Genomic DNA, 56,394 nt, shown 5'->3' with positions numbered 1-56,394 from the left:
GCCCAGGGCAGCGGCACGGTGGTGCAGATCAGCTCGATGGGCGGTCAGTTGTCGATGCCGGGCTTCGGCGCGTATTCCGCGGCGAAGTACGCGTTGGAAGGCCTGTCCGAGGCGCTGGCGGCGGAGGTCGCGCCGTTCGGGGTGCGGGTGCTGATCGTGGAGCCGGGTGCGTTCCGGACGGAGTTCGGCGGCGGCCGGATGCACCGCTCCCGCGCGATCGACGCGTACGCGGTGTCGACGTCGGGCACACGGGACGCGGTCGAGTCGATGGACGGCACCCAGCCGGGCGACCCGGCCAAGGCGGCCGCGGCGATCGTCCGTGCGGTCGGCAGTGCCGACGCGCCGCTGCGCCTCGCGCTGGGAGCGGACGCCGTGGAAGCGATCCGGGCCCAGCACGAGGCGCTCGCGGCGGACCTGGCGGCCTGGGAGGAGGTCAGCCGGTCGACCGCGCTGGATTAGGCCGGGTCCTGCAGCAGGCCGAGGACGTTGCCGTCGGCGTCGGTGAAGGTCGCGACCAGGCGGCCGTTGCCGACGTCCTTCGGTTCGTCCTTGACCTTCGCGCCGGCGGCGGTCACCTCGGCGAGCTTGGCTGCGAGGTCGGTGACGTGCCAGTAGGTCACCGGGCCGGTCATGCCCTGCTGCGCGCCGTTCGGCACGAGGCCGATGTGCTGGCCTTCGGTGTCGTAGCCGACGTAGTAGGGGGCGTCGGCCTGGGGTTCGGTGCCGAGCAGGGCGGTGTAGACGGCTTTGGCGGCGGCGAGGTCGGTGACGGGGTGGAGAACGGTCTTGATCCCCTGGGTGCTCATCGCGGGTGCTCCTGAAGTCGGTGGTGCGGTACGGCGATGACGCTATTCGCGGTCCGCTGACCAGCGCTTCTCGATTCCTGATCGGTTGCGTGCGGTCCCTGGGGGCGTGGCCGGGGTCCCGGCGAAGTCGCGGGTTCAGCCACCTGGCTTCCGCTGCTGCCGTGCAACGGATCCCAGCCCACTCGCCCGCGCCCGCGGGCCGGGTTCAAGGTCGCCTCCGCTTCGGCAGGGCCCGCCTCAACCGCCGCAGGCTGGTGACTTTGCCGGAACCCTGGGGGACGGCGGGCCCGAATGCCGTGAATGACTCATTCCTGGCGCCGGACGCTGGGGGAGACTTCGCTCAGTCGAGCAGGGCGGTGAGGACTCCGTCGAGGAGGCGGACGCGGCGGTCGGCGATGCGGTGGACCTCGTCGTCGTGGGTGGCGACGATCACCGCCGCTCCCTCGGCGGCGCAGCGGCGCAGCAGCCGCAGGACCCGGGGGGTGCTGCCGGCGTCGAGGTGGGCGGTCGGCTCGTCGGTGAGCAGTACCCGGGGCTTCCCGGCCACCGCACGCGCCAGGGCGACCCGTTGCTGCTGCCCGAACGACACCTCGAGGGGGTAGCGGTCGCCGAGCTCGCCGATCCCCAGCTCGTCCAGCAGTTCGGTGACCCGGTCCTGGATCACCGCGGGGGACGGGCGGGGTATGTCGGAGCGCAGCCGCAGGGGCAGGGCGACGTTCTCGGCGATCGTCAGTTCGTTGGCGAGCCCGAGGGCCTGCGGCAGCACGGCGCAGGTGTGCCACGGCGGTGCGCCGCTGATGGGGACGCCGTCGAGGAGCACGCAGCCGGAGTCGGGGGAGTCGAACCCGCACAGCAGTGCCAGCAGTGCGCTCTTGCCCGACCCGGACCGGCCTGACACCGTGACGAGCTCGCCGGCGGCGACGCGGAGTTCGAGTCCGCGCAGCACTTCGATGTCGCCGCTGGGGTGGGCGAAGCTGCGGCGGAGCCCGACGGCTTCCAGCATGGACTCGGTCATGGCTGTGGTTTCCGTTCTTCGACGGCGTCGAGCGTGCCCTTGTGCAGCCGGGCCACGCGCGCGCCGAGGTCGATGAGGCGTTCGTCGTGGGAGGCGACCAGGACCGCGAAGTCCTGGTCCACCAGGTACTGCAGCGTGTCCAGCACGAGGTCGGCCGAGCCCTCGTCGAGCTGGGAGGTCGGTTCGTCGGCGAGGATCACCGTGGAGCGCGCGGCGAGCACGCACCCGAACGCGAGCCGTTGCTGCTGGCCGCCGGAGAGCGCGGAGATCTTCCAGTCGCCGGTGCCGTGCAGGCCGAGCTGCCCGAGGATGTCGCCGGGGTCGCAGTCTGTTCCGGCGGCTTCGGCCGCGGCCCGCAGGTTTTCGGCGACCGAAAGGTAGCCGAGCAGGTTGTCGGACGGGTTTTGGAACACCAGTCCCAGGTGGTGGCGCCGCAGGGCGCGCCGTTCGCGGTGCTTGAGCTTGCGGACGTCGGCGCCCTGGAAGGTCAGGGTGCCGCGCACGGGCTGTTCGAAGAGGCCGAGGACGCGCAGCAGCGTCGACTTGCCGGAGCCCGACGGTCCGGCGAACACGGTCATGCCGCGGGCGGGGACGTCGAAGCTGATGTCGTCGACGCCGGTGACGACGCCGGCCGGGGTCGGGTAGTCGACGCCGATGCCGCGCAGGGAGAAGATCGGTTTGTCAGGCACGGATCAGCTCCGCGGTCCGGGCGGTGCGCACCGAGCGCACCGCGATCCAGCCGGCCATGGCCACCACAAGCACGCCGACGACCAGCACGGTCAGCACGAACGGCAGCGGGTCGGGCAGCTCGGAGCGCGGCGCGAGGAAGGTCGCCGGGTCGAACCGCGGCACCGACAGCCCGGCCACGGAGATACCGCAGACCACGCCGACGACGATCGCCAGCCCGCTGAGCGCGCCCAGTTCCATCAGGTGGCTCGCCAGCAGGGTCCGTGGCCGCATGCCCATCCGCAGCACCAGTGCTCCGGCGAGGGCGTTCTGGCGGCGCCGGACCTCGACCGCGACGAGCAGGGCGAGGATCGCCACGACACCGAGGACCGCGCCGAGGAGCGCCACGAACGAGAACGTCCACGACACGACGAAGAACGGCAGGCTGTCCAGTGCGCTCTCGCGGCTGATCCGGTTGGGGATGAACACGCCCGCGGCGCGCAGGGCGGCGGTCGCGTCGGCCATCGGGGCACCGGTCAGGACGCTCCACTTCGGAATCCGGTCGAGCTGTCCGTGGTCGAGCGCGGTGCGGGAGACGACGTAGCCGGGGGAGGTGCCGATCATCGGGAACACCGGCAGGTCGGCGACGGTGACGGCGTCGCGCAGCCCGTCGGGCAGCTGGGCGGTCTGCTTCGCGGTGTGGCCGACGCGGATCACCGGCGTGCCGTTCGGGTTCGGCTGGGAGATCTGCCGCAGCAGCCCGTCGAGGTCGCCGGCCGGGACGTCGCCGGCGGCGGCGCCCTTGGTGAACGTCGCGGGGTCGACGACCAGCACGACGCCGCCGGTGCCGGTCAGTTCGCCGACGACGGTGCTGTTCTGCGCGAGCGCGGCGGGCATCGCGACGGTGCCCATCCCGATCGGGCTGTCGGTGTCGAGGCGGGCGTTGCCGCCGACGAAGATCGACGACTTCGTGTCGAGCGCGGCTTCCTGGCCGTTGGCGATGCCGATGCCGGTGGCCAGCGTGCCGATGGCGAGGGTGCCGATGACCAGGACGCCGGTCACCGGGGCGCGGGCGCCGGCCAGCCGCCGGATCGCCAGCTGCAGGGCCGGGCGCGACCAGAACCGGGCCCGGTGGGAGGCGTGCAGGGCCAGCCACGCCAGCCGCGCGGTCAGCAGGCCGACGGTGAGCACGACGAACACCGGGTAGGTCAGGGCCAGCGGATCGACCTGGGGTAATGGATTTCCGAGGCGTGAGCCGGTGCTGTAGTGGGCCAGGCGGGTCCAGCCGAGCCAGGCCATGCCGGCCGTCGCCAGCTCCCACGGGAAGTACCCGAGCAACCGCATCCGGTTGCCTTCGCGGCGGATGCGGCCGAGTTCGAACTCCCGGTGCGCCCGCACGGCGACGACCAGGGCCAGCAGCGCGAGCGACAGCACCAGCACGCCCGCGGCGACGACGCCGGCGCGCAGTTCGGCTTCGGGGTCGGGCACGCCGGGTGGGCCGTACACGCCGAGCAGCAGGCGGGCGGCGGCCGCGCCGAGGGCGCCGCCGAGCAGGATCGGGAGCCCGAGTTCGGCGACGGCGAGGCCGCCGAGGGCGCCCGGGCCGCTGCCGCGGGCGGAGAGCAGCCGCAGCTGGGCGTGCCGGCGCTGGTACCACTGGAGGGCGACGGTGCCGAGGCCGGCGCAGCCGACCAGGACGCTGATCAGCGCGAGCGGCAGGATCGAGACGAACACGTTGTCCTGGGCCTGGCGGGCGATCTGCACGGAGCGTTCGAACGTCGGGACGTCGGCGGCGACCAGGTTGCCGAGCCCTTGGGCGGTGAGGTCCGCGCGGACGTCGGCGATGAGGTCGCGAGAGCGTTCCAGCAGGTCTTCGGCCGCGCTGAGCGTGGCCGGGGCCGGTTCGTAGAACGAGATGTGGAAGTACTGGATCTTCGGCAGGCCGATCGCCGCGACCGCGTCGTCGAAGGTCTTGCGGTCGGTGGCGAACACGATGGAGTCGATCGGGTCGTTGGCCAGCCGGTCGACGACGGCGCCGGACTGCTGCGAGCACCACCAGCGCGGCGGCGGGTCGAGCAGGTCGCGGTAGATGCCGGTGACCGGCGGCAGCCCGATGCCCTGGATGCTGGGCTTGGCGCCGACGCCGATGTGCTCGGCGTCGGCCACGACGTTGCCGAGCCACAGCCCGGGCGCGCGGGTGCCCTGCTGCAGCGACAGGTTGTCCAGACCGGCCTGGTCGCGGTAGGCGAGGCGGATCTTGTAGTTCGGGTCGCCGTTGAACTGGGTCCCGGGCAGGACGGTGGTGTACTGGCCGACGACCGGCGCGCCGAAGCCGTGCGCGCCGGCGTGGCGCTGCACCGCGCCGGTGACGGCCGGGATGTCCTTGACCGGGATGTTGCCCTTGCCGAAGACCGGGCCGTAGCTGTCGGGGCAGGTGATCCCGCTCTGGTAGGCGATCGTCGCGCCGCCGGCGGCGGAGGCCTGCAGGACCGCGGCCGTGCCGAGGAAGCAGGCGAGCAGCGAGGTCACCGCCGCGACGATCAGGGTGAGCGGGCTGGAGAGGGCGGCCTTCGGTGCCGCACGCCACGGCTTGGTCACTCTGCGCTGTCCAATCGTCCCCCATTTCACCCGCATGGACGCGCACGCTACCGGCAGATCGCAGGAGATGGCACGTTTTTGTATCCGATTGTTGCTCACAGTCGGTCATCGACCGGCGAACCGGGAAAGAAGCAACGCGTGGCGCCATCCGGCCGGTTTAGTGGTCTGGACCTTGACGCCGATATTGGTCTGGTCCAATCCTGGAGACGTTCTCGCCGTGTTACGCCGCGGCACGGCTCCCGCCGGCACTGGAGCGCAGATGCGTCGACGCAGATCTTTCTCCCGAATGTCCGTTTTGCTGGCCCTGACGGCGATTTCGGCCGGTTCACTGGCCGGCGTGGCCGGGACCGCCCAGGCCGCGACGCCGCTGCCCGCGCACGTCTTCGCGCCCTACTTCGAGGCCTGGACCGGCGAGAGTCCCGCCGCGCTGGCCCAGCAGTCGGGCGCCAAGCACCTCACGATGGCCTTCATCCAGGCCGCCACCAAGGGGTCCTGCACCGTCTACTGGAACGGCGACACCGGGATGCCGATCGCGAACTCGACGTTCGGGCCGGACATCGCCACCATCCGCTCCCGCGGCGGCGACGTCATACCGTCCTTCGGCGGCTACACCGCCGACAACACCGGCACCGAGATCGCGGACAGCTGCACCAGCGTGGACTCGATCGCCGCGGCCTACGAGTCGGTGCTCACCACCTACGACGTCCCCCGGCTCGACATGGACATCGAGGACAACTCGCTCACCAACTCCGCCGGGATCGACCGCCGCAACAAGGCCATCAAGAAGGTCCAGGACCGGGCCGCGGCGTCCGGGCGGTCGCTGCAGATCTCCTACACCCTGCCCACGACCACCCGCGGCCTCGCCGACAGCGGCCTGGCCGTGCTGCGCAACGCCGTCGCCAACGGCACCCGCGTGGACGTGGTCAACATGATGACCTTCGACTACTACGACAACGCCGCCCACCAGATGGCCACCGACACCCAGACCTCGGCGAACGGGCTCGTCTCCCAGCTCGGCGCGCTGTACCCGGGCAAGACGCAGGCGCAGCTGTGGGCGATGGTCGGGATCACCGAGATGATCGGCGTCGACGACTTCGGCCCGGCCGAGACCTTCACGACCGCGGACGCGGCCACCGTCTACAACTGGGCGGTCGCCAAGGGCATCAACGAACTGTCGTTCTGGGCCCTGCAACGCGACAACGGCAGCTGCCCCGGCGGCGCCGCCGCGGACAACTGCTCCGGCATCGCCCAGGACACCTGGTTCTTCAGCCACGCCTTCGCGCCGTTCACCGGCGGCACGACCGTGCCCGGCAACGACTTCTCCCTCGCCGCCACCCCGGCCTCGGCCGCGGTGAACCCGGGTGCCTCGACCTCGGCCACGCTCAGCACCGCCGTCACGTCCGGCTCCGCCCAGCCGGTGACGCTGTCGGTGTCCGGCGCGCCTGCCGGCGTCACCGCGTCGGTCAGCCCCGGCTCGGTCACCGCGGGCGGCAACGCGACCCTCGCGATCGCCACGACGTCGGCCGCCGTCCCCGGCGTGTACCCGCTCACCGTGACCGGCGCCGGGGCCTCCGGCAGCCACAGCGCCACCTTCACCCTCACGGTCAACGGAACCGCGCCGGCCGGCTCGGTCGTCAACGGCGGCTTCGAGACCGGCGCACTGAGCCCGTGGAGCGCCGCGGGCGACGCGATCGTCGCGTCCCCGGCCCACTCCGGCACTCACGCGCTGCAGGTCGTGCCCACCTCCTCGGCCACCGGGGAAGCGGCGCAGAACGTCACGCTCGCGCCGAACCACGCCTACACGCTCAAGGCATGGGTGCAGGGCAGCTACGCCTACCTCGGGGTCCGGGGCGGCGCGAACGCCAGCACGTGGACCTCGAGCAGCGGCTGGACCCAGCTGTCGGTGCCGTTCACGACCGGCGCATCGGGTGCGGTGACGGTGTACGTCCACGGCTGGTACGGCCAAAGTGCCCTCTACGCCGACGACGTCACCCTCGGCTGATCCTTTCGGCGGCGGCCCGGTTGGGCAACGCGGAGGTTGGCCGGGCCGCCCTCGACCGAAAGACTCACGGGAGATCGTTCACCACCCGCGAGGAGATCCGATGCCGCACATCCCGCTCGACCCGCAGCTGCCCGGGATCTCGGCGCTCTTCGCCTACCGGCCGGAGACCGCGGCGCCGCTCGGGCAGCTGGGCCAGGTCCTGCTGCGCGGCCCCAGCACCCTGACGATCGGGGAGCGCGAGCTGATCGCCACGCTCGTCTCGCAGGGCAACGAGTGCCGCTTCTGCACCGGCAGCCACGCCGCGGTGGCGGCCCAGACCATCGAGGGCGGCCGGGCCGTCGTCGACGCCGCGTGCGGCGGAATCGACGACGCCCCGGTGTCGGCGAAGCTCAAGGCACTGCTGCGGATCGCGCTCGCCGTGCGGGAGACCGGCCGCGCGGTCACCGAGGAGCTGGTCGCCGCCGCCCGCGCGGAGGGCGCGACCGACACCGAGCTGCACGACACGGTCCTGATCGCGGCGGCTTTCTGCATGTTCAACCGGTACGTCGACGGCCTGGCCACGGTCGTGCCGGACGACGAGGCCGTGTTCGACCTGATCGGCAAGCGGCTGGTCGAGAACGGCTACGGCCGCTAGGGCACCAGGACGATCCGCCCCAGGCGGGTCCACGCATCACCCGCGTCGCGCAGGGGGACGCGTTCGTAATCGACGGTCAGTGCCCCGGTCATCGCGTGCCGCACCACCGTGAGGAGTGCTTCGCGGCGGCGGCCGGGGTCGAGCTCGTTGTTCGTGTAGCCGTGGATGTGCAGTGACTTGCCGCGCAGCACGGCCGAGGACACCGGGCACTCGTCGCCGGCCGCGCTCCCGAGGTTCACCGCCCGCCCGCCCGGGCGCAGGGCGCGCAGTGCCGCCGCGGCCGGGATCCCGGACACCGGGTCGATGACGAGGTCCACCGGGACTTCGCCGAGGCGGCGCGCCAGCCTTTCGACGTCGTCGTCCTCGGTCAGCCGCACGACGCTGTCCGCGCCGAGCCGCCGGGCCCGCTCCAGCGCGGCGGCCGAGCGCGCGCACGCGACGACGTGCCCGGCCCCGGCCACGCGGGCCAGCTGCACCGCCGACTGGCCGACCACCCCGCCGGCGCCCAGCACCAGCACGGTCTCGCCCGCGACCAGGTTTCCCTTCCCCGTCAAGCACATCCACGCCGCGACAGCCGACAGCCCGAGCGCCGCCACGAGCGCGGGATCCGCCCCCGGCGGCAGGACCACCAGGTCATCCGGGGCGACGACGGCGTGCTCGGCCATGCTGCCGTCCCCGGGGCGCATGCCCGCGGTCGTGGCGAACCAGACCGCGGTCCCGGCCGCCTCGGTCGGCGTCGGGCGCGTCAGCACCCCGACTCCCTGGACCCCCGGCACGTACGGCGTCTCCGGCGCGCCGAAGTAGGACGTGCCGGACGCGCAAAGCAGGTCGAGCGGGGTGATCGGCGCGGCCGTGACACTCACCGCGACCTCACCCGCCCCCGGCTCGGGCACCGGCCGGTCGGCCACCACCGGGGAACCGCCGGCCGCCCGGATCTCCGCCGCGCGCATCGGGCTCAGACGGGCTGGAGGACGAAGTCGTAGCGGGCCTCGAGCCACGGCCCGGCCGACTCGCCACCGTCCGGCGTCGGCCCCGGGTCGCGGGGCTCGAAGGTGACGACCAGCTCCTGCTTGGTGCCGAACACGACGTCGCTGTCGAGGTACTCGGCGCCCTCCTGGAACAGGTGCGTGATCAGCGGCTCGTAGCCGGCCGCGTTGATCAGGAAGTGCACGTGGGCCGGGCGGAAGTGGCTGATGTCCGTGCCGCGGATGAGCTCGCCGACCGGGCCGTCCATCGGGATCGAGTACCCCTTCGGCGCGATGGTGCGCAGGCAGTACGTTCCGTCGGCGCGCGTGGCGTACTTCGCGCGCAGCCGAGCCTCGTCGATGTCCGCGATCTGTGATTCGTACGCGCCTTCTTCGTCGGCCTGCCAGACGTCGAGGACCGCGCCGCCGACGGGGGAGCCGTCGAGGCCGCGGACGGTGCCGGTGACGTAGAGCGGGGTGCCGGGCAGGCCGTCGGACATGTCGCCGCCGAACTCCTTCTCCGGCGAGCCGTCGATGTGGAACGGGCCGAGCACGGTGGCCGGGGTCGCCTTGGCGTCGAAGGCGTGGTTCATCTGCACCACCAGCATGCTCAGGCCGAGCACGTCGGAGGCGAGGATGAACTCCTCCCGCTTTTCGTTGCTGATCTGCCCGGTTTCGGTCAGCCACCGCATGGCGGCCATCCATTCGGTCTCGCTCAGCCGCACTTCGCGGGCGAAGGCGTGCAGGTGCCGGACGAGGGCGGCCATGACCTCCGCCGTCCGCGGGTCGTGCGCGCTCGACCAGCGCTGCGCGGCGAGCTCGGTGATGTTGTCCTCGGTGACGAGCTGCATCGGCGTTCCTCTCAGCGTTGCGGGTCCGGCGGAACCGGCCGGTTGTTCAGGTCGACCGACAGGAAGATGTCGTTCGCGACCGGGTGGCGCAGCTCCTCGGCGAGCTGGCCGATCAGCCCGGCGGTCCGGGCCAGCAGCGCGAACCCGCGCAGCAGTTCCAGCGGCAGCCCGAGATCCGCCAGCGCGGCGCCGCAGACACCGGCGCCGTTGAGCGGCAGCGTCTTCCCGAGCACCTGGGGGTGCACGCGGCCGATGGCGGCGAACAGCTCCAGGTGCGGGCCGCGCAGGCCCTCCTCGTCCGCGATCTGGAACAGCCGCCGGGTGCGCGGGTCGCCGTCCTTGTGCACGTGGTGCCCGAGCCCGGGGACGAACTTCTTCTCCGCACGGCGGTTTTCGACGGTCTTCAGCGCGAGCGCGTCCCAGCCCGCCTCGTCCGTCGGTCGCTCGGTTTGCGTCAGGACGTCGTGCAGGAACCGGCCGCAGTCCTCGGTGACACCGAGGAAGCGCGACCCGCCGCCGAGCAGGCCGGCGGCCAGCGCGCCCTGGACCGAGTCGGGTGCGGACAGGTAGGTCAGCCGCGTCACGATCGCGGTGGGCGTGAAGCCGTGGTCGGCCAGCGCCGCGAGCACCGCTTCGAAGACCCGGGTCTCCCCTGAGGACGGACGTCGCTGCGTCGCGAGCCAGAAGGCCAGCTCGCCGAAGCCGACCGTGCCCATGACGTCCTCGGCGAGGTCTTGGCCGAGCAGGGTGATCTTGTCCTTGGTGGACGATCCGAGCGCGGTCTCGTAGGCGGGGTCAGTCATGCGGGGTCTCCGTGAGCCAGGCGCGCAGTTCGGCGCCGTGTTCGTCGAGCTCCGGCGGCGGCAGCCGGTAGGCAGCCGGGGTCGCGGAGAACCGGATCGGGTGCCGGGTCGTGGGGACGGCGCGGTCGCCGTCGCCGACCTCGACGATCGGGTCGAGGCCGAAGCGCTCGGCCATCGCGAACCCGCCGTCGATGGTGTTGATCGGTCCACACGGGACGCCGACCTTCGTCAGCGCGTCGAACCACTCCACCGCGCCGCGTTCCTTCAGCCGCTCGACCAGGACCGGCCGCAGCTCTTCCCGGTTCTTCGTGCGGTCGGCGTTGCGGGCGAACCGCGGGTCGTCCGGGACCTCGGGCAGGCCGAGGACCTCGCACAGCCGGCGGAACTGCCCGTCGTTGGCCGCGGCGACGATCAGGTCGTGGTCGGCGGTGGGCAGTGGCTCGTAGGGGAAGACGCTGGGGTGGGCGTTGCCCATCCGGTAGGGCACCACCCCGCCCGCCGCGTAGGCCGAGCTGTGGTTGACCAGCCCGGTCAGCGCGGAGGACAGCAGGTTGACCTCGACGTGCTGGCCTTCGCCGGTCGCGTCGCGGTGGCGCAGCGCGGCGAGGATGCCGATCACCGCGTGGTTGCCCGCCATCACGTCGAACACCGAGATCCCGGCCCGGTAGGGCGGTCCGTCCGGGTCGCCGGTCAGGCTCATCAGGCCCGAGATCGCCTGCACCATCAAGTCGTAGCCGGGCACGTGCGCGCCTTCACCCGAGCCGAAGCCGCTGATGGAGGCGTAGACGCTGCCGGGGTTGGCCGTTTTGACGGAGTCGTAGTCGAGGCCGTACTTGGCCAGGCCGCCGGGTTTGAAGTTCTCGATCACCACGTCCGCGCGGGCCGCCAGCTCGCGGGCGACGGCGGCGTCGGCCTCGTCGCGCAGGTCGAGGGCGATCGAGCGCTTCCCGCGGTTCACCCCGAGGTAGTAGGTCGAGACGTCGCCGCGCACCGGCGGCATCCACGTGCGCGTCTCGTCGCCCTGCGGCCCTTCGACCTTGACGACCTCGGCGCCCATGTCCGCGAGCAGCATCGTGGCGTACGGCCCGGCGAGCACCCGGGAGAAGTCCGCGACCAGCAGCCCGGTCAACGGGCCGGCAGCGCTGTGGTCCACCCGGCTCCTCACTTCCTGTCCGTCTGACGGACTCTTGTCCGCAGTTTGCTCCGGAGAGCGGCGACGGTCAAGACACCGCGGGCACAGTCACGTGCGGGACGTCGTGCAGCCGCGCGAAGTCGGCGCTGATCTCCCCGGCGGCCTGCAGCAGCAGCGGCAGGTGGTGCTCCAGGAGGCACTCCACCGACGTCTCGGCGGCGTGGCAGTTGACGTTGACCCCGGCGATCACCCGGCCCGAGCCGTCGCGCAGCGGCGCGGCCACCGAGCGGATGCCCAGCGCGAGCTGCTCGTCGGTGAGCGCCCACCCGCGGGCGCGGACCTCGCGCAGCTCGGCGTCTCGCTCGCCCCGGTCCGGCTGCCAGCGCGGGACGAGCCCGGACCGGGTCGGCTGGGCCAGCACCGCCTCCAGCTCGTCCGGCGGCAATGCGGCCAGCTGCACCTTGCCCAGCGACGTCGGCAAAGCCGGGAAGCGGGTGCCGATCTGCACGCTGAGCCCGACGATCTTCGGCACCGCGACCCGGGCGACGTAGACGATGTCGGAGCCGTCGAGCTGGGCGATCGAGCACGACTCGTTCGTGCGCTCGACCAGGCGCTCCAGGTGCGGCCGGGCGATGTCCCACAACCCCATCGAGTGGACGTAGGCGACGCCGAGGTCGAGCACGCGCGGGGTCAGGGCGTAGCCACGCCCGCCGGCCCGGACGTAGCCGAGCTCCTCCAGGGTCAGCAGGATCCGGCGGGCGGTCGGGCGGGCGAGGCCGGTGGCCGTGGCCACCTCGGCCAGGGTCATCTCCGGCCGCTGCGGCCCGAAGGCCGTGATCACCTCGAGCCCGCGCGCCAGCGCTTCGATGAAGTCGGGACCCGTTCCCTCGCGTGGCATGCGCGACCTCCCTCTGCAGTCCTGCCCGCAGCGTAGCGGCGGCGATCGACGGGGATTGACACCGGCGCGGCACTGGGCAAAGGTGACTTCACCGTTCGAGTGTCCGTAGAGCGGACGAGTGTACGCAACCGGAGGCAGTAATGACCGGACCGATCGTCCTGCGCGGCGGCACCGTGCTGACCCTCGACGACGCCCACCGGGTGCTGCCCGGCGAAGACGTCCTGGTCACCGGCGGCGAGATCGCCGCGATCGGGCCCGCGCTGGAGGTCCCGGCGGGCACGACCGAGATCGACGCCACCGGCGGGATCGTCATGCCGGGGATGATCGACACCCACCGGCACATGTGGCAGACGGCGATGCGCGGCTACGGCGCCGACTGGACGCTGACGCAGTACTTCGTCTGGTACTACCTCGAATGGGGCAAGGTGTTCCGCCCCGAGGACATCTACGCGGGCAACCTGCTCGGCGCGTGGGAAGCGCTCGAAGCGGGCGTCACGACCACAGTGGACTGGTCGCACGGCCTGCAGACCACGCAGCACGCCGACGCGGCGGCCGACGCGCTCGAATCCGTGCCCGGCCGGTTCGTGCTGGCCTACGGCAACATCCAGGACGCCCCGGCGACCTGGACGGCCACCCCCGAGTTCCGCGACTTCGTCTCCCGGCGCACGGGCGGCGACCTGGGCTTCCAGCTCGCCTTCGACGTCACCGGCGACCCGGCGTTCCCGGAGAAGCCGGCGTTCGAGGTGGCGCGCGAACTGGGCGTGCCGGTGACCACGCACGCCGGCGTATGGGGCGCGACCGGCGACGACGGCATCAAGCTGATGCACGACCACGGGTTCATGACCCCGGACACGATCTACGTGCACGGCGCGTCCCTCTCCGCGGACTCCTACCACCGGATCGCCGCGACGGGCGGGTCGGTGTCGGTGTCGACGGAGAGCGAGCAGAGCGCGGGCCAGGGCTACCCGCCCACCTGGGCGCTGCGGACATTCGGCATCCCGGTGTCGCTGTCGATGGACACGTCGGTCTGGTGGAGCGGCGACCTGTTCTCGGCGATGCGCACGACGCTGGGCGCGGACCGCTCGCGCGAGCACCTGGAGGCGCACGCGAAGGGCGAGACGGTGACGCACGCGGCGCTGCGGGCGGAGCAGGTGGTGGAGTGGGCCACCCGCGGCGGCGCGGCCGCGCTGGGCCGCCCGGACCTCGGCCGCCTGGAGGTGGGCAAGAAGGCGGACGTGGTGCTGCTGAAGAACGACCACTCACCGGTGTCGTTCCCGCTGCTGAACCCCTACGGCCACGTGGCGTTCCAGGCCCAGCGCGGCGACGTCCACACGGTGCTGGTCGGCGGCCGCATCGTCAAACGCGACGGCCGCCTGGTGGACGTGGACCTCCCGGCGGTCCGGCGGCGGGTGGAGTCGACGGTCGACTACCTGCGTGGGCAGCTGGGCGAGGAGGCGTGGGCGAAGGGGATGAACCCGGACATCCCGGCGGCGAAGGTCCTCGACAACCCGTACACGTACACGGACTACCAGAGCGACACCACGCACGGCGGCTGAGTCACCCACAGGATCCGCGGGCGTCACGCTCCGCACCCGGACCGCTGGGCCGTTCCACGGATTGGCGATCGCACCCGTGTGACCACCGGTGACAGCGCCGGCCCTCGCGGCTCACGGTGGAACCGTGGGAAGTGCGGGCCTGGACGACATCGCCGGGCGGCTGCTGATCCAGTGCCGGCCGCGCCAGGCACTCGTCGCCGCGGAGATCGCGCGGACGTGGGACGCCGGCCTCGTGCTCACCGGCGGAGACCTCGAGCGAACCGTCCGAGCCTTGCGCGACCGCGGGTTCACCGGCCCGCTCCTGTGCGACGCCGACCGGTATTCGGGGAGCAAGCGCGTCGGCGCCGGCCGGGGGACGCACCCGGCGTGGCTCGGCCGGCAGGCCGCGCTCGGGTTGCTCCCGCTCACCGATTCCGGGTACGTCGCCCTCTACGACATCCGCGGACTGCGCACGATCCTCCGGGCGGCGGCGCATCGTCGATCTCCGGTGGTGGCGGTACTGCCCCTGGCCGCACGCTGGTTCGCCACGAACGCCGCGTGCGGTGCCCTGATCCGCGAGATCAACGCGCGCGGGGTTCCGGTCGCGATCGCGGTCGAGCACCGCGACGACCCGTTCGGGATCCAGTACCTGGTCCGGCGGTTCCTCCGCCTGCTGGCTGCGGTCACGGTGCCGGTGATCCTCCTGAGGTCCGACATCGCCGCCGTGGGCGCGCTGTGCCACGGAGCGCACGCGGGCGCGGCCGGCACGACCAGCGCACTGCGCCACACCTATCCCCACCAGCTGCGCGGACGGCCGCCCCGTCCCGGGATCTCGGCGTTCGTCACCCCGCTGCTGGCCTACCACCGCCTCGAAACGCTCGGCCGGGTCTTCGCGGGAACTCCTGACCTGGCGCAGCTGTGGCCGTGCGCCTGCCCGGTGTGCGAGGGGCGGACCCCGGCGGGTCTCGGCTCGGCCGAGGAAGTGTCCCGGCACTCGGTGCACGAACTGCTCGCGTTGCACGCCGACCTGCGGCGCGCCCGTACCCGGGCAGCGATGATCAGCGCGTGGCACGAGCACTGCAGCCACGCGCTCGGCGTGCACGACCAGGTCGCCGAGGAGGTGCCGGGGTGGCGGGCGCCGGCCGGGGTGCGCGGCTGGGTCAAGGTCACCGACGACCCGCTTCCCGCCCGCGGCGGCATTCCCGCCCAGGAACCGAGGCGATCGCCGGAGCACGTGGTGGCGCGCGAACCGTGACGCGGTACCGTGCGGTCGTGGTCCAGGTCTTCATCCAGCCCGCCTACGGCACCGCGGACGCCCGCCGGTACGGGGCCGAGTCGCTGGAGAAGACCGTCGCCTACCGGGCCTACGCCGACCTTCTCGATCCGGCCGACCTCGCCCGCCTGGACGCGCTGCACCCCGGCGGGCGGGCGCGGTTCTGGGGCGCCAAGGACAAGTACGACCGCCGGATGGACACCGTGCGCACCGGGGACGTCGTGCTGTTCACCGGCCGCAAGCACGTCCAAGCCGCCGCCGAAGTGGGGCACGGCTTCCGGAACCCCGCCTTCGCTCGTCGGCTGTGGACCCCCGACCCGGGGAAGTGCCTGTTCAGCAACGTCTACAGCCTGCGTCGCTACCGGACTGTCGGGCTGCCCTACGAAGCGCTCTGGGCGTTGCCGGGCTTCACCGAAGGCGACAACTTCATGGGCCTGCGCTTCCTGGACGACGCGAAGTCGGCCGCGGTCGTGGGGTTGCTCAAGCCGGCTTGAGCCCGGCCGGGCGGGCGAAGGGGTAGCCGGGCAGGCGGACGCGGCGCGCCCGGCGGTCGCTCAGCTCGACGTTCACCCCGGCGCACCACAGCCCGGCCAGTGCCGGGTGAACGTCCGAAGACGACACAGCGGACACCGCGGGCACCCCGGTCAGCTCCGGGCGCGCCGCGATCGCGGCCGAGAACTCACCGCCGAAGTCGACGACGACGGCCGCCCGGCCGCCGGTGGCGGCGAGCAGCGCCGACGCGTCCGGGGGTGCGGTGAGGTGTTTGGCCCACAGCCGGGTGTCGAGCGGCCGCCCGGCGGGCAGGATGCCCGCCGGAGTGGCGATCGGCACGGCGGGCGGGGCGAAGGTGACCTCGTCGAGTGCGGCGGTGAGGGTGCCCCGGTCGAGGGCTTCGGCCAGGCGCGCGCCGTCGGCGAAGGACAGGGCCCCGGCGGCGACGGCGGCGCTCAGGTGCCCGGTGCCGTCGCCGGTGACGACGTCCGGCGCCGCGCCGCGGGTGGTGAACTCCGCGAGCAGAGCGTGCTGCCCGGCGAACGCCGCCGGGCCGAAGGCGAAGACCACCCGGACCGGACGCGTCCGGTCGACGACTCCGGCATGCCCGGTGCCGGCGCGCAACCCGGTCACGGCTTCGGCGACATCCCCGGCGACGACGGCGAAGCGGTGAGGGAACCGTTCGCGGCCACGGTCCAAGGTGGCCGCGACGCCCGCGAGGTCGACGCCGTCGGCGGCGGTGAGGTGCTCGGCCAGCCGCCGCCGCGCTTCGGCGAGTGCGCCGGGGGTCGCCGCGGACACGGCGAGCACCTGCCGCCCGCCGGGCACGGGACCCGCCGGCGGCGCGGCGATGCCCGTCGACGCTACCGCGGGCTCCGGCGGTGCCGCCGCACTCACCGGCTCGCCGGCCGGTACCGCAGCGGGCGTGGTCTCCGGCGCCGAGGTCGCGGAGGCACGCGCGGGCTCCACCGCGTCGGTGGGGGCGAGACCGACCGGCGCGACGTTCGCCAGCAACGCCACCTGGGCCCGCACCGTCGTGTGCCGCAGCAGGTCGCCGATCGTCGGGGCCGTCGCGAACCGGGCCCGGAGGTTCGCCTGCAGCTTCACCAGGATCAGCGAATGCCCGCCGACGTCGAAGAAGTTGTCGTCCATCGCGAACGTGTCGTGCTCGAGCAGCTCCGCCCACGCCGCCCGCACCAGGTCCACAGTGGAGTCCGCCGGTGCGACGACCGCGGGCACCACCGGAGCGGGCGCGACGGCGGGAACCGCCGCATCGACCTCGGGCAGCCGCCGCCGGTCGATCTTCCCGTTCGGCGTCAGCGGCATCCGGTCCAAGGGCACCAGGTACCGGGGCACCGCGAACGCCGGCAGCACCTCCCGCGCGTGCCGCCGCAGCTCTTCCACCGTGCCGCCCGGGCCGAACACCACGTACGCCGCGATCTCCTTCTCCCCACGGCTGTTCAGGCACACCCGGACGAACGCCGCCTCCACCGACGCGTGCGCCGCGAGCGCCGACTCGACCTCGCCGAGCTCGACGCGCTGGCTGCGGATCTTCACCTGGTTGTCGTTGCGGCCGATGAACTCCAGCCGCCCGTCCGGCAGCCACCGCACCCGGTCGCCCGTGCGGTACAGGCGAGCGCCCGGCACGCCGGAGTACGGGTCCGGGATGAAGCGCCGCGCCGTCTCGCGGGGATTGCCCAGGTAGCCGCGGGTGACGCCGGTGCCGCCCAGCAGCAGCTCACCCGGCACCCCGCGGGGCGCCCGGCGCATCGTGGCGTGGTCGAACACGACGTGGCCGTCGGTCTCCGGGACGACCGAGCCGATCGACAGCGTGCGCGTGTGCTCCTCGATCGCCGTGACCGGCGTCCACGTCGAGGTGAACGAGTTCTCCGTGGGCCCGTAGCTGTGCAGCAGGGTCCCGGGCGCGCACCAGCGCAGCGCCTTCTCCATGTGCGGCACCGAGATGATCTCGCCTCCGAAGTACACCCGGCGCAGGCCGGGGAACAGGTCGGGCACGTCCTCGATCAGCCGGTTCAGCAGCGGCGTCGACACGATCAGCGTGGTGATCCCGCGCTCGCGGAACGCCGTCCGCAGCTCCGGCGGGCTCAGCGTCAGCTCCTTGTCGAAGATCACCAGCTCGGCGCCGTGGGTGAGCGCGCCCCAGACCTCGTAGGTCGCGCCGTCGAAGTTCAGCGGCGAGAGCTGGGAGACGACGTCGGTGTGGTGCAGCGGCACGAAGTCGGGCCGGTCCAGCAGCCGGACGAACCCCGAGTGGGGCCACACGACACCCTTGGGCCGGCCCGTCGAGCCGGACGTGTAGAGCACGTTGAACACCGACGCCGGGTCGATCGCCACCGCCGGCGGGGTGGCCGGGTGGCGGGCGGCCTCGGCGAGCGCTTCGTCGACGAGGTAGATCGGGCACTTGGGCAGCCGCACCCGCTCGACGAACCCGGGCGCGCCGATCACCAGCCGCGGGCGGGCGTCGTCGATCACCATCTGCAGCTGCGCGTCGGGGTAGGCCGGGTCGAGCGGCACGTAGGCCGCGCCCGCCATCAGCGTGCCCAGCCAGAACACCACCGACGTCGGCCCCGGTGGCAGCAGCAGCGCCACCAGCGACTCGGCGCCGGCCCCTTCGGCGCGCAGCCAGTTCGCGACCGACGCCGCGCGCCCGACGAGCTCGGCGTAGGTGAGCACCTCGTCGTGGTAGCGCACGGCCACCGCGTCCGGTCGCAGCTGCGCGTGCCGGCGCACCAGGTCGGGCAGCAGAACGCGGTTGACCGGCTCGCGTTCGGTCTCCGGACGGGCCGGCACGAAGGGGTCGCACGCGGCGACGAGCGAGCCGCAGCTCGCGGCCGGGTCGGCGACGGCGTCGGTGAGGAGCTTGACCAGCTGGGCGAGCAGCAGTTCGGCGGTGCTGCCGCGGTACACGAGCGTGTCGTGGTCGACGCGCACCCGCAGGTGCGCCTCGCCTTCCAGCGCCGCCAGCGACAGGTCGTACTTGCCGGCGGCGGTCTCGTGTTCGACGACCCGGACGGTCGTGTCCCCGGCGGTCCAGGTCTGCTCCTGCTCCGGGAAGTACATGAAGACGCTGTTGTCGATGAGGGCCGCGCCGCCGTCACGCCGGATCTCGCGCAGCCGCGCCGAGGGCACGGCCGAGTGCTCGAGCGAGTCGAGCACCTGGTCGCGGACGCGGTCGACGAGTGTGGTGAAGGATTCGGCGAAGCCGAGGCTGCTGCGCACCGGGAGAACCCGGGCCAGCAGGTCGACGCGGTCCTCGTTCTCCCCGGTGCGCGAGGCGAACAGCATGCCCGTGGTGCCGTCGCCGGTGGCGCTCCACGCGTGCAGCAGGGTCAGCCACGCGCTCAGCACGACCACCGCGGGCGACGCCAGCCGCTCGCGGGCCACCGCGCGGACACGGTCGAGGACCTCGCCGGACAGCACGTGCTCGTGGAAGCCGGCCACCCCCGGCACCGAGCCGGGCCGGTTCAGGTCCGCGATCGGGGCCAGCGACGGCGGCTGGTCGGCGAGCAGGCCCGCCCAGTACGACGTGAGCTCATCCGGTGATACGTCCACAGTGGACGGCTCGGTGGGCAGCGGCGCGTCCCACGGCGCGTTCCCGGCCGTCCGCGACGCGTAGGCGTGCGCGAGGTCGCGCAGCAGGATGCCCTGCGACCAGCCGTCGGACACGATGTGGTGCACGGCCAGCACGAACAGCGCACCGTCGTCGGCGGTCAGCAGCGTGCCCCGCACGAGCGGCTCGGAGGTGAGGTCGAACGGCTGCGACGCGACCGCGGCGGCCCACTCCAGGGCCGCGGCACGGTCGTAGCGGCCCGGCCGCCGGTGCTCGGCGAACGGCACCGGCGGCCGCTCGTGCACCACCTGCACGAGCTCGCCGCCCTCGGCGTGGAAGGCACTGCGCAGGTTGGGGTGCCGCTCGACGACGTCGCCGAGCGCGGCCCGCAGCGCCCCGACGTCGACGCCGGGGGTGAACTCCAGGTCGAGCGGGATGGTGAACCGGGCGGACTCCGGCTCCCGCTGCATGGCCAGCCACACCTCGGTCTGTTCCGCCGTCGCCGGCCTGCGCGCCTCGATCACGGTGCTCCCCTCGAGAATCAGTTGCCGGCCTGGCGCCGCACGACGAAGTCGGCGATCGTGCTGATGGACCGGAAGTTCACCGGCGTGAAGTCGGTGTCGGAGATGGCCACGCCGAACTGCTGCTCGCAGCGGGCGCGCAGTTCGATGAACCCGAGCGAGTCGAGCCCGAGGGTTTCCTGCAGGCTGTCTTCGGCGTGGATGCCGTCGGCCGGGACGTCGACGTACAGGTCGGCGACCAGGATCTCGCGCAGCGTGTTCTCCAGGCTGGTCTTCGGCGACATGGGCGCTTGCCTCACTCTCGGGTTCCCGCGGGCAGGGGCGTGCCCGCGTGCTTCCCGGCCCGGTGCACGAGCCGGTCGGTGGCCGGGGTCGGGATGCCGCGGCGGGCCCCGGCGGCGCGGATCGGGCCGGCGATCGCGGCGAGCTCACCGGCCACGCCGCGTTCGGCGTCCCGCTGCAGCGACGTGCGGGTCCGGCCGGGTGCGCGGGTGAGCGCGCGCAGCACGCGGCCGCGGTCCAGGCGGGCGCCTTCGGCCCGGCCGACCGCGCAGGCCTCGTCCGCGCAGGCGAGCATCAGCCGGCTCAGCTCGTCGTCGGCGCGGACCCGCTCGAGCGGACCGGCGGCGCACGTCGTGGCGAGGGCCAGCGGGGCGAGCAGCGCGAGCTTGCGCCACAGGACGTCGGCCGCGGTTCCGCCGTCGGTGCAGCCGATCCCGGCCGCGGTCAGGGCCGCCGAGACGACCGCGGGCGGCCCGGCCAGGTCGATCTCGGTGAACAGGGACTCCAGCCGGACCTCGCCGGCCGCGGTCCGGGCGGCCTCGATCCGGATCGCGGCCGCGACCACCCGGTCGCCGAAGCGCGCCCGCAGCGGCGGCAGGTGCCCGAGCCCGTTGAGCAGCGGGACGACGACGCCGGGTTCGGCCGTCACGCTCGTCAGGGCGCCGGCCAGGTCGGGGTGCTTGACGCAGATCCACAGCACGTCGACCGGCTCGGCCAGGGTGGCGGCGGCCGGGACCGCGGCGGTGAAGCTCTCGCGGATCCCGTGGTGCACCGTCACGGTGCCGGGGTAGCGGGGGAGAGCGGCGGCCCGCAGCAGGAGCGTCACGGTCTCTCCGCCGCGCGCGAGGGCGGCGGAGAGGGCGAGCCCGACCCCGCCGCCGCCGAGGATCGCGTGCCGGCTCATGCGGACCGGCGGACCGAGCGCGGGGCGATGTCGCGCCACGTGTCGGCGACGTGGTCGAGGCAGGCTTCCTCGGTGCCGGTGAACCCGGTCGCGTGCCAGCCCGGCGGCACCGCGATCCCGGCCGGCCAGACCGAGTACTGCTCTTCGTCGTTCACCACGGCGACATGCGTCGCACCGTCGTCTTCCGGCACTTTCGCCCCCACTCCGCACCGCCTGCCGCAGCTATCGAAATCGACGGTAGCGAGTCCCGGACACCCGCCCTTCTCCATTTCTGCGCATTCGCGGAAGATGATCCGGCGTGTCGGAAAACCTATTCCAAAATGCTGTGATCTGAGCCACAAAGCGTTTTGGTTGCCGTGCGCGGTGGCGGGCTGCCACTTTGAGAACCAGGGGCAATCGCCGTCGAGATTCGCGTGGGGGGTCCTTCGTGGCAGGGTCGGAAGACGGAGACGGCGACCGTGAGGTGCGGACGCTCAATCCGGCGCAATCGAATCCGCGGCTTCGGTACGAATTCGACCGCGGCAGCGGCTACGAGACCGAGATCAGGCTGACCGCCGCCCTCTCGGCGCTCATCCCCGAGGACGAACTGCTGCACTCCGATCACCGGTTCTTCCAGATCGTGCACCTGCTGACCGAGTACTGCTGGGTCGCCGTGCACCACAGCCTGTGCGACCTGACCGCCGCCCTCGGCCGCGGCGACGCGATCGCCGCCGGACGGTTGCTCGTGCGGTGCGCCGACACCGCGTCGCTCACCGTCGGATGCCTGCGCGTCATGGCGAACTCCCTCACCCAGGTCTCGTTCCTGCGCATGCGGGACGACCTCGCCGGCGCGGCCTCCGGGCTCGCCTCGCCCGGCTCGCGCAACGTCCGCCGTGCCGCGCACGCCGTGTGGGCCGCCTTCGAGGCCGCCACCGCCGACGCCGGCGTGACCCCGGCCGACCTGGTCGCGGCGACGCACCCGGACTCCGGCGCCGCTGGGCGCGTCGCGCAGCTCGCCGACGTCATGATCGGCCTGCAGCGCTTCGACACCCAGGTCCTCGAATGGAAGCAGGTCCACCTCAACCTCGTCTGGCAGATGCTCGGGGGCCAGCCCCGCGCCGCCGACGAACAGGAAGAGGACGCCGGCCGCCCCCGGAGCATGCGCGGCAAGTCCATCTCCGACCTGGAGCGGCTCGCCGTGCGCCCGCTGTTCCCCAAGCTGTGGTTGCAGAACACCGCGGTCTACCGCGCGATGAGCGCGGCGATCCCTGACGAAGAGGCGGCATGACGCAGGAAACGGACCACCCCACCACGACCGCCGGACCGCCGCTCACGGTCCTGCCGACGCCGCGGACGACGCTGCGCGAGGTCCCGTTCGGCGAGGTCCGCGCGATCCTCGCCGGCGAGCCCGCCGCGGACCGGTGGGCGTGGGCGCCCGGCTATCCCTTCGACGGCACCGTCGGCGGCGCGAAGCTGGTGCTGCGGATGGTCACCGCGGACGCCTACCGGCCGGGATTCGGCCTCTACCAGATCGTCGACCGTGCGTCCGGGCTCGCGGTCGGTGACGTCGGCTTCCACTCCGCGCCCGACGCCGAGGGCACCGCCGAGATCGGCTACGGCCTGATCGAGCCGTTCCGGGGCCGCGGCCTGGCGACCGAGGCCGTCGAAGCGCTGCTCGGCTGGACGTTCCGCCAGCCCGGCGTCACCACGGTGCGCGCCGAGACCGACGAGGACCACCTGCCGTCGCGGCGGGTGCTGGAGAAGACCGGGTTCACGCTGCTCGGCACGGACGGCGAGACGCGCGAGTACGCGAGACGACGGGAGCCGACGTTACTGATGCGACCAAAAGCAGGCCGGCCGTCGAGCGGTACGTGCCATTGCCACGAAAGCCATCCGGCCGTGACTGTGGTCGGATCAGTAACGAACGGCACAGTATGATCAAGGTGGCGGTGTTCGAATCGGCCGACGCGTCCGCGCTGCCGGACCTGCTCGACGCGGCGGCCGACTGGTGCGAGCTGGTCGTGGTCAACGCGGGTCCGCAGCCGTGGACCACCGACGAGCGCGAAGGCCTCGCCGAACTGGCCGAGGTCGTCGACGCGGCCGGGGCGGACCCGGACACCGTCGCCGCGCGGCTGGCCGGCCTCGGCGTCGACGGCGTGGTGACCGTCGAGGACGAGTGGATTCCGCTCGTCGCCGCGGTCGCCGCCCGGCTGGGCCTGCCGTACCACGACGAAGAGACCGCCGAAGCGGTGACGCGCAAGGACGTCCAGCGCGCGCGGCTCGCCGGCACCGGGCTCGCCGTGCGCGCCGCGCCTTTCACCGACGATGCCGGGCTCGTCGCTGCGATCGCCGCCGTCGGCTTCCCCGCGGTGCTGAAACCGGTGCGCGGCAACGGAAGCTTCAACATCTTCCCCGTCGACGACGAACCCGCGCTGCGGGCCGCGCTGGCCGGGGCGAGGACCTCCGCGGGACCCCGGACGGGGGCCGCGCCGACGTGGCTGCTGGAGGAGCGGCTGATCGGCGTCCCCCACGACGAGCAGGACTGGCTCGGCGACCACTTCTCGGTCGAGATGGCCTCCCTGGGCGAAGGCGAGCACTGGGCGTTCTGGCTCTCGGACCGGTTCCCGCTGCTCCCGCCGCTGCGCGACAGCGGGATGACCGGGCCGTCGCTGCTGTCGTGGGAGACGCAGCAGCTCGCGATCGAGCGCGCCGGGCGGATCCTGACCACGCTGGGCGTCACCAGCGGCCTCGCGCACATGGAGTTCAAGCTGACCGCCACCGGCCCACGGCTGATCGAGGTCAACGGCAGGCTCGGCGGGTTCCTGTCGTCGATCGTGCCGCGCGTGAGCGACCTGAACCCGGTGCGCCTCGCGCTGGAGGTGGCCGCCGGCAAGGCCGCGCGCCGCCCGGTGGTCACTTCCGGCTACGCGGCCTGCATCTTCACCCAGTTCCCGCCCGCCGCCCGCCGGCTCACCGCGCTCGCCGATCCGGCCGAGCTGCTGCGGGTGCCCGGGGTGTGGCGGGTCGATCCCCGCGCGGCGGTCGGCGACGCGCTCGACTACCGCACCGGCCTGCACGGGCGGCTGCAGAACGTGTGGATCGAGGGCGGCACCCCGGCCGCGTTCCGCGACACCTGGGTCGCCGCGTCCGCGGCCATCGCCGCCGGCAACCGGTTCGAGTGAGGGAGCGACGATGACGGACGGCGTTCCCGTGCTGTGCTTCCCGCCCGCGGGGGCGGGCCCGAGCTTCTTCCAGGCCTGGCCGGAGGCGGCACCCGCGCTGCGGTTCGCCGCCGTCGACCTGCCCGGCAAGGAACGGCGCTTCGCCGAACCGCCGGCGACCACCATGGCCGGACTGCTCGACGCGATCGCCGGCGACGTCCTGCGCGAAGCCGGCGCCGCCGGGCGGGTCGGCGTGTTCGGCCACTCCTTCGGCGCACGGGTCGCCTACGAGGTGGCCCGGCTGGTCGCCCGCGAGCGGCCGGACACGGACCTGACGGTGTTCGTCAGCGGCGCCGCCCGGCCCGGCGTCCGGCGGTCGGCGCCGATCGCCGGGCTCCCCGACGACGAGTTCGCCGTCGCCGTCGCCGAGCTGGCCGGCTACCGCCACCCGGCCCTGGCCGACCCGGACCTGCGGGAGCTGCTCTTGCCGGCGCTGCGCGCGGACATCGCGGTCGACGAGACCTACGAGCCCGGGTACGCCGAGCCGGCCGCGTTCCCGATCGTGTCGGTCCGCGGCGCCGACGACGAACTGGTGTCCGCGGCGGCCGCCGCCCGCTGGGCCGAAGTGACGTCGGCGGGGTGGCGGGCCGAGGAACTCCCCGGCGGCCACATGTACCTGGTCGAGCAGTGGCAGCCGCTGGTCGCGCTGATGGAGCGCGCGCTGGCGGGCGAAGACGCGCGGCCGTGAGCCGCTGAGACGGGTGGGAGGAGAAGCCGTGCCGAACGTTCTGCGCCCGGTGCCCGCCGGGCTCGGCGACGGGACCGTGCGCGCCCGCGCCGTCGCCCTGGGCGCCGCTCTGCGGTTCGAGCCCGTTCCGCGCCCGGCCGCGGAGGCCGCGCGATGGCGGGAGCGCGAACTGGCCCGCGGGACCGCCGGGCTCGTCGTGCTGGCGTACGCCGACGGCGTCCGCGAACTGGTCGCGACCGGGCCGGGTGCCGAGGGCCTGGCCCGCGCGGTGCTGGAAAGCCCGCCGGCCGGAGATCTGCCGGCACACCTGGCCGGACCTTCGGAACAGTCCACTGTGGACCTCGGTCCGGCCGGGCCCGCCGACGTGCTCGCCGCGCTCGGCCTGGTGCTCAGCCGGTACACGCGCAGTGCGTCGCAGGTCTTCGGTGCCACGCTCGTCACGGTCGACGAGGACCAGCCGGTCGGGGTGTTCCGCAAGCAGGTCGCGACCGGCGCCGTACCCGAGGTCCTCACCGTGGGCCACGCGCTGACCGTGCGGGTCGTCGACGGCCGCGCGACCGCCCGCTTCGCGGCGGACGCCGTCGCCGGGTGGGCCGCGGTCCAGCTCGGACGGCAGCTCGCCGCGGTGCTCGCGGAGCTGCGGACCGGCGATCCCGACCGGCCGCTGGCCGACATCGCCCTCGACGCGGGGCCCGAACCGCGGCCGGCGACCGCCGGCCGTCCCCGCACCATCACCGAAGTCTTCGCCGAGCAGGCCGCCCGGCGCGGTCCGGCTCCGGCGGTGTCCGGCGACGACCGCTCCTTCACCTATGCCGAACTCGCCGCGCGAGCCGAACGCTTCGCCGCCGGCCTGCGGTCCCGGGGGATCCGGCCCGGCGACCGGGTCGGGATCGTGCACGAACGCGGCGCCGAACTCGTCGCGCTGCTGCTCGGCGTGCTGCGGGCCGGGGCGGTGTACGTCCCCCTCGACCCCGCCTACCCCCGCCGGCGGCTGACCTACATCACCGAAGACGCGGGGCTCGCGCTGGTGGTCACCGACGAGATCGCGGCCGAGCTGCCGGCCGACGGCGAGGTACCGGCCGGGCTCGCCGGCCCCGACGACCCCGCCTACGTCATCTACACCTCCGGCTCGACCGGGCGCCCCAAGGGCGTCGTCGTGCCGCACCGCAACGTCGTCGACCTCGTTTCCGGCACCGCGGAAGACTTCGGGTTCGGGGACACCGACGTCTGGACGTGGTTCCACTCGGTCGCCTTCGACTTCTCGGTCTGGGAGATCTGGGGACCCCTGCTCACCGGCGGCCGGGTCGTCGTCGTGCCGGAGTGGACGCGCCGCTCCCCGGACGAGTTCGCCGCGCTGCTGCGCGATGAGGGCGTCACCGTCCTCAACCAGACACCGTCGAGCTTCACGCAGGTGATCGAGACGCAGCGGCGGCGGTTCGACGACCTCCCGCTGCGGCTGGTCGTCTTCGGCGGGGAGCCACTGGACACCTTCGCGCTGCTGCCGTGGTTCGATCGCTATCCGGAGACGCGGTGCCGGCTGGTGAACATGTTCGGCATCACCGAGACCACCGTGCACGTGACCTCCCAGACAGTGACCCGCGCGGACGCGCTGGCCGGGTCCCGGTCGGTGGGCCGGGCGATCCCCGGCTGGGAGGTCCACGTCGTCGACACCCGCGGCCGCCGGCTGCCGCCGGGCGTGCCCGGGGAGATCGCGGTCGGCGGCGCCGGGCTCGCGCACGGCTACTTCGGCCGCCCCGGCCTCACCGCGCAGCGGTTCGTCACCGACCGCGTGACCGGACGCCGGCGCTACCTCAGCGGCGACCTCGGCCGGCTGCTGCCCGACGGCCGCCTCGAGCACCTCGGCCGGCTCGACAGCCAGGTCAAGCTGCGCGGCTACCGCATCGAGCTCGACGAGATCCGCAAGGTCCTGCTGGCCGGCCCCGGCGTCGTCGCGGCCGCGGTCGTGCTCGCCGCGCCGGGCACCGCCGAAGCCCGCCTCGACGCCTACGTCGTCACCGGCGGCCCGGACGACGAGGCCGACCTGGCCGGTCTGCGCGCCCGCGCGGCCGCCGTGCTGCCCGCGTACATGGTCCCCTCGACGTTCACCGTCGTGCCCGCGCTTCCCTTGACGGTCAACGGAAAGCTCGACGAGGCCGCCCTGCCCGAGCCGGCGCTCGGCGGCGCCCCGGTCGCGGAAGCCACCGGGGACGCCGGCGTCGTGCTCGCCGCGTGGCGCTCGGTGCTGGGGCCCGCGATCGGGCCGGACGACCACTTCTTCGACAGCGGCGGCAACTCGCTGCTGGCCGCCAAGACCCTCGCCGCGCTGCGCGACGCCGGCCTCACGGTCGGGATCCGCGACCTCTACGGCCATCCCACCCCGCGCCTGCTCGCCGCCCACCTCGCCGGACCACCCGCACAGAAGGAAGCCCAGCCGTGACCACACCGCACCCGCAGCCCGACCTCGCCGCCCTGGTCCGCCGGACCTGGGCCCGCGTGCTGGGCCACGACCGGTTCACCGACGACGACTACTACTTCTCCGTCGGCGGCAACTCCCTCGGCGCGACCCGGATCATGGCGGCGCTCGGCCGGGAACTCGGCACCCGGCTGCCGGTCCGGATGCTGTTCGACCACCAGACGGTCACCGCGCTGGCCGCCGCGGTCACCGCCCGGCTCGAGGCGAACGCGGCGTGAAAGGCCTGCGCCGGATCGCCGCCCTGCCCCCGGCCGCCCGGCTGCTGATCTTCACCAACGGGATCAGCGCCCTCGGCGCGGGCATGGTGATGCCGTTCCTCTGGATCTACCTCACCGAGGTGCGGCACCTGCCCACCTGGGTGCCCGCGGCGACCCTGGCGGTGCAGGCGTTCGCCGCGGTGTTCGGCGGCCTGGTCTACGGTGCGCTGCTGGACCGGCTGCCCTACAACGTCGTCGTGCCGCTGGCCAACGTCAACGCCGGCGTCGGCACGCTGCTGTTCGCCTTCGCCGGGCAGGCCTGGATCGCCGTCGCCGCCGCGATCGTGTTCGGCTTCGGCATCAGCGGGGTCGGTACCGCCGTGCGCGCGGCCTACGGCGCGACCACCGGTCCCGCGCAGCGCGAAACCGCGTACTCGGCGGACTACGGCGTCCTCAACGTCGCGATGGGGATCGGCGTCATCCTCGGCGGGGTGTTCGCCGCGCTGGCCTTCCTCAGCCCGGTCGGCCGGTACTTCCTGATGTACTCGATCGACGCGGCGACGTTCTTCGTGATGGCCGTGGCGACCGTGCGGGCCCTGCCGAACCGGGTGCACCACACCGAAAGCGGCGCCGGTGCCGTCCGCGGCACCTACCGGGCCGTGCTGCGCTCGCCGAGCCTGCTCGCCCTGCTGGCCGTGCTGCTGCTGTCCGCGCTGGTGTCCTTCGGCCAGTTCCGCGCCGGGCTGCCGGGCTACCTGACCCAGACCGGCGCCATCACCGCGAGCGGGCTGTCGTTCGCCTTCGCCGTCAACATCATCCTCTGCGCGGTGGTGCAGTTCGTGGTGATGCCGCACCTGGAGCGGTTCTCGCGGACGCTGCTGGTGGGGGCCAGCGGCGTGATGTTCGCGGCGTGCTGGGTGTTCGTGCTGCTGGCCGGCGGCCACACCGGCATGACGGCGCTGGCGCTCGCGACGGTCGCGGTGATCCTGCTGTCGATCGGGGAGTCCCTGGTCGTCCCGCTGCTGACGACGTTGCTGAACAACGCCGTCGGCGAGGACCTGCGCGGCCGGGCCAACGCGCTGTTCTCGATCACGCTCTCGACCAGCGCCGTCATCGGCCCGGCGCTGGCCGGGGCGCTGCTGCCGTTCGGGTCCGGCGCCGCGTTCGTCGGCGTGATGATCACCTTGAGCGTCGTCGCGACGCTGCTGGTGCTGGGCCTGCGCCGGTCGCTGCCCGCCACCGGGGCCGAGCCGGCGACCGTCGACGAAGTGGAGGCCGTGGCATGAGCGAAGGATCCGACGCGATCGCGATCGTCGGCATGGGCTGCCGGTACGCCGGGGCCGCGAGCGCCGCGCAGTTCTGGGACAACCTGCGGGCCGGGCGCGACCGCTTCACCCGCGGCGGCCCGGTGCCGCCCGGCGACGGCCCGCGCGACATCCCGGCGTGGGGCTTCATCCCCGACCGCAACCACTACGACGCCGGGCTGGTCGGCTACACGAGCGAGACGGCCGAGCGCGACCCCCAGCACGGGATGCTCTACGAGGCGCTGTGGGCCGCGGCCGAGGACGCCGGCGTGCGGCTGTCGGACATCGGCCCGTCGACCGCGGTCTACGCCGGGGTGGCCCGCACCAAGCACGTCGAACGCGGCACCTTCGAGTCCACTGTGGACCGGGACGCCACGTTCGCCGGCCCGCACTTCTCCTACTTCCACGACCTGCGCGCCGAAAGCATCATGGTCGACGCCTCGTGCGCGACCGGCCTGGTCGTGGTGCACCTGGCCTGCCAGAGCCTGCGGCTGGGCGCGTGCGACTACGCCCTCGCGGGCGGGGTCGCGGTGATGGACACCGATGGCACCTACGAGTACACGCCCAACGGCATCTACTCCAGCGAAGGCGTCTGCCGCCCGTTCGACCGCGCGTCCACCGGCACCGTCCCCGGCGACGGCGTCGGCGCTGTCCTGCTGCGCCGGCTCGACGACGCCCTCGCCGACGGCGACCCGATCCACGCGGTGATCCGCTCGACCGCGGTCGACAACGACGGACGGCAGAAGGCGGGGTTCACCATCCCCGGCGTCGAAGGCAAGATCCGCGTCGTCGCCAAGGCGCTGGCCGGTGCCGGCCTGACCGGCGCGGACCTCGGGTACGTCGAGGCGCACGGCGTCGGCATCCCGGTGAACGACCAGATCGAAGCCACCGCGCTGACCGAGGCCCTCGGCTCCGAAGGCCAGCCGCTCGCCGTCGGCTCGGTCAAGGCGAGCATCGGGCACACCGACACCGCGGCCGGGCTGGCCGCGCTGATCAAGACGGCGTTCGCGGTGGAGCACGGCTTCCTGCCCGCCACCCCCAACACCGGCGACCCGATCGAGGAGCTGACCGCCGGCGGCGACCGGTTCTCGATCGTGCCCGAAGGGCGCGCGTGGACGCCCGGCGGGCCGCGCCGGGCCGGGGTGATGTCGGCCGGGATCGGGGGCACCAACGCGTTCGCGATCGTCGAGCAGGTCCCGTGCTGAGCGCAGGCCCCGAGGTGCTCTGCGTGACCGGAACCGCCTGGCGCACGTCGCTGGGGGCCGGCCGCGAACAGGTCTGGCAGGCCCTGCTCGCCGGGCGGACCGGGCTGCGCGTGGTGCCCGGGACGAACAAGTTCCGCAGCTTCGTCGCGGGCCCGCTGCCGGACGCGCCCGCCGAAGGGAGCCCGCGGGAGCAGCACGTCGAACTGGCCACGGTCACGGCCGAAGCTGCACTGCGCGACGCCGGGCTGCGGGCCGGGGACACCGATCCGGTGCTGGTGCTCGGCACCAGCCTGGGGCCGCACATCGACGACGCGGACCCGGGATCACTGCACGACTGGGCCGCCGAAACGGGCAAGCGCCTGGGAGTGACGCGCCCGCCGGTGTCGCTGTCGACCGCGTGCTCCTCGGGCGCCGACGCGATCGCCGTGGCGGCGGAGCTGCTGGAAGCCGGGTACGCGGACGTCGCCGTCGCCGGGGGCGTGGACCTGCTGACCGACGGCAAGCGCCTCGGGCACGCCCAGCTGGGCACGCTGTCCCCGACGACGCACCGCGCGTTCGACACCGACCGCGCCGGGATGCTGCCCGGCGACGGCGCCGGGTACGTCGTCCTCGAACGGGCGGACTCGGCCCGGCGCCGCGGCGCCCGCGTGCACGGGTACCTGCGCGGCTGGGGCTCCACCAACGACGCGGCCGGCATGACCGCCCCGAAACCCGACGGCGAGGCCGCCGCGCGGGCCGTCCGCCGATGCGTCGACGTCGCCGGGCTGGGCTTGGCCGACATCGCGGTCGTGAACGCCCACGGCACCGCGACCGTCCTCAACGACCAAGCGGAAGCCACCTGCCTGTCGGGGTTGTTCGGCCTGGCACCGCGCCCGCCGGTGGTGTTCGCGACGAAAGGGGCCCTCGGGCACTCGCTCGGCGCGACCGGCGTCATCGAAGCCATCACCCTGCAGCTGGCGCTGCGCGACCGGACGGTACCGCCGGTGCTGGGCCTGGTCCGGCCGATGCCGGAGCTGCGCCTGCCCGTCGCGCGGGACGCGCCGCGCCGGTTCACCGGCGGGTTCGGCATCAGCCTGACCCTCGGTTTCGGCGGGTTCAACACCTGCCTGCTGCTCGAACGGGGGGACGATGCCTGAGCCGGTCACCGCGACCCGCGCGCCGGACGCCCCCCGGCCGCCCGGCGCCCCGGTCCGCTACGCCGACGCGTCCGCCTGGCTGGTGTGCGACCTCGTCGGCCGGGTCCTGCGCGACTGGGCGGGCCCGCGCGAGCGGGTCGGCGTCCTCGGGGTCAGCGAGTACGCCACCGGCGACACCCTGCGCCAGGTCGCCGTCGACGTCGCGAAGAGGGCGATCTCACCGCTGCGGTTCGTCGCCGCCAGTCCCGGCACACTCGTCGGCCTGAGCTGCCTGCGCTACGGCCTGCACGGACCGAGCCTGCTGCTGACGATGCCCCCGGCCGACGGGGTCCCCGTCGCGCGCGTGCTCGCCGGCCGCTGGCTGACCGGCGCGGCCCCGGCGGTGCTGCTGGTGACCCACCGGGTCGACGACTCGGGCACCCACCGCGGAACCTGCGAACTCCTGGAGGCGGCGTGAACGACACCGCGGTGACCGCGGGCGAGGTCGAGGACCTGCTCGCCCGCACGACCTGGCCCGGCGCGACCGGCCGGTGCCCGGGCGTGGCCGAACTGGCCGCCCGGTTCGCCGCGTCGAGCCTGGCCCCGGGCTCCGTCGTGCTGGTCGCGCTGCCCAACGGCACCCGGCTGATCCGGGTCTTCTTCGCCCTGGTCCTCGCCGGCCTGGTGCCGACGCTGCTCGCCGCGTCGACCCCGGCGACCCGCCTGCGCGCCACCGCCCGGCGGCTCGGCGCCGCGGCCCTCGTCCGCCCGGCCGGGACCGGCACCGGCGAGGCCGACCAGGTGACCGTCACCCCGCTGGCCGAGGGACCGCACCGGACGCACCGGCCCGGGCAGGCGATCCTGCTGACCTCCGGCACGTCCGGGATGGCCACCGGCTGCCTGCACGACGTCACCGCGCTGCGGCGCAACGCCACCCGCCACGCCCGCGGCATCGGCTTGAGCGCCGGCGACCGGATGCTGATCACGCTGCCGATGCACTACTCCTACGCCCTGGTCGCGCAGGTGCTGGCCGCCCTGGTCACCGGCGCGTCGCCGGTCGTCACCGGCCCGCCGTTCACCCCCGCCGGCTACCGCGAAGTCGTCACCGCACACGACGTCACCGTGTCCGCGCTGACCCCGCTGCTCGTCGCCGGCCTGCTGGCCGACGGCGGCCGGCTGCCGCCCGGCCTGCGGGTGCTCGGCGTCGGCGGCCAGGCGCTCGCCCCGGCCGCCACCGCGGCGCTGCTGGCCGCGAACCCGGGCCTCGAGCTGTACTTGACCTACGGGCTGACCGAAGCCGGGCCGCGGGTGGCGACGCTGGCGGCGCACCGCGAGCCGCCGAGCCGGTTCGCCTCGGCCGGCACTCCGCTCGAGGGCGTCCGGCTGAGCGTGCGCGACGCCGGCCGCGGCCCGGCCGAGCAGGAGGTGCTCGTCACCGCCGACACGGTGTACCGGGCCAAGGTCGGGGTCGAAGGCGGCGTGTCCCGCGGCAAGCTCGTCGGGCCGGACACCATCGCCACCGGCGACGTCGGCCGCCTCGACGACGACGGCTACCTGTGGCTGAGCGGCCGGATCTCCGACTTCGCGATCGTGCGCGGCGACAAGGTGTCCCTCTCGTCGGTGCGCAAGGCGGCCGAGTCGGTCGACGGCGTCCTGCGCGCGGTCGTCACCCCGCCCGGCGACGAAAACGCCGGCGCCCTCGGCCTCGCGCTCTACGTCGACGAGTCCCGGCCGCTGTCCGAACAGGACGTCCGGCGGACGCTGTACCCGCTGCTGACGGCCAACGAACGCCCCGGCGAGCTGACCGTGCACCCGGTCGCGGCCGGCAGCCTGCACAAGTAGGGGAGAACGCCATGGAACTGCTCTGCGTGCCGGGCGCCGGCGGCTCGGCCCGGGCCTACCGCCCGTGGGCCGCGGCCTTGGCGCCCGAGATCACCGTCCAGGCGCTCGACCTGCCGGGACGCGGCAAGGCGGCCCGCGAAACCCCGGCGCCGACGCTCGCCGCCACGGCCGCGAAGCTCGTCGAACGGATCCCGCGCGAGGGCCGCTACGCCCTGGCCGGGCACAGCATGGGCGGGCTGATCGCCTACGAGATGGCGCGCCGGATCTGCGCGACGGACACGCTGCCGCGCCCGGAGTTCGTCGTCATCGCCGGAGCCCGGCCCCCGCACCTGATCTCCGCCGCGGAGTTCACCCGGCTCGTCACCGCCGGCGACGACGACTTCCTGACCGGGCTCGTCGCCCTCGGTTTCCTCGACCCGGTCGCCCGGCAGTCCCCGATGCGCGGCCTGTTCGTCCCGACGCTGCGGGCCGACCTGGCGCTCGTGGCGGCCTACGAACCGGGGCCCGCGGAACCCCTGCCGGTCGACCTGTTCGCCTGGTACGGCCGCGCCGACCCCACCGCGCCGGGGACCGCGGTCGAGGAGTGGGCCCGCTACACCGGCGCCCGGTTCGAGACGGCCGCCTTCCCCGGCGGCCACGACTTCCCGTTCGAGCGGCCGCCCGCGGTGGCCGAGCGGCTGCGGGCGCACCTGAGCGTCCACTGAGGACGCTCCCGACCCATGAGGAGGCACCATGTCGGCCACGATCGACCACACCCCGGGCCGGTTCGCGGACTGGACCCCGCCGCGGAACCTGCCGTTCCACTGGCACATCTACGACGTCGGCAGCGCCCTGCCGCAAGGCTGGGCCGAGGAGCTGCTGGACGTCGCGGCGCGCCAGGCCGCCCGGCGCAGCTTCCGCCCCACCATGACCACCGCCCGCGAGACGCCCGACGCGATCATCCCGCTGGAGTCGGTCGACGGCGAGGTGCTCGTCGAGCAGGCACCGTGGGTGAACGAGCTCTACACCGGCTGGTTCCGGCAGCTGGGCGAGCGGCTGGTCGACGAGCCGCTGGAACTGACCAGCACCGCCAACCGCGCGCTGAGCCTGAACGTGCAGCGCGGCATCACCATGCGCTACCCCTGTCACGTCGACAGCAACCCGATGGAGGGCCTGCTGTACCTGACCGACTGCACCGAGGAGACCGGCGGCGGCCTGGTCGTCTCCCGCAACCGGCACGCCCGCGACGTGGCCGAAGTGAACGAGGACGCGGCGGTCATCTACCCGCGGCGGGGCCAGCTGTTCTTCTTCGACGCCCGCTTCCACCCGCACTACGTCCAGCCGCTGCGCACCGACGACGCCCTGCGCGCGGTCGTCACGATGAACTACTACACGCGGTCGATCCCCGAGGCGGTGCGCCCGGCCGGGCTGGACGACCAGCTGTTCGGCGCGGGCAAGCGATGACGCTGCTGGTGCTCTCCGGGGCCGACGTCCGGGCGCTGTTCCCGCCGAAGGAGAGCCTGGCGTCGATGCGCGACGCGCTGAAGGCGCTCTCGCGGGGCGAAGCGCACCAGCCGCTGCGCCCGGTCGTCGCCCCGGAGGGTGCCGCAGGGCTGCTGGCGATGATGCCCGCCTACACCGCGGCCGCGGGCTACGGCGTCAAGATCGTGTGCCTGTTCGACGGCAACACCGCACTCGGCCTCGACGCCCACCAGGGCGCGATGCTGCTGTTCAGCGGGGACACGGGGGAGGCGCTGGCGCTGCTGAACGCGTCGGTGCTGACCGAGCTGCGCACCCCGGCGGTGACCGCGGTGGCGACCGAGGCGCTGGCCCGCCCGGACGCCGCGGAGCTGACGGTGTTCGGCATCGGCGTCCAGGGGGCGGCGCACATCCGCACGCTGGCGGCGGTCCGCCCGCTGACCCGGGTGCGGGTCGTGGCGCGCGACGCCGCGCGGGCCGAGCGGGTGTGCGCGGTGCTGTCGGCGGAGCTGGACCTGCCGGTGGAGGTGGCTCCCTCCCCGGAGGAAGCGGTCGGGGCCGCCGACATCGTCGTGACGGCGACCAACGCGGCTTCTCCGCTGCTGCGGCGGGAATGGCTGCGCCCGGGTACGCACGTCAACGCCGTCGGCTCGTGCGTCCCGCACACGCGCGAGCTGGACACCCCGACGATCGCCGGGGCGCGCGTGTTCGTGGACTCGATCGAGTCGGCGACGCACGAGGCAGGCGACTACCTGTTCGCCCAGCGCGAGGGTGCGATCGGACCGGCGGACCTGACGCCCCTCGGCGACGTCCTGCTCGGCCGCGTCCCGGGCCGTGAGTCCGCGGAGCAGATCACGGTGTTCGAGTCGGTCGGCCTGGCGGTCCAGGACCTGGCGGCAGCGCGGTTCATTCACCGGCGGGCGGCGGAAACCGGCGCGGGAACCCGGGTCGCCTACTGACTCAGTAGGGTTCGTCCCATGGAGAGTTTCGCCCCGCAGACCGCTCCGGCGGTCCTCGAAGACCTCCGCACCCGGCTGCGCGCGACCCGCTGGCCCGACGCCCCCGAGGACGCCGGGTGGTCGGCCGGCACCGACGTCGGCTACCTGCGTGAGCTCGTCGCCCACTGGGCGGACGGCTTCGACTGGCCCGCCCGCGAAGCCGAGCTCAACGCCATCCCGCGCTTCCGGGCCACGGTGGGCGGCCACGACATCCACTTCGCGCACGTCCGCGGGACCGGGCCGGCGTTCCCACTCGTGCTCACCCACGGCTGGCCGGACTCGTTCTGGCGCTACACCAAGGTGATCCCGCTGCTGACCGACCCCGGCGCGCACGGCGGCGACCCGGCCGACGCCTTCGACGTGATCGTCCCGGACGTGCCCGGCTTCGGGTACTCCGCGCGCCCCGCCACGCCGCTGAACTCCATCGCCGTCGCCGGCCTGTGGGCCGGGCTGATGACGGAGCTCGGCTACCCGCGGTTCGGCGCGGCGGGCGGGGACATCGGCAGCCACGTGAGCCGCTACCTGGCGCTCGATCACCCCGACCGGGTGGTGGCGGTCCACCGCACGGACGCGGGCCTCCCGATCTTCACGGGCGACCCGGCGGACCTGACGCCGGAGGAGCGCGACTGGATGAGGGAGGTGACGACCTGGGGCGCGGCCGAAGGCGCGTACGCGGCGATGCACCGCACCAAGCCCCAGACGGCCGCGGCCGCCCTGAACGACTCACCGGCGGGCCTCGCGGCGTGGATCGTCGAGAAGATGCAGTCCTGGAGCGACGGCTTCCGCTTCACCGAGGACGAAATCCTCACGAACATCACGATCTACTGGCTGACCCAGACGATCGGCTCGTCGATGCGCATGTACCGGGCGAACGCGGCGATCCCGCCCGCACAGCTCGCCCGCCGCGTGGAGGTGCCCTCGGGATTCGCGCTCTTCGCGGGCGACGTCGTCCTGCCGCCGAGGGCGTGGCTCGACCGCACGGCGAACACGGTCCGCGTGACCGAGTTCGAGCGTGGCGGGCACTTCGCGGCGTTCGAGGAGCCGGAAATCTACGCCCGGGAATTGAGGGACTTCTTCCGCCCCTACCGCTCGTGACCGATCCGCCGGGCAAACCCCGGACCTGACAGATACCGGTCAACCTCCGGTCATCCGTCCCCGGGTGCGGTGATCGCCTCGATGATGCTGTCGAGGGGGTCGCATGGGGCGTTGGATCACGAAGGACGGCAAGCGGATCTACCTCCGCGACAAGGGGACGGGCGTGGTCGTGGCGGCGGTCGCCGCCGCGGCGATCGCCGGGGGTGCGGGCGGGGCCGGTGCCTTCGGCGGGGCGACGGGCGGGGCCGCCTCGGAGGCGCTGGCCGGGAACAGCGCCGGCGACGTCGTCGACTCGCTGCCGGGCCGCTCGCTCAAGACGCGCCGGGCCGAAGCGCGGGAGTCGGCCAAGCGCGGTAAGCCGCAGGAGGCGTGGAGCCGGCTGAAGGTCAAGGAGCTCAAGCGCGCGGTCCGGCGGCTGGAGCACGAGGGCGACTGCGTCGCGGCGGCGTCGGGCCGGGTGCGGGAGTTCCTGGCCGGCACGCCGTGCACGGCCTTGGACCGGATGCTGCTGGCGGTCGGGGACGGGCACGGCAACGCCGCGGTGATCTCGGTGGTGCGGGTCGGTTTCCGGTCGAAGAAGCAGGCGACGGCGTTCGAGCGGGTCGAGGCGGTGCAGGGCAGCGGTGACGTGCGGCCGCTGGAGATCGCGGCCGTGCTCGGCGTCGCCGGGGTGCGGATGACCGGCCTGCACTACGAGTCCCGCCCGGACGGTTACGGCATGGTCGTCGCCGAGGCCGACACCGCGACCGGTCACGTCGACGGCGCCACCTTGGACGCGCTCGCCGACGTGGCGGCGTACCTCCCGATCAGGTGACCGGTTCCGCACCCTGCCATCCGAGTGAAGCCGGGGCCCGGATCCGCCCCGGCGCGGGCGCCGGGGACCAGACTGCGGGAACCGTTTCCCACCGGAAGGAGCACCATGTCCGCAGACGACGCCCTGCTGTCGCTGTCCACGCCGGCCGGGCTCGCCGATCCGTGCCCGGTCTACGCGAAACTGCGCGAAGAGGCGCCGATCTTCCGCAGCGAAGTCTTCGGCGGCTGGGTGCTCAGCCGGTTCGCCGACTGCCAGCCGGTGCTCGCCGACGGCGAGACGTTCCTGGTGCTGGACGCGCGGTGGCGCGACCGGCACCGGCCGGGCTGGCGCGACAACCCGGCCATGGCGCTGCTGGCCGACCTCCTGCCGTGGAAGAACCCGCCGGACCACACGCGCGAGCGCCGCCTGCTCATGCGGGACTTCACCGTCCGGCGCGTCCAGGGGCTGGAGCCCGCCGTCCGCCGGGCCGTCGACCGGGTGCTGGACCGCTTCGCCGACGCCACGGCGGACGGGACCGCGGCGGAGTTCGTCACCACGGTGCTCTACCCGCTCGGGATGGCGGTGATCGGCGACCTGGTCGGCGTGCCCGACGCCGACCACGACCGCCTGCGCCGGCTGACCGACCTGATCGGCAGGCAGGTCAACCCGGCGATGCCGGCGGACCTGCGCGCCGAGGTCGACGCGGCCGCCGTCGAGTTCCGGGCCTACTTCGCGGACCTGATCGCGCTGCGGCGCGCGGAACCCCGTGACGACCTGACGTCCGCGCTGCTGGCCCGCCCCACCCCCGACGCGGAGCTGATGTCCGCCGACGACGCGCTCAACTCGCTCCTCGTGCTGTTCGGCGGCGGCTACGAAACCACCGCGGGCGCGCTGGGCCTCGGGATCCACGCACTGCTGACCCACCCGGAGCAGTTCGCCCTGCTCGCGGGTGATCCCGGCCTGGCCGCCGGGGCGACGGAGGAGATCTTGCGCTGGGACGGGGCCGCCCAGATGAGCCAGCGCGCCGCCGCGAGGCCGGCAGCACTCGGCGGGGTGGAGATCCCGGCGGAAGACATGGTCGTGGTGCTCCTGGGAGCGGCGAACCGCGACCCGGCCCGCTTCCCGGACCCGGACCGCTTCGACATCACCCGCGACGGAGGCCGGGGCCTGTTCTTCGGGCACGGCCTGCACCTGTGTCTCGGAGCGGCACTGGCCCGGCTGGAGATGACGGTCCTGCTCGAACAGCTCGGGAAGCGCTTCCCGACGTTGCGGATCGCGGGTGAGGTGCAGCGACGCCCGAACCCGGCCCTGCGCGGGATGGCCGCCCTGCCGCTCACGCGGTGACGCTTACGCCGGTGGGCCCGGATCGGGTGCACCGATACCCGCCGCGGTCACGGATTCCGCCGAAGAACAACCGACGACGCAGGAATACCCCGCGGCGTCCGGAAATTCGTGTTCAAGGTGGGCAGACGGCGCGCCGTGCGGCGACCACGCCGAAGGCGGTGCTGGCCGCGCTCGTCGACGCCGTCCCCGGTGTCGTCATCGAGCACGACGCCACCGGAGCCTCGCTGCGCGGCGGCGGGTGGTTCAGCGTCGACGCCGCCGAGTACGACCCGCCCGACCCGGTGGAGAACCGGTTCGGGTTCGCGCCGACGGTCGAGGTCGTCTTCGGCCTCAGCAAGACCGGCGACTTCGACAGCCAGGAAACCGACGTGCTGCGGCTGGTCCTCGGCGTGCTGGACCGCATCCGGGCGACGCGCTCTTCCACTCCCAGTACTCCGAGGTGTGGCTGCACCGCCTCGGCGGCCGGCTGACGGTCAACGACACCCTGTGGGGCCCCCAGCGGCTCACCCTTCTCCCACAACCCCATGAACGCAGGCCGATGGCGTTCCGCTGAGCACCGGGGTAGAGGAGACACATGGAAACCGACCGGTACGTCGAGGCGCCCACCTACCACCGTCCCCGGCCCGGCGACCCGCCGTCGGTGTTCCTGGCCGGTGGCATCACCGCGGTGGCCGAGCCGTGGCACGAGCACGCGGTACGCACGCTGCTGGGCGCGCCGCGGCCCCTGATCGTGTTCAACCCGAACCGGGCGGACTTCCCGATCCACGACCCCGGCGCGGCGTTCGAGCAGGTCAGCTGGGAGCAGCACCACCTGCGGCTGGCCGGGCTGACCCTGTTCTGGTTCCCGCGCTCGGACGCGGCGAAGACCACGCAGCCCATCGCCCTGTTCGAGCTGGGGCAGGCACTGGGTGAGCGGCGGCGCATCGTCGTCGGCGCGGACCCCGGCTACCCGCGCGAGCGCGACGTCCACCTCCTGTGCCGGATCAACCGCCCGGGAATGCCGGTGTGGTCCACGTTGGACGACACCCTCACCGCGGCGATCGACGCCGCGTAGTACAGGTACCGCCGCGCCCATGGACCTCCACGAGCACCGCTCAGCCGCCGCGAGCTCCCGCGCTCGACGATGAAGGCGAGTTGGTCGCCGAGCGCGTGCACGTCCAGATCGTGGCCCCTTGGACCGGCCACGAATGTGCTGCGCGAGAAACTGCCCGCGCATATCCGCAAGGTGAAGCGCGCGTGCTCGGGTGATTCCCGGCCGGCCCGGCGACCGCGCTCCGTTCAGCTGCTCGCAGGACTCAACCGAAGGACCTGCTCGAGCGTGAGGGGTTCGGCCGGGTCCGTGCGGGCCCGCCGACTCACCAGGGGAGGAAACGTGGGAGCAAGACTGAAGCTACTGGCCGTTGTGAGCGTGCTGGCAGTCGCGACGCCGGCGACGGCGTCCGCGGCGGAGCCCGCTCCGGCCGCGGTGTGCCGGGTGACCGAGCTGCCCGGGACGATCGCCGGCGAGGAGGTCTACCCGGCCGCCACCGACGACCACGGCACGTTCGTCGGTCTCGGCCGGTCGCACTTCGGCGACAACGAACACGGGCTGCAGTGGCGCGCCGGGGTCACGACGGACCTCGGGGAGTTCGTCCCGTCCGCGATCAACTCCGGCGGGGTGATGGTGGGCTCGCAGTTCGCCGGCGGGACGCGGCACGCGGCGATCCGGTCGGGTGGCGTGACGACGTTCCTGCCGGAGCCGGGCGAACCAGGCTCCGGGGCCACCGACATCAACGCCCGCGGCGACGTCTCGGGGTACACCTGGGTCGACGGCCTGTCCCGCGCCGTCGTCTGGCCGGCGGGCACGCGGACGCCGCGAGTGCTCGACGACGGGCCGGTGTACACGATGGCCCTCAAGGTGGACGACCTCGGATTCGTCCTCGGCTCGGCCGGGTTCGCCGGCGACGAGATGCAGACGGTCTACCGGCTCGACGGCACGATCGTGCGGTCGTTCCCGGTCATCGGCCCGGGCGGGCACCGCGCGTCGGACCTGGCCGGCGGCGTCCTGATCGCCGACCGCGGCGGCGCCGAAGGCGACGAGCTCACCTACATCGACGTGGTGTCCGGGCAAGAGCGGCCACTGCCTGACAGCACCTACGCCCAGGGCGGGGTCCTCGCCGCGAACGGCGCTGTCGCGGCGAAGAACCGCAACGGGTCCCCGGCGCGCTGGAAGTACGGCCGCCAGCTGCAGCTGCCCCAGCTCGGGAACACCTACCCGCTCTACCCGACCACGATCAGCGCCGACGGGCGGCAGATCGCGGGGGTCAGCACCGACAACACGCGGCAGATCGGCACGCTCTGGACGTGTCGGAACTGACCTCGACGCCGGCGGCGGCCAACCTGCTGAAACAGTGGCGCGGCCCAGCCAAAAGCGAATTTCGATCCAGGAATAGAAATAGCGAGGGCTTGTCGTCTAGAATCCGAACGGATTGCATTCATAACCTACGAGCAGAGGGAAATCGATGAGAAGGATCGGCATGATCGTGGCCGCTGCGGCGGCTGTTCTCACTGTTGTCACCGGGTCCACGGTTGCCGCAGCGGCGCCAGCCAGCGCAGATGCCTACCCCACTCTCAACTTCCTTATCAAGGATGGCACGGGTGGCTACTACTCCGGTACGGTAACCTTCTACAACCGTTCAGTCGGCGTCATAGGGTCGTTCAACGCCAGCGGATGCGAGCGGGCATACGCGACCTCAATAGTGGACTTGAAAGCGCTTGACGCGAGAAGCACAAGCCTGCACTGCGATACTGTCACCTCGGGAAGCTTTTCCCTCTCCGCGGACGTTCCCGGTGGGGCGAATCGCGTCTACCTCGCCATCAAAAGCGAATACGGGCGCGTGTACGACTCCACGAACTGCTGGCGTGAGACCATGATCTGCAACTAGTACGGAAACGGCAGTGGGGGTGAGCGGGTAGCCGCTTCGTTTGCAGTGACTGAGCCGGGCTTGACGAAAGAGCGTTATCTCTTGATCGGCCACGCTGGGCACGGTCGCGCAATTCTGTTAAACGTCGTTAAATCGAGGGAAGTGCCCATGCAATTGCGATCATTCGATGGAGCACCGTTGGCGTAGGTTTTCGACCAGCCCCAACGTCTGAGACGGCCGAGGGGGTGCGCGGCCCCGATCGGGCTCCGCGGCACCCCCTCGGCCTACCCCCGCAGGCCGACGCGCCGGCGTCAGCGGGGCTGGTTCGCCCACCAGGCCTGACCGGCCTCCGGCAGCGTCGAAATCGGGTCGTAGTACGGGTACCGGCGCTGCAACGCCTCCGGGTCCTCCAGTTCGATCCCCGTCCGGTAGTTCTTCGTCCAGTACGAGATCCCCAGCTCGCGGTCGTAGTCGCGGAGATCGTCCTCCCCGAGCACCTGGCTGAAGGGCCTGGTGGCCTCCTGTACTCCGTCGGTGACCACGAATCCGGCACCAGGCGGCGGCCGCGCCCAGGTGCCCGAGCCTCAGGGCCGGATCAGTTGCCGTCGTTCATGTTGTCTTCCTTGGCCGGGACCATGTTCGCGTACTCCTCGATGCGGTCGATGAGACCGTCCTCGAAACGGAAGTACATCGCCACGGGCAACTCGTTGCTGGACCCATCGGGCATGCCGATGTGCAGCACGTGCTGCTGGAGTACCTCGTTCGGCTTCTGGAACTGACGGGTGATGTCGTACCGCAACGTGATGACACCACCGCCGCCGCTGGAAGTCCGCCCGAGCTGTTCGAGGTTCTCGTCGATCGTCTGCTCCCCCTCGCCGTCGTTGTGCCAGACGGTGGCCGTGTCCGTGCACATCGCTCGCATGCTCGCGAAGTCGAACTTCTCCAGATGCCGCAGGTACTGGACCGCTTTTTCGGTGAGTTTCGGTTCCATGGTGCCGTGCTGTCCTTTCTTGCCGGGCTCTGTCACCGTGTTCTCGCCACCTTCGTCGAGGACGGGCGCGCGTTCCCCGGCTTCGACGAGGACCGGAAGACGGTTCACCTCGAGCGGAAGCGGGCAGGGAAACGCCGTGGAGAACACGTGGTGGGGCAGGATTACCTGGTTGAAGTCGAGTCGGACGGTGCTGCCCTCGTGCGGGAGGAGGATGAGCCACCGGCCGATCTCCGGCGTGCCGGTTCCGCTGGCGGCGTCGGTGAACACCACCAAGGGGAAGCCCGGGACGGTTTCCACCACCGTCAGAGTGTGCTGTTCGCCGCCGAGTTCGACGACGAGATCAGCCGGAGCGGGTACGGTTTCCTTGCTCCGCGGAGTGGTCAGCCGCTCCACTTCGACGGTGCGACCGGGCATCGGGCGGTATTCGGCGTCGATGACCCAGCTCGGATCGTAGGGATAGGTCGCGATCTCGCGCAGTCTCGTCAGAGCCGGCGCGGAAGGATCCCAGACGACCAGGCCGTAGATTCCGTCTTGTCCCGAGACGAAGCACACCCGCCCGTCGGGGAATTCCACCTGGCTGCCGGATTCGATTTCCACCGCACCGGTCACCGGCCGTCCGCCGACCGACACCCCGTCCGCGGCGGTTGCGGTGAGCGTCAGGATCCCCGACGCACTCATCTCCCACCGGCCGGGAAGGCCCGGTACGGCCCGTCCGGGATCCGAGACCATGGCCAGCATGACGGTGCCCGCCTTGCCGCCCGGGCCGGCGATCTCCGCCCAACGGTTCTTCCGCCAGGTCGTGTACTCCACCGGCACACCTGCTTGAGCAGGATCCTCAGTAGACATAAACCCCTCTTGTTTTCTGTCGACCGCCCCAGAACGGAACGCCTGTCAGACACCACCATGTGGCACTGGGACAAGATGTGGCAAAGAAGTTTGCTCATCTGGCAAACTCCAACCATGGACGACGAGAACGGCCGGGCTCTCGACGCCGTCGGGCCCCGGCTGCGCAAACTCCGCCACGAACGCGAGACCACGCTGGCCGAGCTGTCGGCCGACACCGGCATCTCCATCAGCACGTTGTCCCGGCTGGAGTCCGGTTCCCGGCGGCCGACCCTGGAACAACTGCTGCCCCTGGCCAGAGCACACGGCGTCACACTCGACGACCTGGTCGACGCCCCAGCAACCGGTGATCCACGTGTTCACCTGCGCCCCATAAACTGCAAGGGGGGTATGACGGTCCTGCCCCTGACCCGTCGCCCCGGCGGCCTCCAGGCCTACAAGTTCGTCCTGCGCGGCAATCTCCACCCGAAACAGCCCGTTCCCCAAGCACACGAGGGTTACGAATGGGTCTACGTCCTCAATGGACAACTACGGCTCGTGCTCGGTGAGGACGAGCTGATCCTCTCGCCCGGCGAAGCCGCCGAGTTCGACACCCGCACACCACACTGGTTCGGCGCCGCGACCACCCAGCCCGTGGAATACCTCTGCCTCGTCGGACGGCAAGGCGAGCGCGCACACATCCGCGCTTCCCTGCGGAAATGAACAAGCTCCCCGGCCGGACAACCACAACTGCCACCCACGTCGTTTGCCGGACCGGCAAAATATTTGACCGTCACGGAGGAAGGAGAGCAAAACGAAGGTCGTCATCGTGGGAGGCGTGGCCGGTGGCGCGTCGGCGACCACACGCCTGCGAGGACTCGGCGCGGTGCGGTGTCCGCCGCGCTGGACCACGGTGGGGTGCACACGCTCGACGTCATCCCGTTCCGGAAGCCCGGTGCGCGGTACCCGCGCGACCACGCAGCGATGGCGCGGGGCCGGGTCGGCGGGCGCACCAGCTGGTGGTGTAGCGCAGAACAGCTGAACGGACGTTGACTGAGCACTAGGATCGCTGAATGGAGCTGCGGCAGGTCGAGCACTTCCTCGCGGTGGCGCGGTGCGGGAGCTTCACCGCGGCGGCCCAGGAGGTGCACGTGGTGCAGTCGGCGCTGAGCGCGTCGATTCGCAAGCTGGAAGCCGAGCTGGGCTTGCCGTTGTTCGAGCGCACGACGCGCCGGGTGGAGCTGACCGAGGCGGGGCGTGCGCTGGTGCCTCGGGCGCACCGGATCCTCGCGGACGTGGTCGCCGCGCGGGGCGAGGTCGCGGCGCTGGCCGGGCTGACGAGCGGACGGGTGTCGATCGGGACGATTCAGGCGCTGAGCGTGCTCGATCTGCCGGCGAAGCTCGGCGAGTTCCGGAACCGCTACCCGGGTATCCGGATGCACGTCCGCGATGGCACCGTCCCCGACCTGACGGCCGCCGTCGCGACCGGTGAGCTGGACCTGGCGTTCGTCGCCGGCGACGAGCCGCTGGCCGGCGAGCTGTGCGGGTTCCGGGAGTGGAGCCAGCAGCTGGTGCTGCTGAGCCACCCGGGCCACCGCCTCGCCCGTCGGCGGCGCGTCCGGCTCGCCGAGCTCGACGGCGAGCCGTTCGTCGAGTTCACCGGCAGTGGCATCCAGACGATGGTCGCGCGCCGCCTCGCCGACGCGGGTGTGCACCAGAACCGGGTCTGCGAGGCGACGCACATGCCGCTGCTGGTCGAGCTGGTGGCGGCCGGCCTGGGGGTGTCGATCGTGCCGCAGCCCGTGGCGAAGCGGTCCGGCCTGCCGTTCGCGCGCTTCGAACAGCCCGCCATCAGCCGGGCGATCCACCTCGCGGGCCGTGGCCCGGAGCCCGCCAATCCCGCGGCTCGGGCATTGCTGGCGCACCTGCTCGCGTAACCGGCCGGGCGTCGGGCACGGCCAGCAATCCACAGGCGGCGAGCCCCAACGCGACGGCCACGAGTGTGAGCCCGCCGAGCGCGGCGAACGCGGCCAAGACCAGCGCGCGGAGGCCGAACTGGTGGAGCAGCCGGATGAGGTCGGTGGTCTCCGTGTCAGCCATGCTTCGAGTATCGGCGTCGGGGAGGTAGCGAGTCCAACGCACAGTTGTGCTCGGATTCAGCTCTGGAATCGCTGAGTGCCGCGGTTCAGCGGAGCGACCCGTGCGGCAGGACCGCGTGCTCTCCACGTCTCGTTGGCGACCTGGGTGAGCCGCAGCTCGACGACCGGGCTGGCGAGGGCGAGCGTCGTCGGACGGTCCACGTCGAAGAGCCGCTGCATCCAAGTGCCCTACGGAACTTGCGGCTGGCGTGCTGTTACTGCCTGGGCCGGGTCGGTGAACGATCAGCGCCCGCAGCGCGATCGACCTGGTGATGCGGATCGCGAATGTCAGTGCTGCTCGGCCGACCGGTCGATGGATTTCCATCCGTTCTGCAGCAAGTCGAAAATCACCTCGGCGGCGACCGACGTGTCCGGGTAGCGGTAGGCAAGGTCGACAGATTGCAAGACGAACCGAGCGAGAGCGACGCAGGCGGTGTCGCCCTCGCTCGCGCCCGCAGCGGTCGCGACCGCTCGCGCCAGTGCTGTCTCGTGACGCAGCCACATACGGCGGGCGTATTCGCGTAGTGCCGGTGTCTCCTCGACCATTCGGGCGAAGGCCGGCGCGTGAGGATACGGCGCGTGCGGTGACGCCGCGAGCGCGGTCGTCCCGTGCACGATGTACTCCCGCAGCGCCGTCACCAGCGGGGTGCCTGGCGCGCGATCACGTACTGCGGCGACGAGTTCGGCTTCGATCTCGTCGTCGAGGTCGAACACCAACGCTTCCTTGCTCGGGAAGTAGTTGAACAAGGTGGTCACCGACACGTCGGCCACGTCGGCGACCTCACGCAGGCTCACGTGGTCGTAGCCGCGCTCGAGGAAGAGCTTCAGTGCGGCGTCTGCGATCGCCTGGCGGGTCTGAGCCTTCTTTCGCTCGCGTCGGCCGGTCGGTGCGTTCATGGCGCAAGTCTACACGGCAAAACTTGAACAGTAAAAGTTTGATGCGTTGCAACTTTTGAGTGTTCGTGGTTGTGTTGCGGCGTGAACGACAACCAGAGCCTTTCTGCACCACGAGGTCCCGGGGACCGACGAGAACGGCGCGCCCGAGATCGACCTCGGCGTGCCTCGCGGGCTGCCTTGATGACCCCGAAGCCGTGCGCGAGCACCTGCTCGGCGACGCGGCTCACCTCATGCCCCCCTACGGGGTAGGCGCCAACCTCGCGCTGCTCGATGGCACCGACCTTGCCGCTGCTTTGGACGAGCAGGCCACTGTCGATGCTGTCCGCGCTCAGTTCAACGAGCGGATGCTCGCCGGCCGGCTTTCGGGCTGAGCCGACCGAGTGCGCCGACAAGGAGAAGAAGAACACATGAAAGTCGAAAACGAAGCCTTGTGGTTGCCGTCCGCCGGTGGCGCGTTCACCGCCGGGCCGGCGCCCGCACCTGCCCCCGGCCCGAACGAGGTGGTCGTTCGCGTCCGTGCTGTCGCGGTCAACCCCGTGGACACGCTCACCGGCGCAATGCGTCGCATCGCGATGCCCCACCTGCGGTACCCGGCCGTGCTTGGCACCGATGTCGCCGGTGTCGTCGTCGAGGTCGGTGCGGCGGTCACCCGGCTGCACGTCGGCGACCGCGTAGCCGGTCATGCGGCAGGTCAAGCGCGCATCCGCAACCGCGCCGCGGAAGGCGCGTTTCAGCACTACAGCGTGTTGCTCGAGCATCTGTGCGCGCCGATCCCGGAGGACTTGTCCTACGAGCAGGCCGCTGTCCTGCCGCTCGCGATCTCGACCGCGTCGGCAGGACTGTTCGAGCGCGACCAACTCGCCCTACCTTTGCCGGGAGCATCGGTCGCACCGCGCGGACAGGTCATCCTGGTGTGGGGTGGATCGACCAGCGTCGGCAGCAACGCCATCCAGCTCGCCGTCAATGCCGGCTACGACGTGATCGCCACCGCCTCGCCCCGCAACTTCGCCACTGTGGAGGCTCTCGGGGCTCAACAATGCTTCGACTACAGCGACAAAGCTGCCCCGGCGCAGATCGTCGAGTACGTGGCCGGCCGGTACCTTGCCGGTACGATCGATCTCGGTCAGGGCTCACTCAAGCCGACGGTGGCCATCGCACGCTCAGCCGCCGGGTCGAAACGGATCGCCACGGCCTTTCCCGGAGCGGCTGCGACCCCCATCGGCCTCCGGGCGCGGGTGCACGGGGTCCGGGTCTCGGGTATCCGGGGCGGGAAGCCGATTTCGAGCCCGATCGGCCCCGCGATCTACGCCGACTTCCTCCCTCGGGCGTTGCGTGACAGACGGTACGTGGCAGCACCCACCGCCGATGTCGTCGGACACGGCCTGCACGCCATAACCGATGCTCTGACCGCCCTGCGGGCCGGAGTCTCCGCGCGCAAACTCGTCGTCACCATCTAGGGGCTCGTCACGCAACCTTCGTCGAGTAACGAGTCCAGGTCCGGATCGGTGAGTGGGCAGCAAATCCGCCCGCGGACCTTCGGGAGGATGCCTACTGAGCATGTGCGGGGCTGCGTTCGGGCACGACCCCGGGCCTGCTGGGTCGGGGTTGCGGCTGCGTGGGTCGGTGTTGCGCTCGCCGATGGTGCCGTCCAAGGTGGGCGCGGCGCGGTGCGGCGTGGGTTGCCTGCGGAACAGAGCCACCAGCGCGACGATCGCGGCAAGCCCGGCACCTACGAGCATCTCCATGCCCACACCGATGCTCGAACTTGCCCTTGCGCCCTCGGTGACCAGTGCGATCTCGCCGCAGACGTGGGCGACCCATGAACACCACCGTTACGACAAGCACGCCGCCCAGTGGAACGCTGATGGTGCACAGGTCGAAGAACGCGCCGCCGCTCAGCAACCCGCCGGTAGTCAGCAACAGCACCGCGCCGGGATGAGGTCACCGGCGACCGGATACCACCGGCACCACTTCCGCCCGCGATGCGGACCTGGCAACGGATCCGGATTCAGATTCAGGCATGCGTTGATTGTCGCACTGCCTGCAGCACTACAACCCTGTCCCCAATGCGAGAGTGCTGTCAAACCGTGTCGCCGCAGGAAGATGAGCGCCTTTCCCTAGTCATGGTGGCGTCCTGCTTCGTGGTCCCACAGCACCTCGGTCAGCCGTGCGATGGCCTTGTCCCGGTGCCGTCGGTAGGTGTTGAACGACAGGTGCAGTGATTCCGCGACGCGCTCTTGAACGCCGGTCGGTCGCAGGAACGTACGATCGATCAGCACGCTGAGATCGGGCTCCAGGGTGGCGACGGCTTCGCCGAGCAGTTCCCGCAGGGTTTCGGTGGGGGTGCGTTCGGCTCGTCCGTGCCGCCGGACCATGCGGGACTGCAACAGTGGGCTCGACCGCAGGAGTTCCGGCGTGTGCAGGGTGCGCAGGGCGGAGCGGACGGCCTCGGTGAACTCCGGCTGGGACAGCACTGCTTCTTCGGCGAGGGCCTGTCCGGCCGGTCGCGTCGGCACGCCCATCTGGCACGCGTGCAGCAGGTCCGTGTATTTCGCGATGCCGGTTCGGCGCCAGTCGTGTGCGAACACCGCGAACCGGGCCTCGCCGACAGCGTAGTCGGCTTCGTCGGCGGCCCAGAAGTCGAGAGATTCCATCGAGGGGGCCCAGAGTTCACCGTCGTCGAACGCGCCGACGAAGCTCCAAGCCGTGTCACCGCCGATCAGGAGGATGTCCAGGATCTGCCACGCGACGAACAGCGTCAGCGACGGTGACGGGCGTTGCCCGTGGTCGCGGTCGAGGAAGAAGCGCCAGGCGCGGACCTGTTCACCGGCGCGCGGCGGCCCGTACTTCGAGGCATATTCCCACATCGCGTCGGCGCCCGGGTCCACGCCGAGGTCGGCCTCGGTCAGGTCCAGGCGCGCGCCGTAACCGTGCGGTTCGCCGGTCGCGGTGCGGAAGACCCGGAACGCTTCGGGGCGGCGCTCCATCCAGTACGCCGCCAGCTCCGCCTGCTCACGCCCCTGCCACTGCGCGGTCATGGCGACGATGGCCGACCGGTCGCCGTCGTGCAGGCCGTCGGCGTACGCCTGCATCGTCGGCGGCAGCGACGCCAGCGCGGCGTGCGGGGAACGAGTGCCGTTCAGCACGACGGTGAGCACGGCCAGATCCAGCTGTTCGCGTTCGCTCGCCGTCGCCCGGACCTGGTCGTGGAACACGGCGAGTTTCTTGCGGTACAGCTCGGAGTACCGGACGGGGTCGCGCCAGCGCAGGTCGGCGGTGATGGCGTCGCGGACCACGTCGTGCGGGTAGAGCCCGTACGGGGATTCTTCGATGAACGGCTGGGCCCGCAGCCAGGCGAACAACTCCCCGGCGTCCTCGCCGGTCATCGACCGCATCAGGTCCTCGGTGGTGACGAGCAGCAGCGCGCACACGTCCAGCGCCAGGCGATGGCGGGTGCTCGGTACTTCGTCGAGCAGCTGGGTCAGCAGCGCGCCCACTCCGCCGGGGAGGTCCGACAAGACTCGCGGCGCGGCTCCGCGGCGCACGGCGTCCACCACCATCGACAGGGTGAGCGGGTGGCCACGGCTGATCTTCAGCAACCGGTCGTGCATCTCCGCGGGAACGTCCTGAGCGACCAGGTAGGCGGACCCGTCCCGCGGCGACAGGTTGCCGAGCTCGACGACCCGCATCAACGTCCGCCACGCCGGGTCCGCGCGCCACCGCGGCCCGGGGCCTCGTCGCCCGGCGATCACCACCACGCAGGACGCCGGAAGGGACGGCACGTAGTGCTCGCGGATCCAGTCGTCGATCGGTTCCAGCAGTTCGTAGGTGTCGATCAGCAGCACCGCGGGCACGTCGCCGGCCGGGTCGGGCAGCGCTCCCGGCCCGAGAGCCAGGTGCCGGGCATCCACCCTCACCGGGTCGAAGCCTTTCTCGATGGCTATGTCGGCGAACACGTCGAGCAACGCGCTCTTGCCCACTCCGCCGACCCCGTGCACGAAAAGCACACCAGGCGCGCCCAGCGCGTCCCGGAAGACGGCGACCTCCTCGTCCCGACCGGCGAACGACCGCCGCCGCAGCTCCCGCACGGTGTGCCCGAGTGAAGTCATGCACCCGACTGTATCCATCCGGTGCCCACCGGGATGGGCACCAGGTGGGCACCGGATGGGCTGGTGGCCGCGGGCCGGTTCGGTGACGATCTTGGTGCATGCCTGCTGCTCTTCCTGGAAGTCCGGTCCTGATCCGAGCAGCCGACGACCACCGGGGCTCGCCGATCCATCGCCTGCGACGTATTGGCGCGTGTGTACTGACGTGACCGGAAATGTCGGCTCGGGTCACCAGGTATCGCTGGCGTGCGCGTTCGGTTCACTCAGCCCGCAATCCACGAGTCGAGGAAACAGCAATGGATCTGAACCCTGCCGAATTCCCCAGCAACTGGGGCCGCTGGGGCGACACCGACCAGCTCGGCACCGTCAACCTGATCACCACGGAAGCCCGCGCGCGCGGCGTTGCCCAGGCACGTACCGGATTGGCGGTTTCCCTGGCGCGCAGGACCCCGGCCGCGCCGCTGATGGGCGGGCCGATGGCCGCCCTGCAGGCGGACACCACGGGCGTGCAGACCATCATGTCGTTCACCGGCTCGTCGCCGACGGCGATGGCCGAGCTGATGCTCATCACGACGCACCACCCCGAGGTCACGCACCTGGATGCGTTGTCGCACATGGTCATGGACGGGCGGGTCTACCCCGGGATCGCGCAGCCGGAGAGCTCCGGACCCGGGGGAGTGACCCACGGCGCCGCGGACGTGTTCGCCGACGGGATCGTGACCCGGGGCGTGCTGCTCGACCTGGCCCCGGGCGGCAAGCTGCCCGACGGCCACGCGGTCACGGCCGAGGACCTGGAAACCGCGGCGGCGCGGGGAGACGTCGATGTGCAGCCGGGTGACGCGCTCGTGGTGCGGGCGGGCTGGGACCGGGTTCCCGATCACGGCCGGGCCCTGCCGGGGATGACCGCGGGCGCGGTCCGGTGGATGCACGACCGCGGGATCGCCGTTTACGCCGGGGACATCGGTGATGCGTCACCGCCGCTGAAGGACGATTTTCCCGGTGCACTGCACCGGTTGGGGCTCGGCCGGCTCGGCCTGGTGCTGATCGACGGCGCTCGCGGTGAAGAACTCGTCGAGGTCTGCGAGGAACAAGGTCGTCACACCTTCCTGTTCGTGGCCGCGGTTCCCCGCATCCTCGGCACCACCGGCCTGCCGGTGAACCCGCTGGCCATCTTCTGAGTGCGAATTGCCTTCCTCACGAATGAAAGGACGACGATGACGAACACCCTCCTCCGCGGCCTCGGCGTCGTGACCGCGGGCGTCGCGATGACGTTGTCCTCGCAGACTGTGGCCTCGGCCGGTTCCTCCGCCGAAACCTCTCGGGAATGCCGGGGCGTGACCGTCGACAGGGCCGCACCGGTGGTCAGCCGAAGGAGACCCCGGGCCCGCTGCGCTGCACTGCGTGGGGCGCTCCGGTGAACGGCATCACCGGTGTGCACCTCTGGACGTTCAAGCCGGTCGAGGGAGGTGTCCTGGCGGCCACCGACGAATCGTGGGCCGGCCCGCCGGTGGAAGCCGACTGGGTGCACCGGTTGCAGGACACCGCCGAGGTGCGGTCCGGCTGGTCCTGATCGTCGGAGAATACGGGTGGTTTCACAAGGGAGACCACTCATGTTCGTGAGCTATCCCGGAAGGCCGGGCCTGGCGCGGAACTCTGCGCCTGGTCACGCGTCGGGAGGTCGCTTCGACACGTCCGGTCACCACTCACCCCCCGCGGTCGATCGCCGTTGCGCAGCACGGAGGAGGCTTCGCGGCCGCGGCGCCTAGACTGGCCGGTGAGCGGTCGCCGACGCGACACACGAGCGACAGGCGGGGGCCGGTGATCAGATTCACAGTGCTGGGCGCGATCAGTGCATCACGCGCGGGTGCGGACGTCGACCTGGGGTCGCCGCAGCAGCGCTCGGTCCTGGCGCTGCTGCTCCTGCGCGCCGACCGCGCCACCTCCCTGGACCAGATCGTGGATGCCCTCTGGGAAGGGGAAGCCCCGCCGGGGGCGCGAGGGACGGTCCGGACCTACGTCTACCGGCTGCGCCGGGTCCTGGGAACCGACTCGCCGATCGAGTCGGTCGCCGGCGGCTACCGGTTGCGGACGGCCCCGGAATCGGTCGACTTCGCCCGGTTCAAGCTTTCGATCGCCGGTGCCCGCGTCGCCGAGAAGAGGGGCGACCCGGCAACGGCCGCGCAAAAACTGCGCGAGGCACTGGAGTGCTGGACGGGGCCCGCCCTCATGGGTGCCCGCGGCCCCTACCTGGAGCGGGAACGGGAGGAACTCGAGCGGCTTCGCCTGACCGCGTGGGAAGAACGGCTGACCCACGAGGTCGGGCTGGATGAGCTCGACGCCGCGGACGAAGTGCTCGGCTCGCTGGTCGCCGAGTACCCGATGCGGGAACGCCTGCGCGAGCTCCAGATGCTGACCCTGGCCCGCCGAGGCCGGCCGGGGGAGGCGCTGGCGGTGTTCGCCGAGGTGCAGCACCTGTTGCGGGAGGAGCTGGGCGCGGATCCCGGCGAGCGGCTGCGCCGCCTGCACCAGCGGTTGCTCCGCGCCGACCCGGCGCTCGGCGCCCCCGCCGCAGCCGCGACGGGGGCGGTGCCGGCGCAGATCCCGGCCGGACAGCCGCTGTTCACCGGGCGAGCACGGGAGTCCGCCGAACTGACCGGCCTGCTCACCGGCTCCGGCCGGGCCGCCATCGCCGGCATCACCGGCCTCGGCGGTATGGGGAAGACGGCGCTGGCGATCCACGTCGCCCACGCCCTCGCCGCGCAGTTCCCCGACGGCAGCCTGTTCGCCGACCTGCGGGCGGCGGACGCGCCGGCCGACCCCCACGAGGTGCTCGGGCGTTTCCTCCGCGCGATCGGGGTGGCCGCGGTACCCGAATCCCTGGACGAGCGATCCGCGTTGTGGCGTACTTCGCTGGCTCGCCGGCGAGTCCTCGTCGTCCTCGACGATGCCCGCGACCACGAGCAGATCCGGCACCTGCTGCCCGGTACGCCCGGATCCGCCGCGATCGTCACGAGCGTGACCAGGATGATCGACCTGCCGGGAGTGCCCTGGATCCGGCTGGGCCCGCTGCTGCCCGGCGACTCGGTGCGTTTGCTCGGCGCGGTGGCGGGCGAGGACCGCCTGCGGACCGAGCCGGAAACCGCCCGCCGGCTCCTCGACGCATGCTCCCACCAGCCGCTGTCGGTCCACGTCGCGGCCGCGCGCCTGCTCGCTCGTCCGCATTGGACGCTCGCGCGGATCGCCGAGCAGCTCGACGACGATCTCCGGCAGCCGGTGGTCATGCACGAAGACTGCAAGATCGTCGACGCCCCGTTCCGCCGCGCCGAAACCTTGCTGTCACCAGGGCTGCTGAACGCCTTCCACCTGTGCGCGGTGCCCGATTGCTCGGCACTGACCCCGGCAGCGGCGGCCGCCCTGCTCGACCTGCCCCCGGTGCAGGCGACCGCGAGCCTGGAGTCCCTGGTGGACGCCCACGTCCTCGAAAGCGGACCGGATGGCACGTACCACTTCCTGCCCCTGATCAAGGCGTTCGCGCGCCGCCGCGCCCGCGACCGGCTGGGGGAGGTGGCCTGCCGGGCGGCGCTGCGCCGGCTGCTGCGCCACCGCCTGGCGGACGACGGTGACTGGGATGAGCAGTGGCGCTCCGAAACACTGGCGATCACCGCGCAGGTCGGCGACCACACCGAAGCGCGCGAGTCCTTGCTGCGTTCTTGATCGACGGGTCGTCGACGCGGTGTCGACCCGATGTCGACACCGCACCGGTGGACTCGGGGCATGGATTCACCGAAAACACCGGATGAGCTGGCCGACGTGGTCGCCGGCCCGGTACTGCACCCCGGATCGACCGGGTACGCCGAAGAATGCGCGACCTACAACCTGGCGGTGACCCACCGCCCGGCCGTGGTGGTCGGCGCCACCCGCGCGGCCGACGTGAGCGCGGCCCTGCGCTACGCCGCCCGCCACGACCTTCCCGCCGCCGTGCTGGCCACCGGGCACCAGGCGATCGTTCCCGCGGACGGCGCCGTGCTCATCACCACCCGCCGGATGACCGGCGTCGAGGTCGACCCCGTGCGCCGCAGCGTGCGCGTCGCCGCGGGGGAGCGTTGGCAGGCCGTGGTCGACGCCGCGGCCGAGCACGGCCTCGCCCCGCTCGCCGGCTCGTCCCCGCTGGTCGGGGTCGTCGGCTACACCCTCGGCGGCGGGCTGAGCCCGATGCTGGGCCGCGCGTACGGGTGGGCCGCGGACCACGTGACCGCGATCGAGGTGGTCACCGCCGACGGCGTGCACCACCGCACCGGCCCGCAGGCCGAAGCCGACCTGTTCAACGCCCTGCTCGGCGGCAAGAGCAACCTGGGTGTCGTCACCGCCCTGGAGTTCGGGCTCTTCCCGGTCGAGCGGCTGTACGCGGGGGGACTGTTCTTCGCCGGTACCGACGCATCCGCCGTGCTCGGGACGTACGCGAAGGTCGCGGAGAACGCACCGGACGCGCTCACGACGTCGATCGCTTTCTTGCGGCTGCCGCCGCTGCCCGGCGTGCCGGACCTGCTCGCCGGGAAGTTCGTCGTCCACGTGCGGTTTTCCTACATCGGCTCGGCCGGCGACGGCGCCGCGCTCGCGGCGCCGCTGCGGGCGGCGGCGCCGGTGCTGCTGGACACGCTGCGGGAGATGCCGTTCGGCTCGTTCGCCGAAATCCACTCCGACCCCGTGGACCCCGCCCCGTTCCTGGAGCGCACCGAGGTGGTCGCATCGCTGCCCGAAGAGGCGGTGCAGGAGCTGCTGGAGCTGGCCGGTCCCGAGGCGGATTGCCCGGTGCACTTCGTCGAGCTGCGCCACCTCGGCGGGGCACTGAGCGGGCCGGCCGCGCACGCGGCGGGACACCGCGACGGGCAGTTCGTCGTCTGGGTGGTGGCCGTCGGAATGCCTGCCGAACTCACTGCCCAGAACGCGTTCGCCGACCGGCTGTTCGCCCGGCTCGCCCCGTGGAGCACCGGACGGCGGTACCTGAACTTCATGTCCACGGAGGACATGGACGCCGTCCAGACCGCTTACGACACCCCGACCTGGGACCGCCTGCGCGCCGCCAAACGCCGCTACGACCCGACGAACACGCTGCGGCTCAACCACAACATCGTCCCGACCGAGAACGGACCCCACCATGACTGACCCGCTTCTGCGCACGCTGACCGACCACGCCGCGATCACCGACGCGGTCCACCGCTACACCGCCGGGCTCGACTTCGGGGACGCCGACCTGCTCGCCTCCTCGTTGACCGAGGACGCCGTCGTCGACCTGTCCCCGGCCACCGCGAAGATCGGATTCGCGTTCCCGGCGCTGCAACCGCGGCAGGTGGTCGTGGACAGCCTCATCCCGGCCGTCGGCCCGTTGGACATCAGCCACGCGGTGTCCAACGTCCGCATCACGGTCACCGGTGACACCGCCACCCTCAAGTGCTACGCCATGGCCCAGCACTTCAAGCCGGGCGACGGACCGAAACCCGACCGGACGCGCCACGCGCTGATGATGAACCGCTACGACGCCGAAGTGGTCCGTGACGGGAGCAGCTGGCGGATCAGCAAGCTGGTCATCGACAACGCCTGGTTCGAAGGCGACCCGGACATCCTGACCGGCGGGTGAGACCTCCGCCTCGGCCACCCCATACGTCGTGCCCGGCTCGCACCACCAGCGCCGCGGGCTCCTCGGAGCCGGGCTGCCCGGCTCCGAGGAGCCCGATCCTCATCGCACTGCTGCCGCCCAGTTCCCGGTGGTGGCCAAGCCGTCCGCGTGCGACCGATCGGCCGGTACCCGAGTTCGGCGACGGCCTTGCCGGTCCGCAGAGTGCACTCTTGCGCGAGGAACCACAGGGCCGGCACCGGTAC

General features: G+C 72.4%; 53 protein-coding genes and 1 pseudogene (1 of these 54 running past the window's edge). 36 read left to right on the top strand and 18 right to left on the bottom strand.

The window, feature by feature from the left end:
- On the top strand, window positions 1-459 hold the 3' portion of the coding sequence (locus ACZ4TR_RS10030; protein WP_465286713.1) for an oxidoreductase. Its footprint begins 381 nt before the window's first position; the window shows 459 of its 840 coding nt (coding positions 382-840); its start codon lies off the left edge, out of view; the stop codon is at window positions 457-459.
- Here the strand turns inward: ACZ4TR_RS10030 and ACZ4TR_RS10025 are convergent.
- The 4 genes from ACZ4TR_RS10025 to ACZ4TR_RS10010 all read right to left on the bottom strand — a co-directional run bounded on the left by ACZ4TR_RS10025 (window position 456) and on the right by ACZ4TR_RS10010 (window position 5,085).
- The gene (locus ACZ4TR_RS10025) at window positions 456-806 is read right to left on the bottom strand and encodes a VOC family protein (protein WP_465286712.1); all 351 of its coding nucleotides are present in this window, start codon (window positions 804-806) and stop codon (window positions 456-458) included. The genes ACZ4TR_RS10030 and ACZ4TR_RS10025 overlap by 4 nt on opposite strands.
- A gap of 340 nt (window positions 807-1,146) precedes the next feature.
- A complete protein-coding gene (locus ACZ4TR_RS10020; RefSeq protein ID WP_465286711.1) occupies window positions 1,147-1,821 on the bottom strand; it encodes an ABC transporter ATP-binding protein in 675 nt (224 codons plus the stop codon).
- The gene (locus ACZ4TR_RS10015; protein ID WP_465286710.1) at window positions 1,818-2,510 is read right to left on the bottom strand and encodes an ABC transporter ATP-binding protein; all 693 of its coding nucleotides are present in this window, start codon (window positions 2,508-2,510) and stop codon (window positions 1,818-1,820) included. Before ACZ4TR_RS10015 ends, ACZ4TR_RS10020 begins: the two co-directional genes overlap by 4 nt.
- The gene (locus ACZ4TR_RS10010; RefSeq protein WP_465286709.1) at window positions 2,503-5,085 is read right to left on the bottom strand and encodes an FtsX-like permease family protein; all 2,583 of its coding nucleotides are present in this window, start codon (window positions 5,083-5,085) and stop codon (window positions 2,503-2,505) included. The genes ACZ4TR_RS10015 and ACZ4TR_RS10010 overlap by 8 nt, the downstream gene beginning before the upstream one ends.
- 286 nt (window positions 5,086-5,371) lie before the next feature.
- On the opposite strand from ACZ4TR_RS10010, the gene ACZ4TR_RS10005 reads away from it, so the two are divergent.
- Window positions 5,372-7,087, top strand: coding sequence for a glycosyl hydrolase family 18 protein (locus ACZ4TR_RS10005; RefSeq protein WP_465286708.1), 1,716 nt, complete (start codon window positions 5,372-5,374; stop codon window positions 7,085-7,087).
- 100 nt (window positions 7,088-7,187) lie between these two features.
- Window positions 7,188-7,721, top strand: coding sequence for a carboxymuconolactone decarboxylase family protein (locus tag ACZ4TR_RS10000; protein WP_364521584.1), 534 nt, complete (start codon window positions 7,188-7,190; stop codon window positions 7,719-7,721).
- Here the strand turns inward: ACZ4TR_RS10000 and ACZ4TR_RS09995 are convergent.
- The 5 genes from ACZ4TR_RS09995 to ACZ4TR_RS09975 all read right to left on the bottom strand — a co-directional run bounded on the left by ACZ4TR_RS09995 (window position 7,718) and on the right by ACZ4TR_RS09975 (window position 12,370).
- Complete coding sequence (locus ACZ4TR_RS09995) at window positions 7,718-8,671, bottom strand: quinone oxidoreductase family protein (protein WP_465286707.1); 954 nt, start codon at window positions 8,669-8,671, stop codon at window positions 7,718-7,720. The genes ACZ4TR_RS10000 and ACZ4TR_RS09995 overlap by 4 nt on opposite strands.
- A 5-nt stretch (window positions 8,672-8,676) precedes the next feature.
- Window positions 8,677-9,537 carry a dioxygenase family protein gene (locus ACZ4TR_RS09990; RefSeq protein ID WP_465286706.1) on the bottom strand — a complete coding sequence of 287 codons (861 nt, stop codon included), beginning with the start codon at window positions 9,535-9,537 and terminating at the stop codon, window positions 8,677-8,679.
- An 11-nt stretch (window positions 9,538-9,548) separates the two neighbouring features.
- On the bottom strand, window positions 9,549-10,340 hold the full coding sequence (locus ACZ4TR_RS09985) for a citryl-CoA lyase (RefSeq protein ID WP_465286705.1): 792 nt from the start codon (window positions 10,338-10,340) through the stop codon (window positions 9,549-9,551).
- A complete protein-coding gene (locus tag ACZ4TR_RS09980; protein WP_364521588.1) occupies window positions 10,333-11,493 on the bottom strand; it encodes a CaiB/BaiF CoA transferase family protein in 1,161 nt (386 codons plus the stop codon). The genes ACZ4TR_RS09985 and ACZ4TR_RS09980 overlap by 8 nt, the downstream gene beginning before the upstream one ends.
- Before the next feature lie 67 nt (window positions 11,494-11,560).
- A complete protein-coding gene (locus tag ACZ4TR_RS09975; protein WP_465286704.1) occupies window positions 11,561-12,370 on the bottom strand; it encodes an IclR family transcriptional regulator domain-containing protein in 810 nt (269 codons plus the stop codon).
- A 140-nt stretch (window positions 12,371-12,510) separates the two neighbouring features.
- Between ACZ4TR_RS09975 and ACZ4TR_RS09970 the strand changes: the two genes are divergently transcribed.
- The 3 genes from ACZ4TR_RS09970 (at window position 12,511) to ACZ4TR_RS09960 (ending at window position 15,672) form a co-directional block, all read left to right on the top strand.
- On the top strand, window positions 12,511-13,926 hold the full coding sequence (locus ACZ4TR_RS09970) for an amidohydrolase family protein (RefSeq protein ID WP_465286703.1): 1,416 nt from the start codon (window positions 12,511-12,513) through the stop codon (window positions 13,924-13,926).
- Between the two features lie 124 nt (window positions 13,927-14,050).
- Complete coding sequence (locus ACZ4TR_RS09965; protein WP_465286702.1) at window positions 14,051-15,160, top strand: hypothetical protein; 1,110 nt, start codon at window positions 14,051-14,053, stop codon at window positions 15,158-15,160.
- Window positions 15,161-15,177: 17 nt separating this feature from the next.
- Window positions 15,178-15,672 (top strand): hypothetical protein, encoded by a 495-nt coding sequence (locus ACZ4TR_RS09960; protein ID WP_465286701.1) that lies wholly within the window; start codon window positions 15,178-15,180, stop codon window positions 15,670-15,672.
- Here the strand turns inward: ACZ4TR_RS09960 and ACZ4TR_RS09955 are convergent.
- Genes ACZ4TR_RS09955 through ACZ4TR_RS09940 form a run of 4 tightly spaced genes read right to left on the bottom strand, consistent with a single transcriptional unit; the run spans window position 15,659 to window position 21,139 of the window.
- A complete protein-coding gene (locus ACZ4TR_RS09955; RefSeq protein ID WP_465286700.1) occupies window positions 15,659-19,765 on the bottom strand; it encodes a non-ribosomal peptide synthetase in 4,107 nt (1,368 codons plus the stop codon). The genes ACZ4TR_RS09960 and ACZ4TR_RS09955 overlap by 14 nt on opposite strands.
- A 17-nt stretch (window positions 19,766-19,782) precedes the next feature.
- Window positions 19,783-20,046, bottom strand: coding sequence for an acyl carrier protein (locus ACZ4TR_RS09950; RefSeq protein ID WP_364521595.1), 264 nt, complete (start codon window positions 20,044-20,046; stop codon window positions 19,783-19,785).
- An 11-nt stretch (window positions 20,047-20,057) separates the two neighbouring features.
- The gene (locus tag ACZ4TR_RS09945) at window positions 20,058-20,948 is read right to left on the bottom strand and encodes a ketopantoate reductase family protein (protein ID WP_465286699.1); all 891 of its coding nucleotides are present in this window, start codon (window positions 20,946-20,948) and stop codon (window positions 20,058-20,060) included.
- Window positions 20,945-21,139, bottom strand: a complete 195-nt coding sequence (locus tag ACZ4TR_RS09940) for an MbtH family protein (RefSeq protein ID WP_465286698.1) — start codon at window positions 21,137-21,139, stop codon at window positions 20,945-20,947. The genes ACZ4TR_RS09945 and ACZ4TR_RS09940 overlap by 4 nt, the downstream gene beginning before the upstream one ends.
- Window positions 21,140-21,375: 236 nt before the next feature.
- Between ACZ4TR_RS09940 and ACZ4TR_RS09935 the strand changes: the two genes are divergently transcribed.
- From ACZ4TR_RS09935 to ACZ4TR_RS09835, 21 genes are all read left to right on the top strand, one after another.
- Window positions 21,376-22,215 (top strand): hypothetical protein, encoded by an 840-nt coding sequence (locus ACZ4TR_RS09935; protein WP_465286697.1) that lies wholly within the window; start codon window positions 21,376-21,378, stop codon window positions 22,213-22,215.
- Window positions 22,212-22,865 (top strand): GNAT family N-acetyltransferase, encoded by a 654-nt coding sequence (locus ACZ4TR_RS09930; protein ID WP_465286696.1) that lies wholly within the window; start codon window positions 22,212-22,214, stop codon window positions 22,863-22,865. Before ACZ4TR_RS09935 ends, ACZ4TR_RS09930 begins: the two co-directional genes overlap by 4 nt.
- A gap of 5 nt (window positions 22,866-22,870) precedes the next feature.
- Complete coding sequence (locus ACZ4TR_RS09925) at window positions 22,871-24,109, top strand: ATP-grasp domain-containing protein (RefSeq protein WP_465286695.1); 1,239 nt, start codon at window positions 22,871-22,873, stop codon at window positions 24,107-24,109.
- Window positions 24,110-24,119: 10 nt separating this feature from the next.
- A complete protein-coding gene (locus ACZ4TR_RS09920; protein ID WP_465286694.1) occupies window positions 24,120-24,836 on the top strand; it encodes a thioesterase II family protein in 717 nt (238 codons plus the stop codon).
- 28 nt (window positions 24,837-24,864) lie between these two features.
- Window positions 24,865-27,273: a non-ribosomal peptide synthetase gene (locus ACZ4TR_RS09915; protein WP_465286693.1), complete on the top strand. Its 2,409-nt coding sequence runs from the start codon at window positions 24,865-24,867 to the stop codon at window positions 27,271-27,273.
- Window positions 27,270-27,527 (top strand): acyl carrier protein, encoded by a 258-nt coding sequence (locus ACZ4TR_RS09910; RefSeq protein ID WP_364521604.1) that lies wholly within the window; start codon window positions 27,270-27,272, stop codon window positions 27,525-27,527. The genes ACZ4TR_RS09915 and ACZ4TR_RS09910 overlap by 4 nt, the downstream gene beginning before the upstream one ends.
- The gene (locus ACZ4TR_RS09905; RefSeq protein ID WP_465286692.1) at window positions 27,524-28,792 is read left to right on the top strand and encodes an MFS transporter; all 1,269 of its coding nucleotides are present in this window, start codon (window positions 27,524-27,526) and stop codon (window positions 28,790-28,792) included. Before ACZ4TR_RS09910 ends, ACZ4TR_RS09905 begins: the two co-directional genes overlap by 4 nt.
- The gene (locus ACZ4TR_RS09900) at window positions 28,789-30,015 is read left to right on the top strand and encodes a beta-ketoacyl [acyl carrier protein] synthase domain-containing protein (RefSeq protein ID WP_465286691.1); all 1,227 of its coding nucleotides are present in this window, start codon (window positions 28,789-28,791) and stop codon (window positions 30,013-30,015) included. The genes ACZ4TR_RS09905 and ACZ4TR_RS09900 overlap by 4 nt, the downstream gene beginning before the upstream one ends.
- A gap of 23 nt (window positions 30,016-30,038) precedes the next feature.
- The gene (locus ACZ4TR_RS09895) at window positions 30,039-31,151 is read left to right on the top strand and encodes a beta-ketoacyl-[acyl-carrier-protein] synthase family protein (protein ID WP_465286690.1); all 1,113 of its coding nucleotides are present in this window, start codon (window positions 30,039-30,041) and stop codon (window positions 31,149-31,151) included.
- Complete coding sequence (locus tag ACZ4TR_RS09890) at window positions 31,144-31,608, top strand: hypothetical protein (RefSeq protein ID WP_465286689.1); 465 nt, start codon at window positions 31,144-31,146, stop codon at window positions 31,606-31,608. Before ACZ4TR_RS09895 ends, ACZ4TR_RS09890 begins: the two co-directional genes overlap by 8 nt.
- On the top strand, window positions 31,605-32,972 hold the full coding sequence (locus ACZ4TR_RS09885) for a class I adenylate-forming enzyme family protein (protein ID WP_465286688.1): 1,368 nt from the start codon (window positions 31,605-31,607) through the stop codon (window positions 32,970-32,972). Before ACZ4TR_RS09890 ends, ACZ4TR_RS09885 begins: the two co-directional genes overlap by 4 nt.
- An 11-nt stretch (window positions 32,973-32,983) precedes the next feature.
- Window positions 32,984-33,676, top strand: coding sequence for a thioesterase II family protein (locus ACZ4TR_RS09880; protein ID WP_465286687.1), 693 nt, complete (start codon window positions 32,984-32,986; stop codon window positions 33,674-33,676).
- Between the two features lie 28 nt (window positions 33,677-33,704).
- Complete coding sequence (locus tag ACZ4TR_RS09875; protein WP_465286686.1) at window positions 33,705-34,415, top strand: 2OG-Fe(II) oxygenase; 711 nt, start codon at window positions 33,705-33,707, stop codon at window positions 34,413-34,415.
- On the top strand, window positions 34,412-35,389 hold the full coding sequence (locus ACZ4TR_RS09870) for an ornithine cyclodeaminase family protein (protein WP_465286685.1): 978 nt from the start codon (window positions 34,412-34,414) through the stop codon (window positions 35,387-35,389). The genes ACZ4TR_RS09875 and ACZ4TR_RS09870 overlap by 4 nt, the downstream gene beginning before the upstream one ends.
- Window positions 35,390-35,407: 18 nt before the next feature.
- Window positions 35,408-36,523, top strand: coding sequence for an epoxide hydrolase family protein (locus ACZ4TR_RS09865; protein WP_465286684.1), 1,116 nt, complete (start codon window positions 35,408-35,410; stop codon window positions 36,521-36,523).
- A gap of 103 nt (window positions 36,524-36,626) precedes the next feature.
- On the top strand, window positions 36,627-37,337 hold the full coding sequence (locus ACZ4TR_RS09860) for a hypothetical protein (protein WP_465286683.1): 711 nt from the start codon (window positions 36,627-36,629) through the stop codon (window positions 37,335-37,337).
- A gap of 105 nt (window positions 37,338-37,442) precedes the next feature.
- Window positions 37,443-38,660, top strand: coding sequence for a cytochrome P450 (locus ACZ4TR_RS09855; protein ID WP_465286682.1), 1,218 nt, complete (start codon window positions 37,443-37,445; stop codon window positions 38,658-38,660).
- Window positions 38,657-39,130 (top strand): SitI3 family protein, encoded by a 474-nt coding sequence (locus tag ACZ4TR_RS09850; protein WP_465286681.1) that lies wholly within the window; start codon window positions 38,657-38,659, stop codon window positions 39,128-39,130. Before ACZ4TR_RS09855 ends, ACZ4TR_RS09850 begins: the two co-directional genes overlap by 4 nt.
- 104 nt (window positions 39,131-39,234) lie before the next feature.
- Window positions 39,235-39,714 (top strand): nucleoside 2-deoxyribosyltransferase domain-containing protein, encoded by a 480-nt coding sequence (locus ACZ4TR_RS09845; RefSeq protein ID WP_465286680.1) that lies wholly within the window; start codon window positions 39,235-39,237, stop codon window positions 39,712-39,714.
- 318 nt (window positions 39,715-40,032) lie between these two features.
- Complete coding sequence (locus tag ACZ4TR_RS09840; RefSeq protein WP_465286679.1) at window positions 40,033-41,016, top strand: hypothetical protein; 984 nt, start codon at window positions 40,033-40,035, stop codon at window positions 41,014-41,016.
- A 160-nt stretch (window positions 41,017-41,176) separates the two neighbouring features.
- A complete protein-coding gene (locus tag ACZ4TR_RS09835; protein WP_465286678.1) occupies window positions 41,177-41,584 on the top strand; it encodes a hypothetical protein in 408 nt (135 codons plus the stop codon).
- A 290-nt stretch (window positions 41,585-41,874) separates the two neighbouring features.
- On the opposite strand, the pseudogene ACZ4TR_RS09830 reads toward ACZ4TR_RS09835, so the two are convergent.
- Both ACZ4TR_RS09830 and ACZ4TR_RS09825 read right to left on the bottom strand, forming a co-directional pair.
- Window positions 41,875-42,042 (bottom strand): annotated as a pseudogene (locus ACZ4TR_RS09830) (lysine 2,3-aminomutase); the annotation flags it as partial.
- Between the two features lie 116 nt (window positions 42,043-42,158).
- Entirely contained in the window at window positions 42,159-43,292 is a 1,134-nt protein-coding gene (locus ACZ4TR_RS09825) for a DUF1684 domain-containing protein (protein WP_465286677.1), read from the bottom strand.
- A gap of 222 nt (window positions 43,293-43,514) precedes the next feature.
- On the opposite strand from ACZ4TR_RS09825, the gene ACZ4TR_RS09820 reads away from it, so the two are divergent.
- Together ACZ4TR_RS09820 and ACZ4TR_RS09815 are read left to right on the top strand one after the other, a co-directional pair.
- Window positions 43,515-44,099, top strand: a complete 585-nt coding sequence (locus ACZ4TR_RS09820) for a helix-turn-helix domain-containing protein (protein WP_465286676.1) — start codon at window positions 43,515-43,517, stop codon at window positions 44,097-44,099.
- Between the two features lie 350 nt (window positions 44,100-44,449).
- Window positions 44,450-45,313, top strand: coding sequence for a LysR family transcriptional regulator (locus tag ACZ4TR_RS09815; RefSeq protein WP_465286675.1), 864 nt, complete (start codon window positions 44,450-44,452; stop codon window positions 45,311-45,313).
- A gap of 219 nt (window positions 45,314-45,532) precedes the next feature.
- Here the strand turns inward: ACZ4TR_RS09815 and ACZ4TR_RS09810 are convergent, their stop codons facing one another.
- Window positions 45,533-45,694 carry a hypothetical protein gene (locus ACZ4TR_RS09810; protein WP_465286674.1) on the bottom strand — a complete coding sequence of 54 codons (162 nt, stop codon included), beginning with the start codon at window positions 45,692-45,694 and terminating at the stop codon, window positions 45,533-45,535.
- Window positions 45,695-45,802: 108 nt separating this feature from the next.
- A complete protein-coding gene (locus ACZ4TR_RS09805; RefSeq protein WP_465286673.1) occupies window positions 45,803-46,411 on the bottom strand; it encodes a TetR/AcrR family transcriptional regulator in 609 nt (202 codons plus the stop codon).
- Window positions 46,412-46,605: 194 nt separating this feature from the next.
- On the opposite strand from ACZ4TR_RS09805, the gene ACZ4TR_RS09800 reads away from it, so the two are divergent.
- Window positions 46,606-46,782: an FAD-dependent monooxygenase gene (locus tag ACZ4TR_RS09800; RefSeq protein ID WP_465286671.1), complete on the top strand. Its 177-nt coding sequence runs from the start codon at window positions 46,606-46,608 to the stop codon at window positions 46,780-46,782.
- A gap of 36 nt (window positions 46,783-46,818) precedes the next feature.
- Window positions 46,819-47,868, top strand: a complete 1,050-nt coding sequence (locus ACZ4TR_RS09795; protein WP_465286669.1) for a zinc-binding alcohol dehydrogenase family protein — start codon at window positions 46,819-46,821, stop codon at window positions 47,866-47,868.
- 660 nt (window positions 47,869-48,528) lie between these two features.
- On the opposite strand, the gene ACZ4TR_RS09790 is transcribed toward ACZ4TR_RS09795, so the two are convergent.
- Complete coding sequence (locus tag ACZ4TR_RS09790) at window positions 48,529-50,520, bottom strand: ATP-binding protein (protein ID WP_465286668.1); 1,992 nt, start codon at window positions 50,518-50,520, stop codon at window positions 48,529-48,531.
- A 293-nt stretch (window positions 50,521-50,813) separates the two neighbouring features.
- Between ACZ4TR_RS09790 and ACZ4TR_RS09785 the strand changes: the two genes are divergently transcribed.
- From ACZ4TR_RS09785 to ACZ4TR_RS09765, 5 genes are all read left to right on the top strand, one after another.
- Window positions 50,814-51,695: a cyclase family protein gene (locus ACZ4TR_RS09785; protein WP_465286667.1), complete on the top strand. Its 882-nt coding sequence runs from the start codon at window positions 50,814-50,816 to the stop codon at window positions 51,693-51,695.
- A 146-nt stretch (window positions 51,696-51,841) separates the two neighbouring features.
- Window positions 51,842-52,087, top strand: coding sequence for a hypothetical protein (locus tag ACZ4TR_RS09780; RefSeq protein WP_465286666.1), 246 nt, complete (start codon window positions 51,842-51,844; stop codon window positions 52,085-52,087).
- A gap of 248 nt (window positions 52,088-52,335) precedes the next feature.
- The gene (locus ACZ4TR_RS09775) at window positions 52,336-54,231 is read left to right on the top strand and encodes an AfsR/SARP family transcriptional regulator (RefSeq protein ID WP_465286665.1); all 1,896 of its coding nucleotides are present in this window, start codon (window positions 52,336-52,338) and stop codon (window positions 54,229-54,231) included.
- A gap of 60 nt (window positions 54,232-54,291) precedes the next feature.
- Window positions 54,292-55,680 carry an FAD-binding oxidoreductase gene (locus tag ACZ4TR_RS09770; protein WP_465286664.1) on the top strand — a complete coding sequence of 463 codons (1,389 nt, stop codon included), beginning with the start codon at window positions 54,292-54,294 and terminating at the stop codon, window positions 55,678-55,680.
- Window positions 55,673-56,152 (top strand): nuclear transport factor 2 family protein, encoded by a 480-nt coding sequence (locus ACZ4TR_RS09765; protein WP_465286663.1) that lies wholly within the window; start codon window positions 55,673-55,675, stop codon window positions 56,150-56,152. The genes ACZ4TR_RS09770 and ACZ4TR_RS09765 overlap by 8 nt, the downstream gene beginning before the upstream one ends.
- Window positions 56,153-56,394 lie beyond the last annotated feature (242 nt).

The organism is Amycolatopsis sp. NPDC028719, from assembly GCF_055565395.1.
This window is presented reverse-complemented; position numbering and strand designations above follow the sequence as displayed.

Coding starts and splice junctions, on each gene's coding strand:
- ACZ4TR_RS10025 (WP_465286712.1), bottom strand. CDS start 806: ATGAGCACCCAGGGGATCAAGACCGTTCTCCACCCCGTCACCGACCTC.
- ACZ4TR_RS10020 (WP_465286711.1), bottom strand. CDS start 1,821: ATGACCGAGTCCATGCTGGAAGCCGTCGGGCTCCGCCGCAGCTTCGCC.
- ACZ4TR_RS10005 (WP_465286708.1), top strand. CDS start 5,372: ATGTCCGTTTTGCTGGCCCTGACGGCGATTTCGGCCGGTTCACTGGCC.
- ACZ4TR_RS10000 (WP_364521584.1), top strand. CDS start 7,188: ATGCCGCACATCCCGCTCGACCCGCAGCTGCCCGGGATCTCGGCGCTC.
- ACZ4TR_RS09995 (WP_465286707.1), bottom strand. CDS start 8,671: ATGCGCGCGGCGGAGATCCGGGCGGCCGGCGGTTCCCCGGTGGTGGCC.
- ACZ4TR_RS09990 (WP_465286706.1), bottom strand. CDS start 9,537: ATGCAGCTCGTCACCGAGGACAACATCACCGAGCTCGCCGCGCAGCGC.
- ACZ4TR_RS09985 (WP_465286705.1), bottom strand. CDS start 10,340: ATGACTGACCCCGCCTACGAGACCGCGCTCGGATCGTCCACCAAGGAC.
- ACZ4TR_RS09975 (WP_465286704.1), bottom strand. CDS start 12,370: ATGCCACGCGAGGGAACGGGTCCCGACTTCATCGAAGCGCTGGCGCGC.
- ACZ4TR_RS09970 (WP_465286703.1), top strand. CDS start 12,511: ATGACCGGACCGATCGTCCTGCGCGGCGGCACCGTGCTGACCCTCGAC.
- ACZ4TR_RS09950 (WP_364521595.1), bottom strand. CDS start 20,046: ATGTCGCCGAAGACCAGCCTGGAGAACACGCTGCGCGAGATCCTGGTC.
- ACZ4TR_RS09945 (WP_465286699.1), bottom strand. CDS start 20,948: ATGAGCCGGCACGCGATCCTCGGCGGCGGCGGGGTCGGGCTCGCCCTC.
- ACZ4TR_RS09930 (WP_465286696.1), top strand. CDS start 22,212: ATGACGCAGGAAACGGACCACCCCACCACGACCGCCGGACCGCCGCTC.
- ACZ4TR_RS09920 (WP_465286694.1), top strand. CDS start 24,120: ATGACGGACGGCGTTCCCGTGCTGTGCTTCCCGCCCGCGGGGGCGGGC.
- ACZ4TR_RS09900 (WP_465286691.1), top strand. CDS start 28,789: ATGAGCGAAGGATCCGACGCGATCGCGATCGTCGGCATGGGCTGCCGG.
- ACZ4TR_RS09890 (WP_465286689.1), top strand. CDS start 31,144: ATGCCTGAGCCGGTCACCGCGACCCGCGCGCCGGACGCCCCCCGGCCG.
- ACZ4TR_RS09880 (WP_465286687.1), top strand. CDS start 32,984: ATGGAACTGCTCTGCGTGCCGGGCGCCGGCGGCTCGGCCCGGGCCTAC.
- ACZ4TR_RS09875 (WP_465286686.1), top strand. CDS start 33,705: ATGTCGGCCACGATCGACCACACCCCGGGCCGGTTCGCGGACTGGACC.
- ACZ4TR_RS09870 (WP_465286685.1), top strand. CDS start 34,412: ATGACGCTGCTGGTGCTCTCCGGGGCCGACGTCCGGGCGCTGTTCCCG.
- ACZ4TR_RS09865 (WP_465286684.1), top strand. CDS start 35,408: ATGGAGAGTTTCGCCCCGCAGACCGCTCCGGCGGTCCTCGAAGACCTC.
- ACZ4TR_RS09860 (WP_465286683.1), top strand. CDS start 36,627: ATGGGGCGTTGGATCACGAAGGACGGCAAGCGGATCTACCTCCGCGAC.
- ACZ4TR_RS09855 (WP_465286682.1), top strand. CDS start 37,443: ATGTCCGCAGACGACGCCCTGCTGTCGCTGTCCACGCCGGCCGGGCTC.
- ACZ4TR_RS09845 (WP_465286680.1), top strand. CDS start 39,235: ATGGAAACCGACCGGTACGTCGAGGCGCCCACCTACCACCGTCCCCGG.
- ACZ4TR_RS09835 (WP_465286678.1), top strand. CDS start 41,177: ATGATCGTGGCCGCTGCGGCGGCTGTTCTCACTGTTGTCACCGGGTCC.
- ACZ4TR_RS09825 (WP_465286677.1), bottom strand. CDS start 43,292: ATGCTGGCCATGGTCTCGGATCCCGGACGGGCCGTACCGGGCCTTCCC.
- ACZ4TR_RS09820 (WP_465286676.1), top strand. CDS start 43,515: ATGGACGACGAGAACGGCCGGGCTCTCGACGCCGTCGGGCCCCGGCTG.
- ACZ4TR_RS09815 (WP_465286675.1), top strand. CDS start 44,450: ATGGAGCTGCGGCAGGTCGAGCACTTCCTCGCGGTGGCGCGGTGCGGG.
- ACZ4TR_RS09810 (WP_465286674.1), bottom strand. CDS start 45,694: ATGCAGCGGCTCTTCGACGTGGACCGTCCGACGACGCTCGCCCTCGCC.
- ACZ4TR_RS09805 (WP_465286673.1), bottom strand. CDS start 46,411: ATGAACGCACCGACCGGCCGACGCGAGCGAAAGAAGGCTCAGACCCGC.
- ACZ4TR_RS09795 (WP_465286669.1), top strand. CDS start 46,819: ATGAAAGTCGAAAACGAAGCCTTGTGGTTGCCGTCCGCCGGTGGCGCG.
- ACZ4TR_RS09790 (WP_465286668.1), bottom strand. CDS start 50,520: ATGACTTCACTCGGGCACACCGTGCGGGAGCTGCGGCGGCGGTCGTTC.
- ACZ4TR_RS09785 (WP_465286667.1), top strand. CDS start 50,814: ATGGATCTGAACCCTGCCGAATTCCCCAGCAACTGGGGCCGCTGGGGC.
- ACZ4TR_RS09780 (WP_465286666.1), top strand. CDS start 51,842: ATGCCGGGGCGTGACCGTCGACAGGGCCGCACCGGTGGTCAGCCGAAG.
- ACZ4TR_RS09770 (WP_465286664.1), top strand. CDS start 54,292: ATGGATTCACCGAAAACACCGGATGAGCTGGCCGACGTGGTCGCCGGC.
- ACZ4TR_RS09765 (WP_465286663.1), top strand. CDS start 55,673: ATGACTGACCCGCTTCTGCGCACGCTGACCGACCACGCCGCGATCACC.